Here is a 52,706-nt window from a genome sequence, read left to right as displayed (position 1 = left end):
TTTTTTGCAAAATGTTTAATGACGCTATTAAAGCTATATTTGAAAAAATAAAAGCAAGGGATTATAAAAGTGCTTTTTTGTATATTTGTGGGCTTATTATTATAATATGTGTTTCCATATGTTGTGTATTGCTTATTGTTATGTATTTTAGTAATGTAGATTTAAAATGTTAAGGAGTAAAAATGTCAGCTGAAATAATCACAAAATGCCCTCTTTGCAAAGGAAAGAATGCTTTGAAAAATCACATTGTTGTTTATGATGATGAAGATGGTTTTGAAGAAGAGGTAGAGTGCGAGCATTGTTTTGGTGTTTATTTTATCAAAATAAAAGCAAAGTCTTTAAAAACAGGAGCTTTGCCAGCGAGGTTAAGGAACAAAAAATATGAAGAATTTGAATTAGAGGAACACTTTAAATTAAAAGGCGTGCGATGAGTAAGATTGAGTGGTGTGATAAAACTTTCAATTGCATTACAGGGTGCAGCGGTATCAGCGAGGCGTGCAAAAATTGCTATGCAAGAAGTATGCACAAAAGACTTCACGCAATGTATCTTAAAAATCCAAGCCAAAAAAGCGTGCAAAAATACAGCCAGCCGTTTGATAAGGTTATATTTCACGAAGAAAGCCTTAAAGAGCTAGAAGATACCAAAAAATATCCCTCAGGAAGCAAAATTTTTGTTAATTCTATGAGTGATACTTTTCATAAAGATGTAAAGGAAGAATGGATTAATAGCATATTTTCAGCCATAAGAAAAAGAAAGGATTGTGATTTTTTATTTTTGACAAAACGAGTGGGGTGGATGATAAATCGTTTATGGTTGGGGCTTCACGCTCTGCCAGATAATGCCCTTTTTGGCGTAACAATTGAAAATCAAGAACAATTAGATTTAAGGTTTGAGAACTTAGCAGGGTTAAAACAGGTTAGAGATTTGAACAAAAACACACGCTTTTTCATCTCTTGCGAACCGCTACTAAGCGAGCTTGATTTTGGCAAGGATTTAAAATACATTGATTGGGTTATCGTAGGTGGAGAAAGTGTGCCTAATGCTCCTAAAAAAGCAAGGACAATGAAAGCTGAGTGGGTGCAAAAGCTGTATGAGGACTGCAAAAAAGCAGGTGTGCCTTTTTTCTTTAAACAATGGGGCAACGCACCTCGTGATGAAAGCAAAACTTACGCATTTGAAGCGTGCAAAGAATTTTACAGATAAGGAGACAAACAAAATGAATCAAGAAAATCAAGGGTTGGAAAAAGAAATAAATAAAGCCATAATGGACTTAAAAGCCATTGGTGCTTTCTTTAAAGAGGACTTTTACAAAGAAGCTTTAAGTCTAGCAAAACAAAGAAGTAAAGAATTCTTAGAAAAATATGGCATAGATGATAAAGCTACTTGTGAAAAAGGTTTCAATTCATTATTGGATCATTTATTTGAGAAACTTAAAGACTCAAAAATAGAAAGTCTAAATGAAAACGAAACTGACAAACTTATAAATTATGTTGCCAAAAAAATACGAAATGATCCTTTCGGAAATGAAATTATACTAGATATTATAGAGCAGTGCATATTTGAAAGTGATGTAATAGATGATATTGTTATACCTTTAATCGAAAGAGAAATCAAAAAGGATAATTTTGACGAGTATAATGCCTTTAATATCATCAAACTAATAACTGACAGCTTTAATATAAAGGAGGAAAAATGAAAGCTGAAAATTTTGACTTTAGGATATGGGATTTTAAGTTGAAAAAATCTTAAGTGAGAGGTAAAAAATGAATCAGGAAAACCGAAGAAAAATAACAAAATATAAGGTTGCTTATATCATTTATGCTTTATGGATAGCATTTTTTGCAGGTTTTTCTTGTTTTATGCTAATACCAAACATAATAGCCTTAATTATTCCACCTATCTTATTTTATAACCAAATTTGGTTTGCTGTAGCCCTTTTTTGCTTTGGTTGGTTTAGTTTTACCGAACAACTTTTTTGTAAAACAAAATATTCATTTACTCTATTTCTCATCGGTATAGCAGTAGCTTTTTTCTGGGCTGACATTATTAACAGATATGTTATAGATTTTTCAAAAGATACGAGTGCAATGCAAGAAAGAATGTATAAAACACTAAGCAAAGAAGAGAAACAAAATTTTACATATTTAATAGGTATAAGATCAGATATATACTCTGAATTTAAAATATTGCTAAATGTAACTCAAATAGTTTGTCATTCAAATGAAAATAGCTATGCGTGTAATAAATATTTTACAAATCTTGTAAAAAATACCAAAGAAAAAGCACAACGAGATTATTTGCAAAAAATTGATGGGGAGTAAAAAAGGAATGAAGATGAAATTTATCAAAATTGCAGTAATCATTATGTTAAACTTGTATGCAGTATTTCTTATTTCAATACTTTTTTCAAGCACTATTGCAAATATTGCTCCATTATTTTTAATTGACAATCTTATACTTTTTTCTTTTTTGCATATTATTGTATCTTTAATTGCAGTAATTATTCTTGATAAAAATTCAACTCTTGGTTTCTTTGGAATTCTCTTTATAACATTATTTATTTCTATACAATGTTGTCTAATTATATATAACCTTTTTTCAATTGAAGCTGAGGGGCTTGATTTTTCAACTACTCCACTCAATAAGGAAAGAAAAGTAATGCAAAATTTTATATATGCTAAGCTAAACACTGATGAAATAAAAATTCTTGAAAACACAGAATCATCTTCAAACTTTGCTAAATCAGACTTAGACGAGAGTCTTCACAAGGTTGCCTTTATATGCAAAAAATATCCATATGATCGAGTTTGTGATGATTATGTTTCTTATTTAATCCAAAAATATAAAGATATAGCTCATCATCTTATTCTTAAGCAACGCAAAAAAGAAAAAAGTTCTGATGATTTTTTTAACAAATTCACAAAGGAGAAAAACAATGAAAACAATTAAACTTGAAGATTTTGATAACAATAGGACTATCAAGACTTATGTCAAGGAAAGCTTACAAAAACTTATCTTTGCAAGCATTGTATTTATCATTATAATAACAATTGCTTTCTTTCACAGAGATAGCCAAGCAAATCTAATTGCAGGCATAAGCATATTTTCGCTTTTATTTTTTATTTTTATCTTTGGTATATATAGCGATATAAAAGGCTTAGCTTGGTATTGTAAAGGTTTAGAAGATAAGCAAAATATAAAGGATAAGGAGAAATAAATGAAAGAAAATAAATGGGTTAAATTTATTCCAAAGTCGGAGCAAGTTGCTCAAATACTCAAGCAAGTGCCAAGAGGTGTTCGTGGAACTTTTATAGAACAGGCGATACTTGAGTTTGCCTCTAAAAATCCCTCTATCAGTTTTCATTTTGATGGTATTACAAAGCCAAAAAGAAAGAGAAGAACTAAAGAAGAAATGGCTAGAGATAAGATTTTAAAAGCTGAAAAAGCTATTCAAATAAGCTCTAAAACAGCTGCTAGTCCTGTTAAAACACAAATATATAATGAAGCTTCGGATACAAAAAAAGGGCAAGGAGTTTCACACGGAAAGATGATGTTTGGTTTTGCAGATATTGGTAAGTAAGGCAAACTGTTAGGAGCATAAAATATGATTTTGTTTTATACTCCTTTGATATTTGCTTTTTAGCCACTTTGGAAATTGTAATATTATTTTGCTTTCTAAAACAGTTAAATAATACTATTGGTGCTGATTTTTCTCATCTATGAATTTTTCTAAATTCACTAGGCTTTATAGAATTTTTATCAGCCCATAGTCCCAATTTAAAAGTTTTAGCATCAACTTCTTCTGTGGCATAATCTTTGCTGTATTCAATATAAGCCCACGCATAGCCATTTTTTACCATTTCTTTGTTTATGTCCATACCATCTAAAAGAATTAAGCCTATATTTCTTTGATATTTGTCTTTATCTTTGATAAGCACTTTTACTTCTTTACCTGCGATAAGCGAAGCTAAAAATTCTCTTGCTTTATTACCATAGCTTTGCTTCTTTTCAGGAGCGTCTATACCATATAGTCTAATTCTATGTTTTGTTTGGTTTAAATCAAGCACATCTATAGTATCGCCATCTATAACTTTGATAACTATGCCTTGAATAACACTTTCTTGTGCTTTTTGCTGGTTTAATGATAATGTATAGGCTGATACAATACCTAAAATAAGCACAAGAAAAAGTTGCTTTGGCGTTTTATTCATCAATCTTAAGATTTGATTAATTTTCATTGTTTATCCTTTGAATTTTGTCGTTATTTGATTTTTTCTTTACTAATGCTTATTAGGCTTGGTTCTATATATTCTAAATCTAAGCGAGAAGATATACTTCTTAAAGCTTCAGAAGTTTTTACCATTATTTTTTCCCAAGCTTCAAGCATAGTATCGACTTGTTCATATTCAAGTTCTATGCCTGCTAGGTTGCGTAATTTAAAGAAAATTTCATCAGTTTTTTGAGCCAAATCTAAGATCATATCCGCCTCTTTCGTTCTTGATACTATAATCCTACTATTCTTTTTTCTAAGAATTTGTGTCCGTCTATTTTTCATTGGTATCCTTTTTTATGTTGTATTCTAAAATGCTATATGATGATACTTCACTAGATTTTTTCATACTCTCAAGTTCTTTTATGCTTAGGTTGAAAGTCATCTTTGCTTCAAAAGGCACACAAGCAAATGTTTTTAACTCTTCATTAGGGTTTTTAATATAATACATTGATTCATAATACCCATTATCAACGCCTACAAACCAAATGAGTCGTTTATTTTCATCTTCGTGATAGCGATAATATCTAATAAGATAATGTATTTTTTGTTCCAAATTTTCATCGTTTTTAAGAATTTCTTTAAGAGTTTGCATAAGGCAGGTTTTGGTAAAAAGCACAAATTTTTTATAAGAAATGCTAGCTATTTTAAAACTCCTTTTTTCCATAGTGTTGATTTTTGTCCTCAAAGTCTCTAAGAAAATTCTTTCTATGCTTTCTATATCAAAAGCTTGCTCTTTGATAGGATTGTTTGGTTTTACTTCCTTAACCTTATTTTCAAAACTTTCAAATACATCTTCAAAATCCATATCCAAAATTTTCTCCTTTTGTTTTTCGTTAAGTTCTATTGTTGCTTCTTCTTGCTTTACATCACTTAGTGAAATTTTTTCACTATCTTTAAGATCGCCCTTAATATCCCTAAAATCTACAATAATGCTTTTTTTCTGTTTAGCTTTGTTGAGTGCAAGTTCTACTTTTTCCAAGCAGTCTTCATAATTTAAGCTGTCTCTTGACATTATTAAGCCTATATGGTAAGTTTTGAACTCGCTTAAATTTAATCTTTGGCTTATATCGTATGCTAGATTAAACACCTTGCTTCTATCTTTTTGCATAAAAACAAGATATAGTCCTTGAGCGTGGGTGCAAAAATTAAGCTCATCTATTTGAAGTTCTTTTTTCAAAATAGAGTTAAGACTTTCAAATTCTTTATTTTCAAGTTTGTTGCCTAAATCAAGTTTTAAAAGAGCTAGGTTTGGTTTTGAGCTTGTGTATATAGACTCATTGAATATATTTTCTAATTTTACAAGGTTTTTGGGTTCGATCATTTCTCTTTGGATAGGTTCTTGTTTTGGTATGATCTTGTTTTCTTTTGGCTTGCTTATGGTGTTTGCAGATATTGTTTTGGCTTTTAAATCACAAATTTCTTCGCCTTTTCTATATAAATCAAGTTCTATATCTCTTGTGCCTTTATCCGCATCAATTAAAAATTTAAGCAATACTTCATCTTTACTCAAAGCTCCGCTATGATGTCTTTGCACCACTTCAGCGATTTCCTTTAAATCAGGACAATCAGTAAAACTATCATATAAAATAATTGAAGAAAGATTTTGATGGGGCTGTTCGCTAAATTCTTTAAAATTAACTCTCTTGCCATTTTCGCCAAAGCCTTTCATCTCATATTTTTTGATTTTACCTATATCGTGAGCTAAAGCCACAATGATAGCCTTGCCTATAAAGTCCTTTTTGCTCATATTAGCTTGTTTGATAAGTTCTAAGATAAGTCTAGCAACGCTCAAAGAATGTTTATATACGCTAATTTGTTCATAAATATCAAATCTTGTTTTCTTGTCAAAGCTCACATATTCTCTATCTTTATAAAGCATATTAGGTTCAGTTTTGGCATAAGCAACTACACTAGGGCAATCTTTGTTTTGCTCAAGGAGATTGATGAGCTTAATAATAGTCTTTAAATGCCCACTACTTATTTTTTTTACATAAGGCTTTAGTGTCTCATTTATAAAGAGTAAGCTTGGCATTTCATTAAAGTGAGCCACGCTAAGGAGACTTTCGTTGATATTGGCTATATTTTGGTCTTTGTTGTATATGGTTTTTTCACTATTATTTTTATAATTTTGTGTATTGTATTTGGTCCAAAGATGAGCTATTTCTTCTATATGCACTTGAGTATTTGCTTTTTTGCCTATTTGAAGCTTTCTATCTTGCCAAAGTATTATAGAGATAAGTCCAACTTGTTCTACCATAAGAAAGATAGCAATAATATCTTTGTATTTTTGCATTAAAAACCAATAGGTATTTATATCAAAAAAAGCACTTAGGCTAAAAATTTCAGTATTAAATATAAGTAAAACAAAGATAAAAGAAAAAAAGATAATTAAGCTAACAAAGATATAAAAGCTTACACTTCTAATCAAAGAATGCTTGTATATATAATTCATCGTGCTTTCTATCAGATCAAGCATCGCCTTTTGCCCCACTTTTTTTGGTTATATCAGGAAAAGTGATTTTTAAAGAACCATCATTTACTCTTAAGGTTTTACCTTTAAATCTCCCCTCAAAACCAAAATAATACATTTCTCTTTTAGCTAAGGTTGTAATATGATCAGCTTCAATATTAAGTTCTTCAACTTCCCTTGAAGTAATACCACCCTCAACTGTCAAAAAATAAGAAAAAGCCCTGTGTTTGCCTCCTAGATCAGAAATTGTTTTGGCTGATTTAGTATCATTTAAACGCATAATGATTTTAGTATTGGTAAGTTCTAAAAGCTTATCAGCTCTATCTTTTGTGATTTCGGCTACTAAATCAGCTGAGCTTTGAGTAAGTCCTGTAATGGCTACTTTTGCACCACGAGCTTGAGCATATAAAACTTCTATGCCTATATATACCGAGCTAGCCGCTTCATCTATATAGAGCATTAGAGGCTTTTTAAATTTTCTCCCTGAAGCATAAATACGCCCAACGCAAGATTGTATCATTGAAATAGTTACCTTTGAGATAATACTTGAAACCTGTCTTGTAAGCATAGAGCCTGTCATTACATATAAAAGCACACCCTCATCTTTTTCAAGCTTGTCTATAAAAGCATTGCTTCTTGCCGATCCTATAATTTTGCCTGTATTACCCATAGTCATTTGAGTAAGTGTAGTTCTTAGAGTTGATGATACTTTTGCAAAATAATCCTGAGGAGAAGAAAGGACTTGATTGAAAAGCACAAGAAGTCTATCAAGTTCATCTTCCTCATATTCTCCATTATTTTTAAGCTCTTCAAGATCATCTCTAAGCTCAATTAAACCTGAGTAATATGCTTTTTCTGCTATTTCATTAAAATTTAGAGGCTCGGTATTTTTCTCATATCGCCTTTTAATAAGCAAGGTTTTAACAATAACTGTAGTGGTTTCATTGGCTATATTAAAGAAAAATTCATCTTTAGCTGGCACACTTGCAACTATATGAGCGATAAGTTCTTCTTCCATATAGTAATTACTCAGCGGATTAATTTGTAAAGAAAACTCAGGGTATATAGGACTTATAAACATCACATCATTTTCCCTACCATTTTGTTTAGCAAGTTCATAAAATTTTGAAAATAAAGTTATGTCGCCCTTTGGGTCAATGATAACAACATTATTTCCTTTTGGAATATCTTGTTCTATAAGTCCCTCAATAAGTCTTGTTTTACCCACTCCTGTTGATCCAAAAACAAAGGTGTGATTACATCGATTATCATCATCTTGAAAGATATTAACGAGCTTTTTCCTAGTTTTAATATCTTCAAATTCAAAACCTTTTCCAATGAATGTTTTATTTTTAAACAACTTCATAAAATCCCTTTAAAACAGGCTCGATAGCATCTATTTCATCTTTAGAAATAAAAATATAATCTCTATAGTCTTTTAAAGCTTTGTCAATAGCTTCTTTAAGTGTAAATTTAGGGCGATAAATTTGATGAGTTATATAGCTTTGAAACCTATCCGCTATATTAATATAAGCACATTCCTTAGGATAATTAGTTACTCTAAAATATCCTGTTCCATTTGGTTTTTCGTGATGATAAAGAGCAAATTGAGCTGCTCTGTGCAGTTCTTTTTCTTCCAAAATTTCAGCAGAGATTATAGGGTGGCGTTTAATAAGCTCATATTCTTGCTTGTTAATGCGTCTTTTATCAAGTATAAAATTTTCAATTCCTAAAAACCCCAAATTCGCATAATAACCTGCAAGATAGTATTCTTCATCTTGGATATTTAAAGCTTCGCCTATACGCCTTGAAAGCTCTCCTGTCCGCATAAGCTCTCTTTCTATTTCAGGTTTTAGCTTGGCAAGTATGGCAGTGGTTTCTCTTAATTTGTCTCTTTCTTCATTGTATTTTTGAATGAATTCTTCTTGATTCATAACACTTTTTCCTTTTGCTTTAATAATTTTGGTATTCATCTTGGATTATTTGTTTGTCTCTTCTCTCTTTGTAGCCTTTATAAAAAATGGTAATATAAGGCAAAAAAGCAAAGATACACATAGAAAAGAGAATTTCATAGCCTGCGTCGTGTAAAGCTGGAATTGCATATTTATAATAAAATATATAAACTTGTTTTACTGAAATACCGCTGATAAAAGGTTCAAAAATCCACATAGTCCAATCAGCCCAAGAATATACAAGCTTTGGGTTTTCAAGTGAAATTTTCATTATCCACGAAAAAAGAAGAAAAATTGCTATACCTTTAAGAAGAAAAGAAGCACTTCTACCATTCATTAAGGCAAAAATAGCTCTTCTTGTAAGTAAGCCTTTGTAATATTTAGAGATATATACCATAAAAAGCGTTGTAATAACAATAGGTGCGTATGAGCTTAAGCTAAAAAATAATTGTTCTGTTTGTGTAATAGGCTCATTTTGAAAATAGTATTTATAGCTTGGATAAATCACTTGCAAAAAGCAAAGCAAACACGAAAATATAAAGCTTTCAAGCATACCACTTTTAAAACCTATTTTAAGATAATCCCAAATTTGTTCCAAAGTAAAGTATTCTTTTGGAATTTCTTCGCTTCGTTCTTCTATAATGTGATAGCGTTGAATTTCGCTTAGGGCATTGAGTATATTTCTACCTCCAAGCCATTCTCTTTCTTTTGCTTCCCCAAAATCTAAGTTTGGGTGGGCAAATTTACCTGAACCATATTGATTAACATCGCCCTTATTACCTATACCACCAGTGCTTGGTCTTGATGATGAGGTGTTGTTTGTTTCTGTCATTTTATCTCCTTAGTTCTATGCTAATTTTTTCATTAAGCTGCGTAGCCAAAGCCTTAATTTGTTCCTTGCTTGGCTTTGTTGCACAATATACTTTTACTTCCTTGCCAAAAATTCTTTGTGTGGCATATACTCCACAATCACTAAGTAATTCTTTTGCTTCGGCTAAATCCACATCGCTATGAATTCTACTAAGTGTAATTTTTATTTTAAGTGAATGTTTGCGATATTTTTTAATATGAAAATACATTTGCTTATCAATTTTATAAAAATGGCTTTTAATATCTTTTATAAAAAGAAATTTTTTTGGAGCAAAGCCATAACCAAGTTCTGTCATTACATCAAGTCCTAAGGCTTTAATCCTTGTAATTCTACCTTTGATGATATTATTTTTTGCAAGAGTTTTTGATTTGAGATTTGCAAGCCTTTCTTCGTTAGATATATCAATAAGATTGCTTATGAAATTGTCAAGTATAGCTTGGTAGGTATATCTTGTAATTTTAACTTCTCTAACTCTTTTTTCTTTAAATCTATTATAAAAAGTTTCATAAAAACAAAGTTTATTATTTTTCAATTCATCACTTATTTCTCCATAATTACCGCTTTCTATGATGGCTGTTTTTAAGCATTTAATAACTCTATAAACTTCAACATTGTATTTTTTAGAAAGTCCTTGTATAAAATCCAAGCTTGTCATTTCTTTTCTCTTAAATGCGGAAACTCGTGGTAAAATATTTCAAGTAAGCCATTTTTTTCAAGTGCTTTCAAAACCTTTGGAACGACATTTTTACCTGATATAGTATTATAAAAGCTTGCTTTGCTAAGATTGTTTTGTCTTAAAAAATAGTCTGTTCTTATTCCTCTATTAAATAATTCTATAACTACGAGATGTTTTCTTTTCACTGAAATACCTTGTAAAAATTTTAATAAAAATTATAGCATTAATATTCCTAATAATAATATTTTTTTATACATATTTGATAAAATAATATTATTATTAGGAATATTATAATATCTTTAATTATTTTTATTAATACTAAATTAAGAATATATTTTTAAAATTTGTTAAGTCGATTTTAAAGATATGAATGATAAGATAAATAAATTTTTTCTAGGAATTAAGGTTATGATAGAGAATAATATTGAGCAAGAATCTCACGAAGATAAAGATACAGCCAATCAAGTTGAAATTGGGCAAAGAATAAAAGAAATAAGAGAACTAAGTGGTTTAAGTCAAATTGATTTTGCTAAAAAAATGGGACTTCTGCAAAGTTTTATGTCAAGAGTAGAGCTTGGAAAGATTAATTGTCAAGCAGATATAATTTGCTCTATGCACGAAATTTATGGGGCTAATCCAAATTATATTTTATTAGGATATGAGCCTAAATTTATCAGCAACAACCCATTTAAAGAAAATGTTCTTAAAAATGAAAAAGAAAAGGTGCTGAAAGAATTGGAGAGTTTTGTAAGTAATCTATATAAGTAACTTTTTTCATACGCTGTTAAAAATAATCTTCCAATAAAAAAACTTCTCTTTGTTATAAAAACTAAGATTAAACTACCTTTCATATTAAATTAAATTGAAAATGCAAAGGTAGGTTAAAGTTTATCAAAATTTTAATTCCATAAAAGCCTTGCAGACAGTTTGTAGTGTAAAAATAAAAATACAAAGGAGCTTATATTAAGATTGTAAAATCTAAGGAGCAAATGAAATTGTCTTGTTTGTTAGCAGAGTTAAGCTAAATCAAAGGTATCTATTTTTTTTTTTTTTGAATTTAGAATTTTTAAAGAAAAATTAAAATTTAAATTTAATTTCTTTAAAAATAATTTATATTTAAATTTTCTTTTTTTTATTTACTAAATTCTATAAATTTACTATAAGGCTTCTATTATGACACTTCCAAAATCTATTATGACACTTCCACTTTTTTTGAAAAAATATGCTTTAAAATACTTGCTGTATAGGTATTTATGCAGATTCCAAATGAACTTACAAAAGTCTTTCAAAGCATTGTTTTTAAAATTGTATTATGAGTATATGGGCTTTCAAGTCCTTTAAAAAAATGAAAACTTCTATTATGACACTTCCAAAATCTATTATGACACTTCCGCAAAAATGTAGAAAGGAATAAAATTTTTGATTAAAAAACACAAAAATGCCTTATAAATAGGGATTTTTTTCTATTATGACACTTCCATAGCCTATTTTATAGGCTTTTGAGAGTTATTATTTTGATAGAATGTTATCATTTTATGTTAAAAAGGATTTTTGAAAGTGATTTTTCTATTATGACACTTCCATTTTTTTCAAAGGTAAAAAAAGAAGTAATTTTTTAAGAAAATATATATTCTTTTTGAATTGCTATGAAATGGTGTTTTAAAAGCATTTTTTAATGAATATAATAAGAGCTGTGAGAACAATGATAAATATGATATTTTTGTCTATTGACATTTGAATTTTGCTCCGTTATAATACCGACATTTAATTCATTTTATGAATAGGTTTTAGCAGTTAGGATAAAGCGTCCTCGCCCCGCTCCTAACCGTGCTTGCGGTTTCATTACTGTCTAAATCGTGGTTGAGTTATTTAAGACACTATCGGTTAATTCTTAGCCGATGTAAAACCCTTTTAATTGCTGGGAAGCTCTTAAAAAGTTAGATTTTTAAGATAAGTTTTGCGTGCTTACTCAATAACGCAATAAAGTAGCTTTTAGGGGATATTTATATCCTTTAACGGAATACTTTAAAGGGATTAATTACCGCTTGATCTCAGAAATGAGTTTCAAGGCAAATAGGGTAATGTCTATTGTATGGTAAAAACATTAATCCAAGAGGCAATCAGCAGCCAAGTGCCTAAGTATAATTTATATTATATATGGCAAAGGTTCAGAGACTATCGAAAGTGGGTTTAAGAAATAAAGATAAGGACAAATTTGTGCTTTGCGTAAATAATAAGCAGGGCAAAAATTTATCAAAAGACTTTGCTTGGAGTGTGCTTATTGTTGTATTACAATTATTTTACACTCTGACAAAGCACAAATTTGTCCTTTGAATTGATTCTTAAATCAAATGAGTAGAGTAGAATGTAAGCAGTATATCTTTTTAATTTTTTCCCCTTATTTTTTTTATCTAAATTGAGTTGTAGAGTAAAGACTCTATTTTTTAATCATATATTTTACGAGGAGATTTCATTATGGCTGAAAAACAAAATACCGCCACTAGTAGTGGCAAAAATGCACAAAGCACCAATACTCAAAATGCAAGAACAACACTTAGCAGAAGTGAAATTATACAAAGAAACACAGAAAGAAAGAAAAGAGTCATCGATCAAAATACTAATGCCGCTGTATTTGTAAGTGATTCAAAGGCTGGAACTCAAATATTTTTTAATTTGAGAATGATTGATTCTTTAGATTCGGCTATTAGGCGTGTGTGGGGCGATAAGCTTGAAATGAGTGAGGTGGAAGTATGGTTCTCAGGATTGAGAGAAGTTCAAGATAAGCTTAACAAGCTTCAAGATGTTGGTATGGAGTTGCTTGTAAAGGCTGATAGCCCAAGAGACATCAACAATAGAATACTTAGAAATGCAGTTGTTGAAAGAATTGCCACTAAGAAAAAAATAGATAATCCTCCTGAAGTTAAAACAGAGACTAAAGAGGATATTAAAGCCACCACTAAGAAAAAATAAGGGGGATTTTGGATATGCAAGACATTCCAAAGAGAGGGCTCTGCTAGAAATAGCAAAAATATAGTCCGTTCTTTATCGTGAGATAAAGCTGTCTGCTTTTTACACAAAAACTTTCAAGCGTGTAGTTTTATGTGAAAGTAAGGCGTATACAAAAGTTGCGTTTTGTATAGAACATCAAGAAAATTTTTATTTACTGATACCCACACGCTTTTTTGTTCCTTTTTTTAGGAGCATTCAACTTTGATGTTTCTAAAATTTAGGAGGAAACAATGTTTGATTTTATACTAATGAATGATTTTGCACTTTTAGTTATTGTCGTAATGTCTGTTGTGCTTGTTTCTACTATTCTTTGTGCCGTTCTTGCTGCCGCTATTCAATCTGAGATTGAAAGCTATTTAAAGCAAAGACGCTACAAAAAAATGCTTGTTCTTGAGGGAAAGCTCGATTTCTTTGCGAGTAGACGACTTCAAAGCAAACCATATAGCAAGGCTTATTTTTTCTTTGACAGACAATGCGAATTGGGAATACTTGCTTTACTTCCTTATTGGCGTGAGTTCAATCAAGAAAAATATCGCTATGTTACTAAGGCACAACATACGAGATTGCCAAACTTTTAGTCTTTTTAGACTTTTACACTAAAAAGTCTATTTTATAGACTTTTCTTACATTTTTATGTTATACTCAAGGAGACATAATGCTAGAATTGTTTAAAAACATTAATTTAGGTTTTTTCGTTAATAGCACTTATGGGCTTATGAATGGAAATTTTACCTTTCTTAATGTTATGTTAGCTGTGGTTAGCACCATTGCAATGGGTGCTTGTATCATTTTTGGAAAAAAGGAGAAATAATGACAGGAGATGGTTTTACCCTTGTTTGCATAGGCTTTAGTCTTTTTACTATTGCTTATGTAGCTTATCAATATCTTAAGCTTAAAAAAACAGAAAAGAAAAATAAAGCTTAACTCTCATTAATGGCTTTTAGTTAAGCCATTCTCTCCCTTTTTACTTTCAAACACTTTTTCACAATCCCTTTTGGGATTGCTTTGTTTTGTTTTAAACAAGCAAAATAAGAGCATATCCCTTATAGGGTTAGGTATGTTCTCTTTTGTTTGTTTAAGACAAAAGTCTTAAATTTTTTTGAAAGGAGAACATCACAATGTTCAATCAAATCCAAGTTTTAGGTAATCTTACAAAAGATATAGAGTTGAGTTATACTCAATCAGGAAATGCTTTTGCAAAAGGTTCAGTTGCTTCCAATCGTAAATATAAAACCAAAGATGGCGAAGAAAGACAAGAAACAACATTCTTGAATTTCATTGCTAGTGGTAAAATTGCTGAAATATGCAATCAATACCTTAAAAAAGGTTCTAAAGTATTTATGACAGGTCGCTTATCTCAAAATAACTATACTGATAAAAATGGCAATAGTCAAACTTCTTATCAGATAGTTGTTGAGAAAATTCAATTCCTTGATGTAAAGCCACAAAGCAATAGTAATGCTTCTAATCAAGCTACTCAGCCAAATGCTAATCATCAAGGTGTAAAACAAGCTCCTGCTCCTGTTACTTCTAATATTGAATTTAACGATATAGATCCTGATAATCTTCAACGAGAGGGAGAGGAACTTCCTTTTTAGGTTGTTGCCCAAACTTTAGCTCCTTTTTGGAGCTAGTCTTTTTTTCTACTCCACATCAAAGAGTAAAATTCAACTTCAAATTTTTAACTTTCGCATTTTTATGCTACAATACAAGGAAAGAATATGCAAGGAAACACTATGCAAAAAGATTATTTAAGTGATGGTGCCAAAGCTCTTGTAGCAATTTTTATTAAAGAACAAACTGAAGAATCAGCCATTAAAATGCTCAATGAGATAAGCAGGCAAAATGTTCTTAGTTCTGAAAATATAAAAAATATTGCTATAGATGAAATTCGCAAAGAGCTTTGGAATCTCGTAACAAAAGATGAGTTTAAAGCTGAGATTAGAGCTTTAAGGACTGAGATTTTAGCTACTAAAAATGAGTTAAAAGCTGAAATTGCTGAAGTAAGGACTGAAATTGCTGAAGTAAAAGCTGAACTTAAAGCTGAAATTGCTGAAGTAAGGACTGAAATTGCTGAAGTAAGGACTGAAATTGCTGAAGTAAAAGCTGAACTTAAAGCTGAAATTGCTGAAGTAAGGACTGAGCTTAAAGAAGACATCAATAAGCTTAAGTATCAAGGTATTTTTTGGCTTATAGGCACTGCTGTTGCTACTGTTGTAACTATAGTCGGTGCAGTTTGGGCAATGCTTTCATTTGCTTTAAGCAATATCGCTTAACTTACTCATTAAATCACACTCCACCCTCGTTGAGGATAAAAGTTTTATCCTCAATAGGGATACTACACTTTTATCCTTGTTTTGCTTGAAGATGAGTTAAATAAGCTTAAAGATTAACTTTGAGTTTATTTTTAATTTTTATCTATAATACAAGGAGAAAATATGCAAATAAACATACTCAAAGCTTCACTTTGCGAAGCTGATGATGGCAATGTTGAAGCACAAAGAACTAAAGGAGAAACTGAATATATAGTTTTTTTAGAGAAAGTAGTATTCAGTAATAAATCAACTCCTATTAGCAACGAAGAAGCATTTAATATAGTCGAAGATATTATCAACTAGGCTAGGGCAAATGCTTCAAAGGAAATCAAAGAATAAATTGCTGCAAATAGTTGATCGGTAAACACTATTTCTTAATCAAATTCCACCCTCGTTGAGGATAAAAGTTTTATCCTTAATAGGGATACTACACTTTTATCCTTTCATCATTTTGAGCTTTGACAGGCTCGTTCTTTTGAAAGGAAAATTTATGTCAAATCAAACTTCAGTAAATAAATTTGAAGCATTTATTGCTATGAATTTACCTAAAGCACTTAAAAAAGCAAGTGAAGATAGTTTAGGCGATAGAAGCACTTATGTTGGTTCATCTGACATTGGTGGTTGCTTACGCAAAGCCTATTTAGATAAAATTTCAGAAACAAATTATGATTTAGCAACACTAATCAGGTTTCAGCGTGGACATATTTCTGAAAATATAGTTGCTGCTATGCTTGATGGATTAAATTATGATAAACAAGTTGAGTGCAAAAGCGAATTTGAGGGCTTTGAGCTAAAATCTCATATTGATTTTTTGCTTAAAGCTCCAAAAGAATTGGTAATAGTTGAGGCTAAAAGCGTGCAAAGTGAAGTTGACGCCCCTTATCCATCTTGGGTATTTCAGGTGCAATATCAGCTTCATCTTTTAAAACAAAGCACAAATAAGCCTTTAAGAGCCTTTGTTATTGCATTAAATATTAACACGGGTTGGCATAAGGTTTTTGATGTGCCTTATAACGCTACTCTAGCTGAACTTGCACTTAGCAATGCTAAAAAATTAATTCAAGCTTTGCAAACAAAAGTAGAACCTGAACCTAAAGAACAGCTGTATTGCTCAACTTGCCCTCATAAAGCAAGTTGTCCTCTACTCACTAAAGGAGTGCAAACTCTTAGTGATGATACTTTGACACTTGGCAGAAAACTCACTGAGCTTCACGCTAAGAAAAAAGAAGTAGAAAAAGCTTTAGAAGAAGCAAAAGCCGAATTTGAAGAGCTAATGAGGTCTTTAGAATTAAGCAAGGTTAAAGTTGATGAAAATTTTATTTCACTCACTAAGGATAGCACTAGCGTGAGTTTTGATACAAAGGCTTTAAAAGACAGCGAACCTGAGCTTTATGAAAGTCTTTATGCAAAGTATCAAAAAACAACAAACCGCAAGGGTTATCTAAGCATTAAGTAAGGAGATAAAATGACTATTTCTTACACACCAAATACCACATTTCCACCTATGATTGAGGATATTTCTCCAAAAGAAATAGCGGAGCTTTTTATTGAGTATATTGATACTGATGAAAAGATTGTGGAATTTACAGACAGATTACTTAGTTATTTTAACACCCACCCATTGATTGTGAATTTAGAGCTTTCTTTAGCAAAGCCTATACTTAAAAATAGCAATTTTATTGGGAGGAGTTAAGAGAAGATTGAGTTATTTTGTTTTAAGCCCTAGTTGGGAGATATTTAAAGCTCCTTGCTAGGAACTTTATTATCTCCTTTACTTTTTATCATTTTGATTTTACTAAAGGAGTAAAAAATGAGAACACCAACACAACAAGAAATCAAAGACTGCATAGCCTATTTTAAAGGCAAAGGAATCTACGCTTATGAAAATGATGGCAAAGTTATAGTTAGCTTTGATATGGAAGATATATCCATAGAAATTTCAGCTGATGAAGTAATAGAGCGTGCAGAACTTTGGAATATGGAAAATTAAAAGGAGACAAAATGAAAACAAGATTTACCCAAAGAGATAACAATATTGAGCTTGCTTTTAAGCGTGAAATATCCTTGCATACAAGGGTAAGTAAAGATAAAAGTAAGTTTAGTCGTAAAATTAAGCACAAAAATAAAATTTATGCTTAAACTCTTTTAAATCTCAGCCCAAGTTGGGGATATTGTGCCCCATTATGGGTATTTTATCCTCTTTTTTATTTTTTATTTCAAAGGATTTTTGATGTCAACAAGATCAAATATAGGTTATATAGAAGATGGTAAAGCTAAGGTTGTATATTGTCATTACGATGGTTATTTAGATTGGATTGGAAAGCTTCTTTTCAAACATTTTAATAGCCTAGAAAAAGCGAAAGAAATTGTTGCTTTAGGTGATTTGTCTTCTTTGAATGAGAATCTTTATCCAGGTGATGGTATAGAACATAGCTTCGACAAAAGAGAATCTGGTGTTACAGTAGCTTATCATAGAGATAGAGGAGAAGAGCTAGAAATTAATGAATATGAAGTTTCAAAAACTAATCCTCTTGAAGACTTGAAAAAGTTGAATGATGTGATGATAGAGTATGTATATATATTCTACCAAAACCAATGGTGGGTTAAGTATGAGTCTGTAAATCACTTCGTTTTACTTGAAGATGAGTTAAATAAGCTTAAAGATTGACTTTAAGTTTATTTTTAAAAGGAGTAATTTTTATGACACTTAAAGAATTTATTTTTGATGATATAAGGGATAATCGCTATTTTCGTAGTGAATTAGAGGCTTTAGCTTTTGGTTTTATTAGAGATGATGATTTGGACTTTTTTCCAAGTCTCAACACTTATCCTAAACTCATCAAAGAAAGAAATATTGACACTTCAGATAATGATTTGATCGATAATTTCAACAATCTTCTCAACAAACATTGTTATTTTTTAAGGAAAAATAGCTTTTTGAGAACTTATCTTGAAAAGCATATTAGCTTTGATATGGCTGTAAATATTGCAATTAGGGTAGAATATTATTCTTATGACAATGAAGTTTTTTTACTTTCTAATGAAAGTAAAAAACTTTACAAAACAAGAAAGATTGAAAATCCACGATTTGCAAAATTATTGCTTGATATAGCAAGACTTGTTAGAAGAACCTATGAGGTAGTTGCTCGGTCTTATTATGAAGAATATTTAAGATACCACTACAATAAAGACGAATTTAAACAAGGTGCCTAAAGTTTAAATTTTAGGTTTATTTTCAATTTTAACCACACTAATTAAGGAGAACAATGTTTGAAGACGAAATCAAGATACCAAACAAAGAGCAGTTTGTTAAATTTGTGAAATTTCGCAATACAGTTGCCAAAAAGATTAAAAAAGATGGGATATATGCTTACAAAATGGAAGCACCTCGCCCTTTTCTTAAACGAAAGGCTAGAGATATTCTTTCTTATAAGAGTCTTGATTGTGATGAGCGAAAGATAGCCGATAGGCTGTTTACAGAGTTTGAATTGTATGTTGATACAAATCTTATTTAAACAAACATAGCTCGATAAAATTTAAAAGTCTTTTTAAATTATTACAACCCTCGTTGAGGATAAAAGTTTTATCCTCAATAGGGATACTACACTTTTATCCTTTCATCATCTTTGAGCTTTGACAGGCTCATTCTTTTGAAAGGAAAACACTATGTCAAATTTACAAATCATCAAACATACTACCGATACTTGGCTAAACAAAGAAGAAATAGAATTTGTTAAAAAACAATTCTTTCCTCAAACAGCAAATGAGCTTGATATTGCTTATTGCTTAGAAATTGCCAAACAATTCAATCTTAACCCTATCACAAAACAAATCTTTTTTGTCCCTCGTAGAGCTAAAAACGATAATGGTGTATGGATAGAAAAGGTTGAACCTCTTGTTGGTAGAGATGGCTTTTTAGCTATAGCTCATAAATCAGGAGAATTTGGTGGTATAGTCACAAAGGCTTTCATCAAGGAAGTTCCTAAGCTTATAAATAATAAGTGGAAAATGGAAAGTGATCTGGTTGCAGTTTGCGAGGTTTTTAAAAAAGGTTGTGAAAAACCATTTATTGTTGAAGTGGCATACGGAGAATATGTCCAATTAACAAAAGAGGGTAAGCCTACACAATTTTGGCAGAGTAAGCCTGAAACAATGATAAAAAAAGTTGCAGAGTCTCAAGCCTTGCGTAAAGCTTTTAATATCAGTGGTTTAATGGCTCTTGAAGAAGTTGGCATTGGCACGCAAAATGCAAATGGAGAAATAGTGATTGATGCTCAAACCATTGAAGCAAGTGTAGATATACAAGCTGAGAATGCAAAACTCATTAAAGAAGAGCAAGTTGCTTTAGAAGCACTTGGTCTTAAATATGAGTATAAGGAGGGTTGGATTAAGGTTATAGGTTCTACTTATGGGCTTAGCGATACTCTTATAGGTCTTAATTATTCTTTTTACAAGGATAAAGGCATTTGGGCTAAAAAACTCACTGCTTAAACACTTCATCTCAGTTGGGGATAGAAAAAAATATCCCTAGCTGGATATTTTTTTGTTTTATCCCTTTTTTAGTAGAAGCTTTATGCTTCTTTACTTCAATAAGGTCTTACAATGATTTATTTATGCACAAATAAGCTTTCAAATAGCTATAAAATAGCAATTGCTAAAGGCTTAAGCAAAGAAAAAGAAGAAAGTTTTAAACACGCTCTTGCATATTTTATTAATGTTCAAAGTGATACTTTTTCTTTTCAAGAAGCTTATAAAAAGCTTTATGCTTGCTTAAAGTTTATTTTACTTGAAAATCTTTCAAAAGGCTATCATCAGGTTTTAATACTCTTTACAGCACTCAAAGCCATTATCAGTGAATTTACAAATAGTTTTAAAGTTTCTTTTATAGAACTTTATGAACAAATTATACCAAAACATTAAGGAGAAAAATGAATTTGGTTGTAGCAAAAATAGATATGGAATTGGTAAATTATGAGAAAGTTATTAATTCTGTAGAAGACTACGCATTTGAGTGGAATAAACTTAGTCCGCTTGAAAAAAAGGCTATACAAATTTGTGAATTAATGGAGTTTAATCCTGTGCAATTTGTATTCAATAATCAAAAACTTATTACTTTAAATGATATGCAACTTGGCAAATTAAGACTTGAATGGGACTTGGATAATGATATACCACACCCAGATTATTATGTTGAGAAACTCGAAGATGTGGTGGATTTGCTTAATGCTTTTTATGAGGACTATAGCTTAGACTTAGAAAAAGCTCAAGACAGATCAGTGCTTACTTTCGAGGAATGCATATTAGAAGAAGTATGATAATAAAGGAAAAAAATGACACTGCAAAAATCAGATATTTCACTAATGGAGAAAAAAGAGTTGTTTGAAGATTTCTTTGAAAGGAATTTTCATCAAGGTATCTATAATCCTGCTTCATTGCAAGCTTATAGCGAGCATTCTTTAGTGTGGGATAATGAGGGCTTAACACTCTTTGAAAATAGAGCTAAAGAAGCAAAAGAAAAGCTTGAACGCTTTGGTTATGAAGTAGCTATTTTGTGTGATAGCCAAGCTCGCTTTGGTTCAAAAGAAAATAAAATTTTAGTTTTTGCCGACAATAAACAAGCTTTAGAAGAGGTAAAAAGCTATTTTTTATTTAACTATAACTATGAGGAAAAGTAATTTTACGAAAGGAAAGACATTGAACAAATTACCCATTATACCAACCAAACACTTTATAGATCAACTCGGAGAAAGATTTTTTGATTTATCGGTTATAAATTTAATTTATATCGAGATAGCTAAAAATACTAATCCAAATTGCAATCTTTTTGAAGTAAGTAATGGCATAGCTACCATTGTCGCTAAATTTGAGCGTGAAAAAGGTGTAGTAAAGCTTATTACAGGTTGGAAAGGAAATCGAAGGAAAGAAAGTTTTGACAAACTTTAGTTGCTCTTTTAAGAGTCTTATGCTTGGAAAAGCTTAAAGTCTTAAATTTTTATTTTAGAGACTTTGGGTTTGTTTATTTTGCACAAAGGATACACAATGACATTAAACATTTTTATTAACAATTCAAAAAGTGCTAAAGCTTTGCCACAACATAAAGCAGATGACAATGTAATATACTATTTTAATAGGGATTATACCGAAAATAGCGAAGAAACATTGTATGAGCGTTTATTTAAAGAGCTGAAGCAACTTCTTGATAAGGCAGGAAAAGATTTTTCTCGCTTAGGTAGAGTTCGTGTAGTTATTAGAGAAAGTAGCCTTGATCAAAGTGTTACTTTTAGAATGACTGATGAAAACAAATTTGGCGTGTTTAAAAATTGGGTTAACGGCAATAATATTTCTCCTAAAATGTGGAATATTTGGTCCAAACTCAATAATTACTTACTTGACTTAGAGGAGGTAGCATAATGCAAGAATTAACACAAGAAATTATTGATGAACTTAACAAAGATTATGGTAGTGAGTGTTTTGCATTTAGCAAAAAAGGCTTTACTATCAAATACACAGGAGCTTTGAAAGAGTGGTTTAAAGAATGGGATTTAAATGAACAAGGTTTTAACAGAGAACCTATCTTATCAGAGATGGATTTTGCTAAGAATTTTGGAGATTTTAGAGATCATTTTTTAATTCCTAATGGTATGTATTTGGTAGATTATTGCCCTGACAATGACTTGCTTTATCCAAATGGTTTTGGAATTACCAATGCTCCTATGTTTGGTTTTGGAGGACTTTTCGCTTTCAACTCTGATCCTGATGCTAATTTAAAACCAAGATATGTATTTCTATATTTTAATAGTTATCTTGTTTTGGATTGGCTTAAGGAGCTTTTAGAGCAAGGAGAAGTTACCTTTGAAACTTTTATCAATAATGAAGATGATTAGTTTTTAAGATAATACTTACAAACAATTTTTTAGTTGCCTTTTATAGGCTTTTACACTACACCCACAGGGGATAGCTTTATCCTCTTTGGGATTTTGTCTATTTCTTGTGAGGCTTTTGCAAGAAAGGACAAAAAATGCAAACTTCAACATTATTAGTTACTGATAACAGTAGCTTCATCACTTTAGTTGCTTCAAAAATAGCTAGAGCCCTAGCTTATAAAGAAGCTAAAAAAACCAAACAATCTGTTGATTTTCTTATCTCTTTGTTTTCTAGGCAAGTAAAAAATAGCATTAAAACTACCACTCATTTTGTGGATAGAGTAGTGCAACGCTTTACTGCTGAAGAAGCAGATATTCTTTACACGGCTATTTCAAGGGCTGTTCGCAATACTAAACCTTTGGAAAATGGTCGTTATCATAACGCAGTATCTCAAAAATTTGTTGATGACTCAGGCATAGTTATAGTGCTTGAAAGACAAGGTGAATTGGGAGCTGTTTTAGTAACTACTTATAAGCAGGGTGGAGAGAATTTATTAAGCGATGAAGAAGTAATGGACTTAAGAAAGAGAGGTATTTTATGAGTTTAGTGTGTATTTTAGGCTATATAAGCTTATTCTACCTAGCTCTTTGTCTTATTTTAAGCTTGATTTCTTGGGCTGTAAATAAGACTATGCAGCAAAATTTGAGATTATGGAAGCCCATACGCTCTTTGCGTTGGTTTCTAACTCAGCCTTTGCTATGGCTAGAAGAACTCTTAGAAAACAAAAATTAACTAAAAATAAAGGAGAAACTATGGTTATTAAAATAGTAGAAGAAAAGAGTAGAGTGCTTGAGTTTGGTAAGATTGATTACTACAATATAGGAAGAAAAATTAATGCAGTAAGTGTTGATTTTGGCTTTAAGGTAATGAGTGATGGAACTTACCGCTTTAGTGTATGTGGAAATATCTGGAATTTAAAAAGGACAGATGTTATTCATTGTGGTCAATGTCTTGATACCAAAGAGCTCGATAAACTTGCAAAAGAACATAAAAGTTTTGCACTCATTAGAGAGCTTTGGAGTAAGTATCATTTAAATAACTTGCACGCAGGCACTAAAGAACAAGAAGAAGCTTTAGCTATGGCTTATGAAAAAGGTGCTTTGAGGAAAAACTCGGATTATGATGAAAGATGCGAGTATCTTAAAAGCATAGGTTTGTATGAGGTTGAACATAAGGGATCGCTTTATCGTTATGGTAGTGCTTGGCTTTATAATCCAATCCCTGATGATGCACTTGAACAAATCAATCTTATCTTAGATAAGACTAAGTCAATACTAGAGCTTGATGCTTTACTTTAACAAGGGGGAGAACAATGACACAAACTAATACTGATGAAATAATATATTGTGCTCCATCAGCAGAAAAAAGAAAAGATGTGTATGAAACAATAAGGAGTAGATTAAATGAAAGGTGTAGAGGAGTTGCTAAATACTTTTTCAAAAGTATAGAAGAATCAGCTTTTAAACACTACAATGACTTGATTTTAGATGACATTTGTGGTTTTTTAAATTTAAGTTTTGGTGTATATGACTCTGAGGAATTTGAGCTTGATGAAGAACAACTTGTGCTTACATCAGGTTGGGGAACTGTAAAGCATAAAAATAGGATTTGTGTTGAATTTTTTATTTATAAAAATGAAGCCAATCCTGACTTAGAGCGTTTAATTTATGTGCCAATTAAAACAAAGGTTAATGAGGCTATTGACAAGATAATACAAGCGGTGCAAGCTTATAAATCTAAGTCTAAAGAACCAACTTTGTTTTAATTATTTTACACATCAGTTGAGAATAATTTATTTGTTCTCGTATGTTTAACAAAAATTTACACATTTTAAAGGAGAAACAATGGGTTACAGAGCACATTTAGTTGCAAAAAGAGTAGTTGAGTATAAAGGTTCTTTATATGAAGATAACTACAACAAGTTAAGTGAGTTTTTTGAGAGACTTGGAGTTCAGTATTATGACACTGAAAATCAAGAATATCTTGAGGTTGACACAGAGGATTTACTTGCCCTTAAAGACAAGCTTGATAGCTTAGAACTTAATGAGCAAGAAAGAGATGATCTTTCTAGTTTGATTCATATAGCACAAACAGCTCAATATGCCAAAGATGATGGTTTTGTTCGTCTTGAGTGGTTTTAATACTCTTTTTTAACTCACACACAACCCCAAGTTTAGGGATTTGCAAAAGTCCCTATGGGGATTATTACGCAATTCCCTTTCATTATTTTTTTTAAAAGGAAAATTATGCAAAATCAAACACTTAAAACAAAAATAAGTAAAGAAGTTATCGACTTTATCTCTTTGATAAGTTTATTTTTTCTTTCTATGATTATTTTTGCTTTTGTAGGTTGCCCTCTTATTGCTAGTATAAGTCTTTTGCTTATTTATATATTAAGTGTGTCTTACACAATAAGATGGCTTTTTTTAGGAGCTTTAGCTCTTTATAAAAATTTAAAATCTCAACACAAAAAGGAGACAAAATGAAATTAGAAGATTTTTCAAAGTTAGAAGTGCCAAGTATGTATAAAGCTCTTGATGATATGCTTAAACCTTTAGAAGTGCATTGTTTTTCTTCAAGAGATAAGAGCATAGCTGAGTTTGAGCTTGATGAGCTTAAAGAGGGCTATGAAAGCATTAAATTTTGCTTGATAGATGAAGATGGACATACCCAAAGAGATACTATAAGCCAAGCTTATGTGCTTAATGGTGTCAATTCTCATAAGCAAGCTCTTATAGCATACTTTAAAACACTCTTTCTTTGATTTCTTTTGTTTATTCCAACAACACTCTTAGTGGGTAATAAAACCTACTTTAATATTATTTTGCATTTTATAAAGGAGAAATTATGCAAATTATATTAGCTTATACCAATAGCGATACACTCATTCCTGAGCTTAAAATTTTTTCTAGCAAAGAGTCTGCTAGAAAAGATATAAAAGAGCATTTAGATACTAAAAATTGTCAAGTTATTTCTGATGAAGAAATAGATGAACTTTTAAGGGATTTAAATTGCAAAAAAGCTATTTGGGGAACTTTATATAGTAGTAATAACGATTGCTATGAAATAGTTGCTACAGGCTTGCTTATAGGAGATAAAAAATGAGTAAGAGCTTGGTTGATGAATTTCAAAGTTTGATAAGTCCTTTTTCAGATCAAGAAGTTCAAAGAGCGATAAAAACTCTTTATGTTGTTTATAACGACAGAATGGACTTGGAATTAAAAGATTGCCCAAATCATCTTTACAATCTTGTCAATGAAGCACTTATTGCTCGAGTTTATGAGAGTTTAGCAGAAGTAAATCTTATGCAGATTATTCTTGATAAGCTTAAAGACGAAGATTTTATTGAATCTATAGCTTTAGAGCTTGATAAGGTTTGTAATGTGGGTTATCTTGGCTACAAGATGGACTATATTGATGAGGGACAAACAGAGCAATTTCTTTTTTACTTTGATAAGGATTGGTATGAGACACTTACAAAGGATTATAAAGAAAGATTTAGCAAACTGCCAGCTTGGGCACATTTTTTCTTTAAAAATGCCAAATTGGTTGATTATAACACATATTTTAAAGGACTTTAAATGAAATATGATTTGGAAACTTTAGCTCATATACCCATAAAAGATGTTTTAGAAGCTCTTGGAGCAGTTCCTGCTAGAAATGGTAGGAATTTTCATTGCTTTAATGTGGCTTTGCACAAAGATAATGATAGGAATGCTTCTATGGCAGTCTATGAAAGGACAAATTCTTGTTCTTGCTTTGCGTGCGGTATTTCAGGAACACCTATAAATATTACTAAGGCGTTTTTCAATGGGGATTTTAAACAAGCTGCCGAGTTTTTACATTCACACTTTAATATACCAACTCTTGATAATAATATTGTCAAGCAGGTTAAAGTAGCTTTTACACCAAAAATTACAAAAGAAAAAGTCTATATGATTTTTGATGAAAATAAAGAGTATGCGGACATTAAAGATTTAGATGCTTATCTTAGTCTTTATCCTAGAATGAGTGAGGCTCAAAAGCTAAAACTTATTTATACTTCTTTATATAGGTTTTCACTTAAAACCAATCAAAAACCAAAAGAAAGTTATTATCTCAAACGAGGTATTACCAAACTTCATTTGGTAGATAAAATAGGCTTTTTAAGTTACAATGATGTCAAAACCTTAGAAAAATACTTACTAGAACGCTTTCCTTTAGAAGATTTAATCCGCTTTAAGCTTTTCTCAAAAACAAGGAAGACTTTTAATTATGCTTTTAATATAGCTGTTGTGCCAAATTTTGATTTATATTCAAATATGGTTGTAGGCTTTTCTTTTAGAAGTGTAGATAGTTCTTATAAGGGAGCTAAAGAAGTTAATATTTCTTGCTCTGATATAGTCTATCCTATGCCTTTTGGCTTAGAAAATGAAAGCTTGAGAATGTCTAAGTGGATATGGATTTGCGAGGGACACATCGACTTGCTTTCTTTAAGGCAATATTATGAAAATTCAGATGATGTATGCTTTATCGCTTTTAATGGTGTATTTGCTTATAAAGAAGAGTTTTTAACCTTATTAAAAGGCAAGAGTAGAATAGTGATAAGTTTTGACAAAGATGAGGCTGGTATTAATGGCGAAAAGGCACTAAGAGAACATTTAAATTTACTTAGAATACCTAATCTCACTGCAAGGTGGGACTGTGTAGATGGGATAGACTTAAATGATTTATTGTGTGCCAAAAAGTTAAATACCCTAACATTTGATGAAGCTATCTAGCTTCATCTTTACACAAAAGGAAACATTATGCAAAAAAGAATAGAAGCTTATTATGTTGGCTTAGGAGAAAGATTTTTTGGTTCTTGTTCAACTACCGAAATATCTTTAAAACTATGCAATTTATGTGGTTCTTATTCATCTGTTGAAGAAGCTTTAAGGTTATGTGATTTGTATGGCTTTAAGTCTTTAGATGAGCTCATCTTAAAGCAAATTGATTCAAGAAGAGTAGAGATAAATAAAGGAGGGTATATAGATCCTGTTTCTGAAGTTCATATGAAAGCAATGGAGATCGCTGAAGATGAACTTTTAGATTTTGGTGTAGATATAGTTTTTATGTTAAATTGGAGTGAACAAGGATATTCTATTCGGCTTTTTTGCGATGATTTCGAAAAAATTGACAATTTAGATAGTTCTAAATTCTCTCCACTTCTTAAGACTTTATTAGAACAAGTAGTTTTAGTAATGACTTGTTAATTTAACAATTATGAAAGGAAATAATTATGTTATTAATTAAAGAACATAAAGAAATATATGAGTATTTATCTAAAAATACAAAATGGTTTAGCAAGGTTGTAGATAAGATATTTTATTTTCCTATACCTAGAGATGAACTCATACCTACAAAATGGTTTAAGGGATATGTAGATAATACACGGTTTCCTAAACATACAGATGGACATATTCAAGTTAAAAGTGACAAACATTATATAGGATTTGAAACTAGTCTTATAGGAAGATTTTTTATGGATACACCTAATCCTAACGATAAATTTCTCCAATTGCTTTATTCATTAGATAATCATAGATGGATAGTTGGAGATGAACCTACTCATTTGGTGATTCAGTCAGTTATTTCAAATGGAATTGAGAAAAATGAAGTGTTTGTAGCGAATTTAGATAAAAAGCCTACAAAACTAATTCCAATTGAAGATACTAAGTATAGTGATATACTTTTAGTAGGGGCATTTCCTAAGGATTTTACATTCAAGCCTATAATAGATAAATTATCTGATGAGCTTTATGAACGCAACAACTAAGAGATACACTACAATAGAGAAGATAAGCCTCTTTAGGCTTTCTTGCTCTAGCCCTTATTTTTCTTTCAAAAGTCTTTTTTAAAGGTTTTTAAAAGAAAAATTCTTTTAAAATCCCACCAAAACCTCTGCTACATTTTTAGCTGTGGCTTTTGCATAAATGGTTGTGGTGTTGATATTAGAATGCCTTAGTATTTTTTGTATAACCAAAGGACTAACTCCCCTATCAGTAAGTCTCATTGCCAGAGTGTGTCTTAATAAATGTAACCCTTTTTTTGATATAAGACTTTTTTCATAAATTTTATTAATGATAGCAAAGGCATTTATTCTATTAAGTGGAGTATGATTTTTTGTTTGCATAATCAAAGCTTCATTATCAAGAATACTGCTTAGAAATTCTAAGTCACCAGCTATCTTTTCTTTATCTATGTAAGCAAATTGTTCTTTGCCACCTTTAGCTAATATTTTAATAGCATACATTTCATCTTGATCGTTAAAGTCTTTTAATTTTACACTTAAAGCCTCGCTTATTCTAAGTCCTGCGTGAAGCATTAATTTAATAAGCAAAGCATTTCTATAAGATAGAAAATCACTTTTCTTTGCTTTTTGATTTTCTATATACTCGCTTAATCTCAAAATTTCATCTTCATTAAGATAAATGAGTTTCTCTTCGCTTTTGGTATTGTCAAGTTTGATCTTTTTAAAGGCAAAATCAAAAGTATAATTTTCATCGTTATTTTCAGTGATAAAAGCAAAAAAAGAACGAATTGCTTTAACATAAGCACTTTTTGATGATTTTGAAAGTTTATAACCATTTTTAAGCTTTTTTGCGTTATTGCACGCTTTTTCTTCCAAAAATTGCAAGAAAGCTATGATATAAGCTGTTTTTATGTGCTTAATAGACATTTCATCTTGAAACTCAAGGCTATACTCAATAAATTCATTAATTACTCTCTTATATAGCAAAATTGTGTTTTTTGAGTAGTTAAGGGCTGATATATGCAAAAAATATGCCTTAGACCAAGTCTCTAAATCTAAAATAAAGTCATTTTTACTTAGTTTCATTAGAAATTCTCCATTTTGTATAACATACTATTTAGTATGTTATATTTTTTATCTTGACTTCTTGCAAAAAATGATGATTTTGCAAGCTTTTTTCTTTATTAAGTTATGTTATATAAATATAATTATATATTATTTTTACTAATAAATATAGCTTATATATAAAATATTTGCAAAAATGTGCTATAATATACTTAAATTTATAAAAAAGGACTATATATGGAAAATAATGCGAATAATGAAGTCAAAGAAGCGGTTTTGAGCTTAAATGGTTCTAAAAAGACTATAATGACACAAAAGAGACTTTCTTTTGATGAAAAGACTATGAAGCTCATAGAAATGATGCTGCCTCTTTATAAGGAACAATTTGATGATAACCTTAATGAAAATGAAAAAATCACTGCTTTAATTCAAGTGGCATTAAAACATCTCTTTAATACAGACTTTTCTAATAAAATTAAAGAATTTTCATAATTTCAAAGATATAAAAATGAAAGCAAAAAAGTTAGGTTACACATAGCTAACTTTTCTACTAACTTTTTAAAATATATATTATTAAATTACTATATTAATGATATTTAAGCATATATATTCAAAGTCCCCCCTTGATACCAAAACTTCTTAAAACTTCTTTAATGCTTCACGATTATATATTTAAAAAGTATAATAAATTTAAAAATCTTAAAGATAGATGAGAATTTCATAAAAGAAAAAGCAAGGCGTCAATGCCTTGCTTGAGTTTATTTTGTTTTGCAAGAATTTTCTAAAGTAGAATCAAGCATCCAAAGTGCTTTTTCAAGATGAGCGATTTTATCTTGAGCAAGCATTGAAGTTGTTGTATCTCCTGCTTTTGAAGCGACTTCATCAAGCTTTTTAAATTCTTTTAAAAGATAGTTATAATCTTCCTTAACAAGCTCTAAAACTTCTAAAGTTGTAAAGCAGTCTTTTTGCGCCTTTGGTGCTTTAGCAAGCTCGCTAAGCTCTTTAGGGCAAACAAGGGCTTTTTCTTTGATTTGCAAAAGTCTTTCAGCAACATCATCAAAAAGCTTTGCCATCTCTTCATACGCTTCTTCGGTGTATTCGTGGATTGCAAAGAACTGCAAACCTTTTACATTCCAATGATAATTGTGAAACTTAATCCACAAACTATGTGCATCAGCTTGAATTTGAAGCAGTTGTTTAGCTACATTTTTCATTTTTTCTCCTTTTGAAATTATTCGTTTTGATTATATCATAATTTTTCTAAATAATAAAATTTATTGATTAGAATTTACATATTTTTCAAAAAAATACAACGCCAAAAAGTCTCAAAGCCACTTAGGATCAGCTGTAAAGCTTACTCGAAGCCAGATATTATAACTTGGAATTTCTAAAGCTTTTTCTATACGTTCTCTTATATGATCAAACTCTTGCACGCTTTTGGGCTTAAAATTTTTTTGCGTAAGTATATTTACTTCAAGCATATAAAAGCGTCCGGATTTTGCCAAATGCGTATCATAGTCACTAAAACCAAACTCAGTGCTTAAATTTTGCATGATCTTAGTGATCCTTTCATCAAGCTCAGGTGGTGCGATCATCATCAAATCTTTCAAATTTTCACACGCAATACGAAGTGGCGAAACGCACAAAAACAAAGAAAGCAAAGCCAAAAGCACAGGATCGATATAAGGAGTGACAAAGCTCATATCATACTCGAAAAAATTTGCTATATAACTTAAAGTAAAAGCAAGCAAAGCCGCAAAATACAGCACGCTATCGATCTTCCATTCAGTATTATCCACCTTAATCAAATCAGAACGCAAGCGTCTAGCAAAAACCAAAGTATAAGCAAAAAGCACACTAGAAAACAAAAATGCGAAAAAGCTATACACTGCACCAGCTTCAAACTCTACCTCATAGCCACCATTTATGATACTATGAAGCGCATTGATAAACGCATAAATACACACAAAAACAAGCACTAAAGACTTAAAAAGATTGACCATAGGCTCAAAACGCACATAGCCGTATTGAAACACATCATCATCTTCTTTATAGATATAACGAGAGCTAAGCACGCTTAAAAATCCAAGTCCAACGCTTAAAAGTGCGACAAAGCCATCAAAAATCACTGCCATTGATTGTATGCTCATACCAAAACTGATACCAAAGATAGCTAAAAACAGGGCGGCAAACATAGATACTTTAAGTACAAATTGTTCTTTTTTGTTGCTGTATTGCAAAGAAAAAGCATTTTCTCTTGAATCTTGTCGAAGCTGATTATCTCGCACGCTCTTACTTTGCATACTGAAAAAATTTGAAAAAAAGCTAGAAAGCAAACTCATAAAAACTACTCTTATCTTTTAATAATGCTTATTATCTTTGCAAAAATCACACTCATCTTAAATTCCACAAAACAAGTCAAAACCCACCTCTTTTATGCCTTATACACAGGAGCGAATTTTTCTTATCTTGCTTCTGCCAAGCCTTAAAATTCTTGAAGGCGTATCCTCAAATAATTCTTCATCGATGATAACATCAGCCTTATGTCTTGCCCATTGCTCATCAAAGGCTTTTTTGTGCTTGTTTGCTGAACTTGAAAAAAGCCAAGTGTGGGATTTTAAAAAATTTTCATGAGGATGATCTTTAATCACGCGAAAACTTTTTAAATTTGGATAAATAAAACTCGTTTTTTTCGCTTTTCGAACAAAATTTTTGTGTTTATTTGGCACACGAGTAAAGCCTAAAAGCACTGAAAACTCAGCCATACAAATCAAGCAAGGCGTTGATAACGAGCGATTTTTAACAGCATTGAGCTCTTTATAATCCTTGCTTAAAAAGCCCGCTGTAGTGTCTGTTTGTGCAAGATAAATCATCATTTTGCCTTTTTGTTTATCTATAAAGTATAGCAAATTTTTTGAAATTTAGAAAATATTTTAAATTCACTTTGGCTTCACTTAAATATCTTACAATTTTACGAAATTATACTTTAAGGAGTTTTACATGAAAACCAAAACAATTCTTGCTTCTTTGTTGCTCTCAAGCTCACTTTTTGCTGATAGCTGGCTTCAAGGAACCGTTTTAGAAGTTAGAGACGCTGAAAAAAGCGTGGTGATCGAAACGATCTATTCTGGTCCTATGCTTGTGAAAATTTTGCCAAGCACAAGGATAGAGCTTGATGACTGCGGTTGGTTTGGCACAGACAATATCTTTGAAGATGGCACTTTTAGGGATTTGAAAGTGGGCAGATACTTAGAAATTGATGCGTATTATCCAAACTATCCGGGCGTAAGCAATGTGCCTAATGCAAACCCAACTGCACCAAATGCAAACGCTGTGCCTGTAGCAACTAAAGTTGAAGTGCATTGCCGCAAAGCTGCGTATTAAGCTTAAAATGCCAAGCTTTTATGCTTTGGCATTTTTTAAGTCTAAATTCTTCAAATCTTTTAAATTTTCAACATAAATACTCAAGCTTGGGAAAGCAAAACCTAGCCCATTTTTTTCTAAAATCCGCATAAAATCAAGCATTAAAACCTGTCTTGCTTCTCTAAAATCCTTTGCATTGATAGCCTTAGTGTAAAAATAAAGCTCTATATTAATCGAGCTATCTGCAAATTCACACAAAGAAACATAACACGCATTTTTATACCCCTCAAGATCATTGATAGAAACTAAATTTTGTCTGTATCTTGCTTTATAAGAGTTTTTGTTTAAAGCGCTATCTTCGCTGTGTGCGACAAGCTCGCTTTTATCAAGATAAGCTTTTAAGTCCTTGACGCATTGTTCTAGTTGTTCAGCCTTTGCATCATACGCTACGCCTAAAATCATCTTTATATGCCTACCTATACGCCTTTTGCTCCAATTTGTAATGTTTGCATTCATAATCGTTGAGTTTGGCACATATACCAAAGCATTATCAAAAGTGCGTATGGCTGTTTTTCTAAGTCCTATTTCAACCACCGTTCCTTCAACGCCTGCAACCTCCACCCAATCGCCTTGATTTAAACCATCATCAAAAGAAACCATCAAAGAAGCAAAGAAATTTGCAATCACATCTTTTGCCGCCAAAGCCACTGCAAGCCCACCTATACCAAGCGAAGCAATGATAGCTGAGACATTAAAACCAAGATGAGCCAGCACAAAAAGTATAGCAATAACCACCACCACAAAATATAAAATTTTAACGATGAGATTAACGACTTCTTTCTTTTCGCTTTTTTTTGCCAAAGTCGAAAGCAACACCACCCCATAACTATCTAAAATTTGAATCACAAGCCAAGCAAACAACACTGCATAAATAATATAAAAAACATTCGTGATGCTTATCAATACAGGAGCTGGATAATACGCTATACTAAAGCACACACTTAAGGCATAAAAAAAGAGCAAGAGCTTCAAAGGCTTTTTGTTTTTTTCAATAAAAACGGCTCGAATTTCTTCTTGACTCATCGCATCTGTATCATGCTTAAAGAAAGAATTTACAAGCATAAAATAACTCAATCTTGGCAAAAAGAGATTTAAAACATAAAAAAGAGCTAAAATGAAAAATGAAATGATGATTTTGCCAGTATTAAGAAAATCAAAGCCAGCAAATTCATTGATCTTATCTATCAAAACTTGAAGCTCAAGTCGTGCAAAGATAAAATTACTCTCAAGCAAGTTTGCATTATCTTTAAGATAGTTTAAAATTTCATCATACGAATCCGCCTTAAGCAAGAGCTTATTTTCTGCCTCGTTAATAATGCTAAGTTCTTTAAAATCAAGTCTAGTTTTAAGCTCACTTAAGTCAAATTCAACTAAAACTTGCAATTTACTTTGAGCATTTTGAAGCAAGGCACTCAACTCTTTTGCACTCGCTGTTTTTTTAAACAATGACTCAAGCTTAAACAAGGATGTATAAAAGCTTTCATCAAGCTCTAAAGAACTCAGCTCAATCTTGCTTTGAGCGAATTGAAAATTCTGTGTTGTAAGCTTTTGAAATTCTTGCTCGAGCTTGTTTTTATGCTCTAAAAAACGCTTAATGGACGCTTCATCGATGCTTTGAGCTGAAATAACCTTTGGCAAGGTATTTAAAAGCTCTTGCTTTTGTTTTTTTATACTTGTTTTTTGCTCGCTAAAAATGCTTGTGTTATTGTCGCTTCTATCATTTAAATCCTTAAGTTCATTGTTTAAAACGATAAATTTTTGCACAAGATGAAACAGCTCTGCATTACTTTCGTTGTTATCTTCAGTAGCAAAAGCAAAGGCTATAAAAATACTTAAAATTATGATAACTTTTTTCATTTTTTTCCTTTTTATAATCAATCTTTATGCGTAATGAGTGTGAAATTTTTTAAATCCATATTATATTCATAAATTTCACCTGTTTCGATGATATAATACCAAGCATGAAGCTCCATTTTTCCTTCTAGTAAAGCCTCTTTGATACCCGGATAGGTTAAAAGATTTTGCAAAGAATGAAGTAAATTTAGCTTTTCAGTTAGCCAAGAACGCATAGCCTCATCATTTTGAGCAACACTAAAGCTTAACACTTCATTTTTAATATCCTCAAGCATAGAAAGCCAATGCTTTACATTTGGCACCTTTTCAAGCTCTTTTTCACTGCTATAAAGTGCCGAACAGCCACCGCAGTTGCTATGTCCGCATACGATGATATTTCTTACTTTAAGGGCATTTACGGCGTATTCTATGGCTGAAGTAGTGGCTAGATAGTCATTTGCCACTCTATAAGGTGGGATAATATTGGCTATATTTCGCACGACAAAAAGCTCACCTGGACCAGTATTGGTGATGAGATTTGGGATCACCCTAGAATCAGAACAGCCGATAAAAAGCGTATGTGGTTCTTGCCTATCTTTAAGACTTTTAAAAAGCTTTTTATGCTCCTTAAAATCTTCTTGCATAAACTTCACTGCACCCTTGATGAGACTTTGCATATATAGCCTTTTTGAGTTTTTAAATTGTAATTATAGCTAAAATTTGGTATTTTCAAAAAAAAGATAAAGTCAAAATCAACTTAAAAGACTATTTATTTGATTTAATAAATACTTTTTTTATTTAAGTTTTTTAAAAGAAAATAAATGATAAAACTTATCATATATTAAAAAGGAGCAAAAATGAAAATTTTTTTCTTTTTTGGCACGAAATTTGCTTAGTTTTTTTTAATCACTTAAAAGGCTAAGCAAATGCTAGTTCAAAATAATACACCTAATCTAAACCCTACCAGCTCAAATAACTCTTTACAAACAAGTGCAAAAAAATCCCCTAGTGATACACTCAACTTTAAAGATACTTTGCAACTTGCAAAGGAAAATTTACAAGTTAATGATACAAATACTCAAAGTTCTTATAGTATTACAACTGAGAAAAAATATAAGCCTTTTAAGGCTTGGGTAACTGTAAATCAAAATGGCACCCATCAAATTGATAATAAAACAAGCACCAAATTCACGGACTTTTTAAACAATACCTCAAGTCAAACTCCAGTGAGTAAAGCTCAATATCTAAAAGCAACTGAGGAGCTCTCATCTTTAATGGATGAGCTTAGAGAGCTGGCATTAAGCGAGCATGGTAAGGATAGTGAGCTAGGTTATTATCTTTTTCACATGTCTTATGGCTTTAAAGCAGATGTTTCATGTGTTGAAAATTTACCTCAAACCATACAGCAAAATATGCAAAAACTCCATTCAAATTTAAATTCGCAAAGAGAATATGAAGATGATATGTTTCAGTTAATTTCCAATATCGAACATTATTTTTCTTTCTCCAGCATGCTTACACAATATGCAGTTGATTTTTTTGACTTTGTTGATGATAAATTTAGTGGCTTAGATGATGAAAGAATCAAAGAAAATCTAGCCATTATGAAAGCGTATTGGGATGACAAATCAGCCTCTCAAGCAAATGTTGTGCTTGATGATGAAACAAGGGTAGAATTTAAAATCGAAGAAACACAAGATGAATCACACTACTCAGTCAGGATTTTAGGAGCTGAGTCTAGTCTTTTTTTTCAAAGTCTATGTTTAAGATATGAAAATGGAGTTCGTAGTCTTTATGCTTGCAATTTTCTTGAATTAGAACAAGACTTATCTCAAAATTTTAACTTACATTCGTATGAAAATGAAAAATTTGAAAGCTTGTTTAAACTCTTTGAAAATCATGAAAATTTTAAAAGTTTTAATGTATCTAATTCAAACTCAAACACAAATCGCCCAAAACCAAATTTAAATAATACTCTAGATCAAACATACTCTTTAAATAATAAAACTTATGAGAAGGACTTAAACTCATCTTTGCTTCAAAAAGCCTTACAGGAGCTGGTGTAAGAATGGTGTTTAATCCCTTAAGAGTATAATCTTTAAGGATTAAACTTAAGATAAAAAAGACTTGCTCTTTAAAGCACTTTCAAGTAAATCTTTTTAAAAATTTAAATATATCAAGAATGAAGCTCATTGATATAAAATTGCACCGAGCCTTCGCCCTCTTTCAAAGCCCATTCATACGCTTTAGCTACAAATTCCCAATTCACATACTCAAAAAAAGCTTCCAAATAAGCCGCTCTAGCGTTGCGGTGGTTGATATAATACGCATGTTCCCACACATCAGCCACAAGCAAAGGCACCCTTGCTTCTGTAATAGGCGTAGCAGCGTTTGGTGTGCTTAAAAGTTTGAGCTTTTTATCTTTAAGATCATACACCAACCAAAACCAGCCCGAGCCAAAAACTCCGCTCGCTCCTTTGATAAACTCAGCCTTAAATTCAGCAAGTGAATTAAATTCTTTTTCAAGTGCTGTTTTAAACGCAAGATTTATTTTATCTTCATCACTTTTAGGACTTAAGCAGTCAAAATAAAAGTCATGATTATAAATTTGAGCAGCATTGTTAAAAAGCCCTGCACTTGAGTTTTTGATGATGAAAAACAAATCTTTATTTTCAAATTCTGTATCTTTGATAAGCTTGTTAAGATTATCAACATAGGCTTTGTGGTGTTTGCCGTGGTGATAGCTAAAAGCTTCTTCACTTAAAAATTGACCAAAAGCGCTGGTGTCATAGGGTAGGGTTCTGAGTTTAAACATTGCTTCTCCTTTGAATTTTGATGATTTATTCTAGCATATTTTTATCAAAATAAGGGCAAAAAAGATAAAATAGAAAAATAAAGGCTTGATTTACCCACAACAATATTTTCACAATAGACTTTAAAGCATTGTTTCACACAAAGCTAAAATTTTTTCCACAAGCTTAAAGCAAAGATCGAGTTAGGAGCTGAGTTTGAGCCACTTGCCGAGCCTGAAAGTGAGATAGCCGTATCATCATCAAGACTATAAGAAAAACCTAAGCTGATATTAGGGATAGAATAAGAGCTTGTGTATTGCCTGCCGTTAAATTTGCTTCCTTGCTGATAGCTTTGAGAAAAGCCTATATCAAGCGAAACCTTAGGGCTTAAGATGATAGAGCCGTTAAAGCCGGCAAAAACAGCATTGCCAAAATTGACTTTATTGCTTTTAAAATGAAGTGTGCTATTATACGCACCGCCAAGATATAAAGATAAGATTAAAGGATCGCTAAAGGTTTTAAAAGAAAACTGCACATTGCCAGAGCTTGCATAAAAAAGCTTTTTTGCTGTAGTAAATCTTACCCTATCAAAAACTGAAATAGAAGCTGAAAGCTGGGGAACAAAATCGCCTAAATTCTCAAAAGAATAAACAAACCCTAAGCTAAGATTATCAAAGTTAGTGTATTGTTCGTGGGTGTAGCTTGTAGGTGCAAAAAAGCTTGTTTGCTCACTATCACTACGCACAAAAGAAGCCTTTGCACTAAGCATTAAATCAAGTTTATTGTTTAAAGAATAGATAAAATTTTGTCTTAAGGAAAATTGCTTATTATCAGTATAATTTCTGCCGTCATTATAAACTGAGATAAAAGGGAAGGTATTGTAAAAATCAGCATTTCCAGAGCTAAGATACTCTAAAGTCGTTATGCTTCTTAGTCCAATTTGTTTTTTAAAAAGACTATCAAAGCTAATAGGATCAGAAGCGAGCAAAAAACTAGGCAAAATGCCTATAAAACAAAATACCTTAAATAAAATTTTATAAACACTCATACCTTACACACCCAAAGTAAAGTCAAAATGCCTCAAAAGAGCAAAAGACAACTCACGCAAGTTCCTGCAAGACTCTTTGAAGCAAAGACGAATTTGATGAATTTGAAGTTAATTTTTTTTCATTTTTATCATCGTTTGATGAATTGGTGTCGTTTTTCTCACTCATATATGCTTTTTCTCTAAGCTCAAATATAGCATAAAGACTTGAAAATACTTTTTTATCACTTGCAAGTCTGATTTGATCACTTAAGTTTTCATTGTCTTTGCTGATGAGTTCAAACTGAAATTTACCCCCTACTATATCCCATGAAAAAGTATCGCCTTGCTCTGTGGTGAGGTTTTTAGCCTTGTTATAATGATATGATTTTATGATATCCATATACTCAAAATACTGCTGTTTTTCACTTTGGCTTAGTTCATGCCATACTTCAGTAAAAAAGCCTCCTGCAAAGTTTTCTATAAATTGTCCTTGTCCGCTAAGCTGTATAAGACTTGATTTTAAATTCATTTCTTTTTCAAGTATGGTATTTGGATTTTTTTCATTGATAGCTTGTAAAAGAGCCTTTAAATCAGCCTGAACAAGTTCTTTGATAGGTTTATCAATATAGCTTTTATCAAGACTCGCACGATGAGTTGAAACTATAGTAGAACTTTGAAAAGTATGTGATTTTTCATCAAGACTTTCTTTGAAAAGCTCTAATTTCTCTGAAAGTCTTTCGTATTTCGCCTCATCATCTTGATAGCGAGAAAGTATATCTTGCGTGAAATTTAAGACTGATCTTATAGTCATTGTATAAGCACTATCACTTATATTAGAATAAGACTTTGCTTGTGAATACTCATGCTTGATTCTATCAGCATTTATTTGAATGACATTATTAGACTTTATAGAGCCAGGCTTTAAAATCTCTACAGCCCTTGAAGTTATGTCTAAATGAGACAAATTTGTTAAACTCATCTTACATCCTTGAAAGTCTTCTTGCGACCATCTCGTCAACTCTTTGCTTTATTTGTGTTTGTGTAAAAATATCATTAACCATAACATCTTTAAATTCTCTAAATACTGCGGAACTTGGATTAAAAGAACCGATTGCATAATGTCGTTTAACCTGCCCGGATCTAAAATCATAAAAAGCATTCAAAACCATTGTTTCACCAGCATTTGCAAAGCTATTAAAAATCATTATATTTGATCTTGCGGTGCCTGCTGAGAAAAAATTATCACTATCATCCAAGCCAAAAGGCACCATAGCCTCAACAGCTAAGGTTTGATTATATCTATTTGTATAATTTTGCATCCAAAAGTTCGAATATACATGTATCCCACCCTTAACCTCACTCATCTCAGCATCACTAAGTTTTTTTACTCCGACAGAACTTTCACTTAATCTTCCATTACTTGCTTTAAAAAGCAAATCATTTGCTAGAGTGAAATTTAAGCTTAAAGATAAAGCTGCCACAAAGAAAAAGAATTTTTTCATTTTTTGCTCCTTTTTTAGAATATGATAAATTTTATCATTTTATATTTTAAAAAAAACTTAAAAAGTCTTTTTATTTATTAATTTTTAAGCAAATTCTATTCCAAGAAATAATTTATTTTTAAATTCAAACTTATATAAAAATTCTTTATTCTTAAAAAAACTTTTTAGCATTACTTTCACACAAGCTCTTGCAAAGCTTTTTGAAGTGCTGATTGCTCGGGCTGGGTTTTTGAATTTGTGTTTTCAAACATATTTAAAAGTATGTTAAAGCTTTTGTTTTCTAAAAGAGAAGAATTTTCTTTGAGTGCAAAGCTTTGATTGTTTATCTTTAAAAAAGTTTGAGTCTTTTGTTCTTGAACGCTGTACTCATAACTTAGTCCTATTTTCATACCATTTGCTAAAGTCAAATCACTTGCCGTGTTATTGTCCCAATAGCCTTTTATCGTGGCTAAATCTTGCATGATTTTTTGTGTGTCAAGTCCTTCAAATTTATCACTTGCATAGTCAAAAAAATGTATCATTTGCTCAGCAAATGCTTTATTCATCGTAAAATACCCTCTAAGTGTTTGAGCTATACCTTCTAAATCTTTATAGCTAGAGTTGAGTGCAAAATTAAGCTCATTTTGTGATTTCATAATGTTATTTTGCCTATTCATAAGCTCAGCTTGCATAGTAGTAAGCTCGGATCCAAGCTTGCTATCTAAGCCTTGCTGCTCAGTAGCTAAGGCTGTAAGCTTTTTAGCTGTAGCAAGCAAAGACAAAGCAGCCTCGTTGTGCTCGCTCTGGCTTGTTCTTTCTTGCTTTTGGCTAAGAACACTTGAAAAAGGTGTTTGCGTTCTTTTTGCAAAGATTAACACCGCTTTATTGCTTTTTTCAAGTTCTTCTTTAGGTACTTTGATTGTATAGTCTTTGTTATCTTCGTAAAAATCAAGCTGTTTATTTAAAGCGTTCATATCTTTGATATGCTCTTGCTCATAATAACTTGCTAATTCCTTAGGCAAAACTGCACTAGAATTTGCAAACCATTCATCTAAAAATGATTGTTCGAGTGCTTTAATGTGCTGTTTATAAGAAAGTTGAGTTTGCAAGCTTTGTGATGTATTAATAAACATGTTTTTCCTTTATTTTTAGATCAAAACTATACTCAGCTTTTATTCTAGCTCCTGTAAGGCTCTTTGAAGCAAAGATGAGTTTGATGAATTTGAGGTTAAATTTTTTTCATTTTTATGAGTTTTGATTTCATTATTTTCAGAGCGATTTTTTGGCTCAAAGATTTCAAATAGAGTTTGAAATTTCTTTTTATCATTAGCTAGCTGTATCAAATCAAGCTTTTCATTGTCAAAACCTTGTATTGTTATCTTAAAAGTCCCATTTTCCTCGCTCCAATTAAGCATTGTGCCATCGCTTAATGTAAAATTATGAGCTTGTTCGTAATAATACGCACTTATGGTAGAAACATTTTGCAAAAAAGAATTTTGTTCTGAAGCACTTAAATCACTCCAAATTGCTGAATAAAAAAGCTCGGCATTCATTTTTATATACTCACCGTGATTTTCAAGCTCTTGCAAACTTGCTCTAAGCTCTAAAAGCCTAGCTTCGCTATCTTTATCTTCATTTTTAAGACTTTTGATATATGCTTTTGCCTTTTGCTCCACAAGGCTAGGCAGGCTTTGAGTGTTGTTAAAATCAAGCTTAGGATTAAAAAAATTTGAGCTTGATTTTATATCTGGTAAAACATTGTTTTCAGGATTTAAACTATGTGTAAAAAGTGCAAAAGCTTGCGAAAGGTAGTCAAATTTTTGCTCATCATTTTTATATTTTTCTAAGATATTTTTCATAGAATGGGTTAATTTTTGTAGGCTTTGATTATATGAATTTTGAGTAAGCTCACCTTGTGTGTTGCTTGCATAAAACTCAAGTCTAGCAGCATCAATTGCTTTAATTGCCTCTTGTGATGGCTTTTGCTGCATGGCAAAATTAAAAGATTTCATAAAAAGAGACTCTGAGCCTTGAGATGAATGAGCTGTATTTTGATAATTTTGGGTAAAAGCATAAGAATTAGTAGATGAAATTCTCATTCTTGCTCCTTTTAGCTTGAAAAGCCTATAAATATAAGCTTTGATTTGTTAATTTAATAAAGTTATATAAAAAATCTTTATTCTTAAAAAACTTTTTAACATTATTTTTACCCAAGTTCTTTTAAAGCTTTTTGAAGTGCTGATTGCTCGGGCTGGGTTTTTGAATTTGTGTTTTCAAACATATTTAAAAGTATATGAAAGCTTTTGTTTTCTTGTAGGCTTAAATTTGACAAGGCTAGTTCTTGCTTTTCTTTTATGAGTATGCTTAGTCCTGAAGTATTTAAAAGCACTTTTGTGTTATCATTTACATTTATGCCTTGACTTTGCTCGCTTGCATGATAATTTTCTATACTCTTAATCAATCCTTGAATTTCACTCAAATTTAAGGACTTATCCTCATTTTGTGCAAGCTCAAAGAATTTATTTATATCCTGTGCTATAGCTGGAGCAAAAAGCATATAATCAGAATAATTTTGCATAAGCTGGGTTTTTAAAGTGCTTTGACTTTGCGAATTTTCTAAAAAAGACTGAATGCTATTTTGCATAGAATTTTTGTTTTCACTCATCAGTTCTAAGCGGGATTCAATGGAGTTTTTTAAAACCTTTAAATCTGTTTTGATTGGCGAATTTTCTAAATTTTTTAAACTTGTATCCATAGCTTCAAGCACGCTTTGAATAGCCTTTTTATAATCATCTTGATTTAAAAGTTCTAAGCTTTTATTTGAATGAGTTTGCAAATGAAGCAAGGCTTTAAAATCATCGCTTGATTTTGTGTTTTTAACATTGGCATTTAAATGTTGAGTGTTATTTATCTTATCGGCAAAAATTGTCATTTTAACTCCTTAAAAAGCATAAACAACTTAAAAAGTCTTTTATTTATAAGAAATTCAAGCAAATTTTGTTCCAAATTAAAGCTGTTAAAATTAGAAAATTATATGCGTTTTATCTAGCTTAAAACTAACCATATAAAGTTTAAAAAAATTCAAAAAATTAGAGCAAGCACAAGCCTTAGGCTTGCTCTATATCATCTTAGCTTGTGATAGGCTAGATTAAGACAAAGGAAGTTCTATGATTTTATAGGGCAAGCCCTGAGTCATAAGCTCGTCCATAAAAGGCTGGGCGTCAAATTCTTCCATGTTAAATACACCTTTTCCCTGCCAAATGCCTTTTGCGATAAGTTTTGCACCTATCATGGCTGGCACTCCTGTGGTGTAGCTCACAGCTTGTGCGCCGGTTTCTTTATAGCATTCTTCATGATTGCAGACATTATAGATATACACTTGCTTTTCCTTGCCATCTTTTAAGCCTCTTATCACACAACCTATATTTGTAAAGCCTTTAGTCCTTGCTCCAAGACTTGCTGGATCAGGTAAGAGAGTCTTTAAAAACTCTATAGGCACGATCTCAATCCCTTTGTGAAGCACAGGCTTAATGCCTAGCATGCCTACATTTTCAAGGCAGTTCATGTGAGTGAGATAATTTTGAGAAAAAGTCATAAAAAAGCGAATTCGTTTTAAACTTGGTATATTTTTTACCAAGCTTTCAAGTTCTTCATGATAGAGCAAATAGCTATCTTTAACCCCAACTTCTGGATAATCCCAAGCCATTTTTATAGCCATAGGCTCAGTTTCTATCCACTTACCATTTTCCCAGTATCTGCCTTTGGCTGAAACTTCTCTAAGATTGATCTCTGGATTAAAATTCGTCGCAAATTTATAGCCATGATCGCCTGCATTACAATCTAAAATGTCTATATAATGAATTTCATCAAAAAGCTTTTGCTTGGCATACGCACAAAAGACATTTGTAACGCCCGGATCAAAGCCAGAGCCAAGAAGGGCTAAAATTCCAGCTTCTTTAAAGGCTTCATTCCTAGCCCATTGTTCTTTATACTCAAATTTAGCCAAATCTGGATGTTCATAATTTGCTGTATCTATATAAGGAATTTTTGCTTTTACACAAGCGTCCATCAAGCTTAAATCTTGATAAGGCAGGGCTAAATTTAAAAGCAAATCAGCCTTTATCTCTTTAATAAGCTTTACAACCGCTTCAGTATCATCAGCGTCAATCTTAGCTATATCTATACTCACGCCTAAACGCTCTTTGATAAAACTTGCTATAGCCTCGCATTTACTTAAGGTTCTACTTGCTAGGGTGATTTTGCTAAAAGTGTTTGCATTCATGGCAGCTTTTACTGCTGCTACTCTAGCTACTCCGCCTGCTCCTATGATTAAAAGATGACTCATTTCTTTTTTCCTTGATTATGAATTTTTAGCTTAATTGTAACATAAATTCAAGATTTTAAGGATTTAAAAAACTTGTAATTTAAACTAAAAAGATTGGCTTAAAATGCTTCTTGCTATTTTCTAAATACATCATTTTTGATCTCTTTGCACTCAAAGCCTTTTTTACTCAAGGTTACCACACGCAAAAAGCCCCCAGCATCGACTTTGCCTTCAAGCAAAAAAGCTCTGCTTGCAAGCTGAATGGGAAGCTTTTGGCGGTTGCGGTGTCCAAAAAGCTCGTAAGTGTTGCTTGGGGTGTTTTCGCAAAATTGCTGGGCTATATACTGACTTTCATCATACGAGCCTACGCCGTAGATAAACTCTTCACTTGATATAAAGCTTAAGTGAGCCAAATTTTCTGGCAAAAAATTTAAGCCTCCATGCGAACAAAAGATGATCTTTTCTTCAAATTGATAACAAAAGCATTCTTTAAAATGTGGATACAAAGCCCTTGCGTCCTCTTTTGTCAGCTTTTCTTTTTTAAAGTCTTTGAGTGTATTTTCATTAAATTCTTTTGAACTTGCAGTTTGATTTAACGCCCATTTGATAAGATGTCTTTCGTGGTTTCCTTCAAGCAAGATCACATTTTCAAGCCCTTTGATCTTTAAAAGCCATTTGATCACCTTAGCATTTTCTATGCCTCTGTCTATATAATCGCCCAAAAATACATAAAATTCATCTTTTTTAATCTTATTAATCGCTTTTTTAAGCACGCTAAAACAACCTTGTATATCGCCTATGTGGTGGATTTTTTTGTATGCGCTAAGATCGCGAATTTGATATAAATACTCTTTAAATTCATAAGGTTTGATAACTTTAAATTTCTTAGCAATTTTTTCTTTTTGCAAAGCATAATCAATAGCCTCAAGTATATGTTCTGGGATAAAAACGCCCTTTTGCTGAGCGATGATGAAGTTTTTAAGCTTTACTTCTTCTAAATTTAAGGTGTTAAACTCGATGATAAATAGCTCATAGCGGTATTTTAAGGCTAAGTCTTTATACTCTTTAAGTATGGAATTGTTTGCATTTGGAGCATTGACTATACAAAGCTCGCCTTTGTTCATTCTTAGCTCTAAAAGCTTAAACAAATGCTCTAAAATTTCGCTTGCATTGCGGTAATCAAGGCTTTTGTAGCCATTGCTTAACATTTTATATCCACCTGCTAAAAAGCGAAGTTCTTCTAAATCTAAGGTATAATTTAACAGCTCGTTTTTTGCGAGCCATTCTTTTTGAGCGTTAAAATAATTGCCCCTTAAGACAAACAAAAGCCTCAAAACAAACCCTTAAATTTTCTTTAAAAACTCAGTTTTCAGCACGATAACACCAAGCTTATCCACACGCGCTTCAATCTCGCCTTCTTTGCTTGTGAGTTTGATATTTTTAATCACACTGCCCCTTTTTAAGGTGTGGCTTGCTCCTTTGATCTTTAAATCCTTAATCACACTTACACTATCGCCAGCCTCAAGCGTCGTGCCGTTTGCGTCTTTTGCCATTGTTTTTTTCCTTATTTGGTTTAAAATTGTGTAATTATAATATAAATTTGTATTTATCTAAGGGAAGTTTGAAAAAGAAAGTAAAAAAATGCAAAGAGCAAGCCTACTCTTTGCAAAAAAAGCTTTATTTAAAGCTGATTAATCGTCAAATTTTTGCCCTAAAAAGTTGCCATTGCGATCAAAATAAAGCTCCATAAAATTGTTAAGCTTGATCTCATAGCCATACGCTTCCCAATCCATATCAACAATAAATGCGCCCGGATAGAGCTTTTGAATTTGAGCGTTAATGTTTTTTGGCAAACCATTAAAATAATCTTGTGGTGGCACAGCTTGTTGTGGATACACAGGATATGGAGCAACCGGAGCTGGTGCAACTGCAGGGGCTTGAGCTGGAGCTGGCGCAGTAGCGGCTGGGTTTGCGCTTGCAAGGATTGCAGAGCATGCTAAAATAGCAGGGATAAGTTTTGTTTTCATTTCTTTCTCCTTAAAAATGTTTTAGTAAGTGCAAGTTTATACTTTTTGTGTGAAGTGAGCGTGAAAGATAAAATAAAAAATATTTTTAGAAAATACCTTAAATTCAAGGTATTTGAAAGAGTTTTTGAAGCTTTTGTGCTTTTAAAAGCTCTTTCTCATAAGGCTTAAGAGTGCAAAAAGTTTCATTTTGGCACAACTAGATCAGAACGGCATTCAATGATAGTATGCACATTTCCACGAGGGTTAAAATCTGCCTCAAGTTTAATCCACTTTGGTTTTAACTTCGCTTTTAAAGTGCTGTAAATTTCATTGACCACAGCTTCGTGGCTGATATTTTTATACATAAAAGAGTTGATATAAATTTTAATAGCTTTAAGCTCGACGACAAATTGATCAGGGATATATTCTAAATTTAAAGTCGCAAAGTCTGGATAGCCACTTCTTGGACACAAGCACATAAACTCAGGCAAAGAAATTTTGATGATATAATCATTTTCAGCTTTGTTTTCCCAAAGTTCTAAGTCCTTTTCTACATCAAATTCTTTAATCTCTTTTTCACCATAACGCATAGTTTTTCCTTTTTTAAGATAAGATTTTTTTTAAGATAAGCTTACCAACCTCAACACCGGGCTGATCGTAGGTATTAATACCAAGCATTACTCCACACGCTGAAGTTAAAAGCTCATAATGATACATCAAATACCCACCATGCCACTCATCAAGCCTATCAAGCTCGATTAAATCAACGCTTAAATTTTCAGCTACTAAAGCTTGCAAAGTCGCTTCACACTGCGCATTAAGAAGTTTTTGCAAATCAACTCCATTGCTAAAATCACAATCCTCTAAGTAAGGTAAAGAAAGTTTAGGGATACACATGGATTTTTCAAGCTCTTTTACCCTTAAAAAAGTCACCATTTTATCCTTTGGACCTTGCATAATGAGTTGTAAGAAACTGTGCTGATCCCTAGCTCCAATTAAGGCTATAGGCGTAATGCCAAGCCTTTTATAGCCTTGCTTTTTACCCAAACTCTCAGCGATAAGCTGGACAAACCATTCATTAAAACCCTTAAAAGCATCGCCATAACTAAACAAAACGCTGATATTTGCATATTTATGCGTGCAGTAATGATAGGCTTTTTGCAAAATGCTTTCTTGTTTTTTCTCAAAAAAATCTTTCTTGCACGTCAAAGCTCCATCAAGCAAGGCTTTAACATCATATCCGCACACAAAAAGTGGCACCACGCCCACAGCTGAAAGCACGCTAAAACGACCGCCAACATTAGCTGGGATTAAAAAGCATTTTACACTAAGCTGCTCGCCAAGTTTATGAAGCTTTGAGTTTTCATCAGTGATAAAGATGAAATTCTTAGATAAATCCTTCATTTCAAGCTTAAAATGAGCCATAATAAGCTTAAAAAGACTCACAACTTCTATAGTCGTGCCGGTTTTACTCGCCACTATAAAAAGACTATCTTCTAAATTCACCTCATCAAGCACTTTTGTAAGGCTAAGATTTGAGCTATTATCAAGTATAAAAAGCTTGCATTTGCCTTTATCTTGCTGGACTAAAAAGTCTCTTAAAGCCTTTACTCCACAGCTTGAACCACCCATGCCAAGCAAGATTACATTTTTATAAGTTTTGTTTTGAAAATACTGCTCGCATTCAGAAATTAAGCCAGTATTATCAGCTAAATGATAATACCCTATCTCTTTACTCTCAAACTCATCATTAATGCGTTGCGCATAAGCTTTTATGGTATCAAGCTGAGCAGTTTTAAAAAAAAAGTGATTGTTTAGCATTTGCTCTTGCCATAAAAATAATTCGTCGCCTCAACAAAGCCTTCTACAGAACCGCAATCAAATCTTTTGCCCTCAAATTTATAAGCTAAAACCATGCCATTTGTAGCTTGAGCCAAAAGCGCGTCAGTGAGCTGAATTTCGCCGTTTTTGCCAGCCTTTGTATTTTCTAAAATACCAAAAATATCTGGAGTGAGTATGTATCTGCCTATGATAGCAAGATTGCTTGGGGCTTCTTCAATGCTTGGCTTTTCTATCATCGAGCTAACCATGATGAGATTATCTTCTACTGCGTTTCCAGCGATAACTCCATAGCTTGAAACCTGCTCTTTTGGCACTTCCATAACAGCAACTACGGTGCAGCGGTATTTTTCATAAATTTTTACCATTTGAGCCATAACCCCAAGCCCGTCCTCATTTACACACAAATCATCAGCTAATATCACCCCAAAAGCTTCATCACCAGCTAAAGCCCTACCCTTTAAAACAGCATCTCCTAAGCCTCTCATTTCATTTTGCCTTGTAAAAGTAAAGGTGCAACGAGTGATGAGTGAGCGAATTTCAGCAAGCAGATATTCTTTTTTTGTGCCTGAAATTTGATGTTCTAGCTCATAAGAAGTATCAAAATAATCCTCCAAAGCCCTTTTTCCACGTCCTGTAACAAAGCCCATAGTATCCATACCAGCTTCTAAAGCCTCATCAACCCCATAATGAATAAGTGGTTTTGTCAGTATAGGAAGCATTTCCTTAGGCAAAGCCTTAGTGGCTGGTAAAAAGCGAGTGCCATATCCTGCGGCTGGAAAAATACAAGTTTGAAGCATAAATTATCCTTGCTGTTAAGTAAAATTTTGAGCTGATTATAACGAAAAATGTTAAATTTTTCTTAAGTTTTTACCATAAATATTAATCAAATAAATCGCAAAAATAGCCAAAACAGAACCAAAAATCGTTTTTAAACTCGGAATTTCATCAAGAAAAACATAACTTATCAGCAAAGCAAAAAGTGGCACCAAAAGCAAAAAAGAATTTGCTCTAAAAGCCCCAAGATACTGAATTCCTAGATAATAAATCCCTGTGCCAACTATAGTTGATAAAATCGCCAAAAAGCCCAAATTCAGCCAAAAAATCCAATCAGCGTCAAAAACACTATAAGTTTCTTGTAGAAAAAAACACGGCGAAAAGCACAGCAACGCCAAAAGCGTGACATAGAAATTTATCGCTAAAGGGTGCAAATTAATCTTTTGCGTAAAAAGGCTCATCACCGCCCAATCAAATGCTGCAAGCAAGAAAAAGACATTGAAAGGATTTAAAAGTGTAGAAAAGCTTTGAATTTCAAGCAAAAAAGCCCCTGAAATAAGGGCTAAAATAAGTCCAAAAAGCTCATTTTTAGGAAGTTCTAGGAAGTGAATTTTTCCTTTGAAGCACAAATACATATGCGTGAGTATATATGCAAAAATGGGCGTCATTGTAGTGGTTAAAACTCCGCTTTTGCCAGCGTCTGCTTGATTGAGTCCAGCAAATAATAAAAAAGAATAAATAGCATTACACAAACCGGCTAAAAGTATGAATTTAAAAATGCGTTTTTCAAAGCGGATTGAAATTTTAAACACAAAAAGCAAAATTACAACGCCGATAAAAACGATCAAAAAACGCCAAAAAGCGATAATATAAGCACTTGCATAGAGTGTCAAAACCTTAGAGCTTACCCAAGAACCACCCCAAAACATCATCGCTATCAGCATAAAAACAAAGAAAATCTTTTCTTTAGACGCACTCATCAGGCTTTGCTCCAAGTTTAAAAGCACGATTATAACATTTTTTATTTTAAGCTCAAATTTAATTTTTGTTTTTATTTTTTTGATACAATCACAACCACAATTTATCTTAAAGGAGACACAATGAAAAAATTACTCGTTGTAGCATTTGCTGCTTTACTTGGTGCAAGTGTGGCTTTAGCAAATGAAGCTGTAAAAGGTGCTGCTAAAGCTCAAGGTGCTGATGTTGCTGGACAATTAATGAGCGGCAAAAGCGCTAAAGAAGTAGCTGCTGCTAAAAAAGAAGAAGCTAAAGAAGCGGCTAAAGAAGAAGCTGGCAAACAAATCAACAAATTACTTAACTTCTAAGTAAGTCTAGCCCAAATTTTTGGGCTAGTTTTTAAATTCTTGCTTTTAAAATTAAATTTTTTACTCTAAAGAATTTATTAAAGTTTTAAAATAAAGTTGCTTGAAGTGCAAAAACAAGACAGATCGCACAACCCAAAACTATAGCAAGGTATTGTGCTTTGCGGTTTTTCTTGCTTACAAAAAGCGTAATCATCACGCCAGAAACATACAACACAAACAAAGTTAAGCCAAAACCGATGGCTAAAATGTCAAATAAAGAATTATTTTTTGACTCATGCAAGCTCATTAAAAGCCCAAGTGCTGATCGCTGGAGTGAGTATGTATCTGCCTATGATAGCAAGATTGCTTGGGGCTTCTTCAATGCTTGGCTTTTCTATCATCGAGCTAACCATGATGAGATTATCTTCTACTGCGTTTCCAGCGATAACTCCATAGCTTGAAACCTGCTCTTTTGGCACTTCCATAACAGCAACTACGGTGCAGCGGTATTTTTCATAAATTTTTACCATTTGAGCCATAACCCCAAGCCCGTCCTCATTTACACACAAATCATCAGCTAATATCACCCCAAAAGCTTCATCACCAGCTAAAGCCCTACCCTTTAAAACAGCATCTCCTAAGCCTCTCATTTCATTTTGCCTTGTAAAAGTAAAGGTGCAACGAGTGATGAGTGAGCGAATTTCAGCAAGCAGATATTCTTTTTTTGTGCCTGAAATTTGATGTTCTAGCTCATAAGAAGTATCAAAATAATCCTCCAAAGCCCTTTTTCCACGTCATGTAACAAAGCCCATAGTATCCATACCAGCTTCTAAAGCCTCATCAACCCCATAATGAATAAGTGGTTTTGTCAGTATAGGAAGCATTTCCTTAGGCAAAGCCTTAGTGGCTGGTAAAAAGCGAGTGCCATATCCTGCGGCTGGAAAAATACAAGTTTGAAGCATAAATTATCCTTGCTGTTAAGTAAAATTTTGAGCTGATTATAACGAAAAATGTTAAATTTTTCTTAAGTTTTTACCATAAATATTAATCAAATAAATCGCAAAAATAGCCAAAACAGAACCAAAAATCGTTTTTAAACTCGGAATTTCATCAAGAAAAACATAACTTATCAGCAAAGCAAAAAGTGGCACCAAAAGCAAAAAAGAATTTGCTCTAAAAGCCCCAAGATACTGAATTCCTAGATAATAAATCCCTGTGCCAACTATAGTTGATAAAATCGCCAAAAAGCCCAAATTCAGCCAAAAAATCCAATCAGCGTCAAAAACACTATAAGTTTCTTGTAGAAAAAAACACGGCGAAAAGCACAGCAACGCCAAAAGCGTGACATAGAAATTTATCGCTAAAGGGTGCAAATTAATCTTTTGCGTAAAAAGGCTCATCACCGCCCAATCAAATGCTGCAAGCAAGAAAAAGACATTGAAAGGATTTAAAAGTGTAGAAAAGCTTTGAATTTCAAGCAAAAAAGCCCCTGAAATAAGGGCTAAAATAAGTCCAAAAAGCTCATTTTTAGGAAGTTCTAGGAAGTGAATTTTTCCTTTGAAGCACAAATACATATGCGTGAGTATATATGCAAAAATGGGCGTCATTGTAGTGGTTAAAACTCCGCTTTTGCCAGCGTCTGCTTGATTGAGTCCAGCAAATAATAAAAAAGAATAAATAGCATTACACAAACCGGCTAAAAGTATGAATTTAAAAATGCGTTTTTCAAAGCGGATTGAAATTTTAAACACAAAAAGCAAAATTACAACGCCGATAAAAACGATCAAAAAACGCCAAAAAGCGATAATATAAGCACTTGCATAGAGTGTCAAAACCTTAGAGCTTACCCAAGAACCACCCCAAAACATCATCGCTATCAGCATAAAAACAAAGAAAATCTTTTCTTTAGACGCACTCATCAGGCTTTGCTCCAAGTTTAAAAGCACGATTATAACATTTTTTATTTTAAGCTCAAATTTAATTTTTGTTTTTATTTTTTTGATACAATCACAACCACAATTTATCTTAAAGGAGACACAATGAAAAAATTACTCGTTGTAGCATTTGCTGCTTTACTTGGTGCAAGTGTGGCTTTAGCAAATGAAGCTGTAAAAGGTGCTGCTAAAGCTCAAGGTGCTGATGTTGCTGGACAATTAATGAGCGGCAAAAGCGCTAAAGAAGTAGCTGCTGCTAAAAAAGAAGAAGCTAAAGAAGCGGCTAAAGAAGAAGCTGGCAAACAAATCAACAAATTACTTAACTTCTAAGTAAGTCTAGCCCAAATTTTTGGGCTAGTTTTTAAATTCTTGCTTTTAAAATTAAATTTTTTACTCTAAAGAATTTATTAAAGTTTTAAAATAAAGTTGCTTGAAGTGCAAAAACAAGACAGATCGCACAACCCAAAACTATAGCAAGGTATTGTGCTTTGCGGTTTTTCTTGCTTACAAAAAGCGTAATCATCACGCCAGAAACATACAACACAAACAAAGTTAAGCCAAAACCGATGGCTAAAATGTCAAATAAAGAATTATTTTTTGACTCATGCAAGCTCATTAAAAGCCCAAGTGCTGATCG

Annotated in this window: 75 protein-coding genes and 2 pseudogenes; 44 read left to right on the top strand and 33 right to left on the bottom strand. The window is 32.0% G+C overall.

Annotated features, from left to right (window positions below):
* The first annotated feature begins 182 nt into the window (after positions 1–182).
* The 7 genes from DMB95_RS08920 (at position 183) to DMB95_RS08890 (ending at position 3,581) form a co-directional block, all read left to right on the top strand.
* Complete coding sequence (locus DMB95_RS08920) at positions 183–431, top strand: hypothetical protein (RefSeq protein WP_142931780.1); 249 nt, start codon at positions 183–185, stop codon at positions 429–431.
* Positions 428–1,204: a DUF5131 family protein gene (locus DMB95_RS08915; protein ID WP_142931779.1), complete on the top strand. Its 777-nt coding sequence runs from the start codon at positions 428–430 to the stop codon at positions 1,202–1,204. The genes DMB95_RS08920 and DMB95_RS08915 overlap by 4 nt, the downstream gene beginning before the upstream one ends.
* A 13-nt stretch (positions 1,205–1,217) precedes the next feature.
* On the top strand, positions 1,218–1,697 hold the full coding sequence (locus tag DMB95_RS08910; protein ID WP_142931778.1) for a hypothetical protein: 480 nt from the start codon (positions 1,218–1,220) through the stop codon (positions 1,695–1,697).
* Positions 1,698–1,764: 67 nt separating this feature from the next.
* A complete protein-coding gene (locus DMB95_RS08905) occupies positions 1,765–2,322 on the top strand; it encodes a hypothetical protein (protein ID WP_142931777.1) in 558 nt (185 codons plus the stop codon).
* Positions 2,323–2,335: 13 nt separating this feature from the next.
* Positions 2,336–2,950, top strand: a complete 615-nt coding sequence (locus tag DMB95_RS08900) for a hypothetical protein (RefSeq protein WP_142931776.1) — start codon at positions 2,336–2,338, stop codon at positions 2,948–2,950.
* Complete coding sequence (locus DMB95_RS08895; RefSeq protein ID WP_142931775.1) at positions 2,937–3,218, top strand: hypothetical protein; 282 nt, start codon at positions 2,937–2,939, stop codon at positions 3,216–3,218. Before DMB95_RS08900 ends, DMB95_RS08895 begins: the two co-directional genes overlap by 14 nt.
* A complete protein-coding gene (locus DMB95_RS08890) occupies positions 3,219–3,581 on the top strand; it encodes a hypothetical protein (protein WP_142931774.1) in 363 nt (120 codons plus the stop codon). It abuts the gene before it with no gap.
* A gap of 133 nt (positions 3,582–3,714) precedes the next feature.
* On the opposite strand, the gene DMB95_RS08885 is transcribed toward DMB95_RS08890, so the two are convergent.
* Genes DMB95_RS08885 through DMB95_RS08850 form a run of 8 tightly spaced genes read right to left on the bottom strand, consistent with a single transcriptional unit; the run spans position 3,715 to position 10,428 of the window.
* Positions 3,715–4,239: a thermonuclease family protein gene (locus DMB95_RS08885; RefSeq protein WP_238386986.1), complete on the bottom strand. Its 525-nt coding sequence runs from the start codon at positions 4,237–4,239 to the stop codon at positions 3,715–3,717.
* A gap of 23 nt (positions 4,240–4,262) precedes the next feature.
* A complete protein-coding gene (locus tag DMB95_RS08880; protein WP_142931773.1) occupies positions 4,263–4,556 on the bottom strand; it encodes a hypothetical protein in 294 nt (97 codons plus the stop codon).
* Entirely contained in the window at positions 4,546–6,750 is a 2,205-nt protein-coding gene (locus tag DMB95_RS08875) for an HD domain-containing protein (protein ID WP_142931772.1), read from the bottom strand. The genes DMB95_RS08880 and DMB95_RS08875 overlap by 11 nt, the downstream gene beginning before the upstream one ends.
* Positions 6,743–8,110: a type IV secretory system conjugative DNA transfer family protein gene (locus tag DMB95_RS08870; RefSeq protein WP_142931771.1), complete on the bottom strand. Its 1,368-nt coding sequence runs from the start codon at positions 8,108–8,110 to the stop codon at positions 6,743–6,745. Before DMB95_RS08870 ends, DMB95_RS08875 begins: the two co-directional genes overlap by 8 nt.
* Positions 8,097–8,678 (bottom strand): HD-GYP domain-containing protein, encoded by a 582-nt coding sequence (locus DMB95_RS08865; RefSeq protein WP_162056951.1) that lies wholly within the window; start codon positions 8,676–8,678, stop codon positions 8,097–8,099. Before DMB95_RS08865 ends, DMB95_RS08870 begins: the two co-directional genes overlap by 14 nt.
* 19 nt (positions 8,679–8,697) lie before the next feature.
* The gene (locus DMB95_RS08860; RefSeq protein ID WP_142931769.1) at positions 8,698–9,528 is read right to left on the bottom strand and encodes a hypothetical protein; all 831 of its coding nucleotides are present in this window, start codon (positions 9,526–9,528) and stop codon (positions 8,698–8,700) included.
* A 1-nt stretch (position 9,529) separates the two neighbouring features.
* Positions 9,530–10,222, bottom strand: coding sequence for a hypothetical protein (locus DMB95_RS08855; RefSeq protein WP_142931768.1), 693 nt, complete (start codon positions 10,220–10,222; stop codon positions 9,530–9,532).
* Complete coding sequence (locus tag DMB95_RS08850) at positions 10,219–10,428, bottom strand: hypothetical protein (RefSeq protein ID WP_034906568.1); 210 nt, start codon at positions 10,426–10,428, stop codon at positions 10,219–10,221. Before DMB95_RS08850 ends, DMB95_RS08855 begins: the two co-directional genes overlap by 4 nt.
* 181 nt (positions 10,429–10,609) lie before the next feature.
* Between DMB95_RS08850 and DMB95_RS08845 the strand changes: the two genes are divergently transcribed.
* From DMB95_RS08845 to DMB95_RS08700, 32 genes are all read left to right on the top strand, one after another.
* Positions 10,610–11,011 carry a helix-turn-helix domain-containing protein gene (locus tag DMB95_RS08845; protein ID WP_142931767.1) on the top strand — a complete coding sequence of 134 codons (402 nt, stop codon included), beginning with the start codon at positions 10,610–10,612 and terminating at the stop codon, positions 11,009–11,011.
* 1,707 nt (positions 11,012–12,718) lie between these two features.
* Positions 12,719–13,213: a hypothetical protein gene (locus tag DMB95_RS08840; protein WP_185906693.1), complete on the top strand. Its 495-nt coding sequence runs from the start codon at positions 12,719–12,721 to the stop codon at positions 13,211–13,213.
* Positions 13,214–13,482: 269 nt separating this feature from the next.
* A complete protein-coding gene (locus DMB95_RS08835) occupies positions 13,483–13,830 on the top strand; it encodes a hypothetical protein (protein ID WP_142931766.1) in 348 nt (115 codons plus the stop codon).
* 77 nt (positions 13,831–13,907) lie between these two features.
* On the top strand, positions 13,908–14,063 hold the full coding sequence (locus DMB95_RS09605; RefSeq protein WP_185906692.1) for a hypothetical protein: 156 nt from the start codon (positions 13,908–13,910) through the stop codon (positions 14,061–14,063).
* Positions 14,064–14,370: 307 nt separating this feature from the next.
* Positions 14,371–14,850: a single-stranded DNA-binding protein gene (locus tag DMB95_RS08830; RefSeq protein WP_142931765.1), complete on the top strand. Its 480-nt coding sequence runs from the start codon at positions 14,371–14,373 to the stop codon at positions 14,848–14,850.
* A gap of 138 nt (positions 14,851–14,988) precedes the next feature.
* Positions 14,989–15,528 carry a coiled-coil domain-containing protein gene (locus DMB95_RS08825; RefSeq protein WP_162056952.1) on the top strand — a complete coding sequence of 180 codons (540 nt, stop codon included), beginning with the start codon at positions 14,989–14,991 and terminating at the stop codon, positions 15,526–15,528.
* A gap of 162 nt (positions 15,529–15,690) precedes the next feature.
* Positions 15,691–15,870, top strand: coding sequence for a hypothetical protein (locus DMB95_RS08820; RefSeq protein WP_142931763.1), 180 nt, complete (start codon positions 15,691–15,693; stop codon positions 15,868–15,870).
* Positions 15,871–16,057: 187 nt separating this feature from the next.
* Positions 16,058–17,023, top strand: coding sequence for a PD-(D/E)XK nuclease family protein (locus tag DMB95_RS08815; protein WP_142931762.1), 966 nt, complete (start codon positions 16,058–16,060; stop codon positions 17,021–17,023).
* A gap of 9 nt (positions 17,024–17,032) precedes the next feature.
* Positions 17,033–17,260, top strand: a complete 228-nt coding sequence (locus DMB95_RS08810) for a hypothetical protein (RefSeq protein WP_142931761.1) — start codon at positions 17,033–17,035, stop codon at positions 17,258–17,260.
* Between the two features lie 117 nt (positions 17,261–17,377).
* Positions 17,378–17,557 (top strand): hypothetical protein, encoded by a 180-nt coding sequence (locus DMB95_RS08805; protein ID WP_142931760.1) that lies wholly within the window; start codon positions 17,378–17,380, stop codon positions 17,555–17,557.
* 11 nt (positions 17,558–17,568) lie between these two features.
* Complete coding sequence (locus DMB95_RS09600; RefSeq protein ID WP_185906691.1) at positions 17,569–17,706, top strand: hypothetical protein; 138 nt, start codon at positions 17,569–17,571, stop codon at positions 17,704–17,706.
* Between the two features lie 91 nt (positions 17,707–17,797).
* A complete protein-coding gene (locus tag DMB95_RS08800) occupies positions 17,798–18,235 on the top strand; it encodes a hypothetical protein (RefSeq protein ID WP_142931759.1) in 438 nt (145 codons plus the stop codon).
* Between the two features lie 32 nt (positions 18,236–18,267).
* Positions 18,268–18,780 (top strand): hypothetical protein, encoded by a 513-nt coding sequence (locus tag DMB95_RS08795; RefSeq protein ID WP_142931758.1) that lies wholly within the window; start codon positions 18,268–18,270, stop codon positions 18,778–18,780.
* Between the two features lie 53 nt (positions 18,781–18,833).
* On the top strand, positions 18,834–19,082 hold the full coding sequence (locus tag DMB95_RS08790; RefSeq protein WP_142931757.1) for a hypothetical protein: 249 nt from the start codon (positions 18,834–18,836) through the stop codon (positions 19,080–19,082).
* A gap of 151 nt (positions 19,083–19,233) precedes the next feature.
* Positions 19,234–20,058, top strand: coding sequence for a phage recombination protein Bet (gene bet, locus DMB95_RS08785; RefSeq protein WP_142931756.1), 825 nt, complete (start codon positions 19,234–19,236; stop codon positions 20,056–20,058).
* Positions 20,059–20,169: 111 nt separating this feature from the next.
* Positions 20,170–20,487, top strand: coding sequence for a hypothetical protein (locus tag DMB95_RS08780; RefSeq protein WP_142931755.1), 318 nt, complete (start codon positions 20,170–20,172; stop codon positions 20,485–20,487).
* A gap of 8 nt (positions 20,488–20,495) precedes the next feature.
* Positions 20,496–20,882, top strand: a complete 387-nt coding sequence (locus DMB95_RS08775) for a hypothetical protein (RefSeq protein ID WP_142931754.1) — start codon at positions 20,496–20,498, stop codon at positions 20,880–20,882.
* A gap of 15 nt (positions 20,883–20,897) precedes the next feature.
* Positions 20,898–21,242 carry a hypothetical protein gene (locus DMB95_RS08770; RefSeq protein ID WP_142931753.1) on the top strand — a complete coding sequence of 115 codons (345 nt, stop codon included), beginning with the start codon at positions 20,898–20,900 and terminating at the stop codon, positions 21,240–21,242.
* Between the two features lie 19 nt (positions 21,243–21,261).
* Positions 21,262–21,510: a hypothetical protein gene (locus DMB95_RS08765; RefSeq protein ID WP_142931752.1), complete on the top strand. Its 249-nt coding sequence runs from the start codon at positions 21,262–21,264 to the stop codon at positions 21,508–21,510.
* A 96-nt stretch (positions 21,511–21,606) separates the two neighbouring features.
* On the top strand, positions 21,607–21,978 hold the full coding sequence (locus DMB95_RS08760) for a hypothetical protein (protein ID WP_142931751.1): 372 nt from the start codon (positions 21,607–21,609) through the stop codon (positions 21,976–21,978).
* Positions 21,978–22,451, top strand: coding sequence for a hypothetical protein (locus DMB95_RS08755; RefSeq protein ID WP_142931750.1), 474 nt, complete (start codon positions 21,978–21,980; stop codon positions 22,449–22,451). The genes DMB95_RS08760 and DMB95_RS08755 overlap by 1 nt, the downstream gene beginning before the upstream one ends.
* Positions 22,452–22,585: 134 nt before the next feature.
* Positions 22,586–23,032, top strand: coding sequence for a hypothetical protein (locus DMB95_RS08750; protein WP_142931749.1), 447 nt, complete (start codon positions 22,586–22,588; stop codon positions 23,030–23,032).
* A complete protein-coding gene (locus DMB95_RS08745) occupies positions 23,029–23,223 on the top strand; it encodes a hypothetical protein (protein WP_052043136.1) in 195 nt (64 codons plus the stop codon). Before DMB95_RS08750 ends, DMB95_RS08745 begins: the two co-directional genes overlap by 4 nt.
* Before the next feature lie 20 nt (positions 23,224–23,243).
* The gene (locus DMB95_RS08740) at positions 23,244–23,789 is read left to right on the top strand and encodes a hypothetical protein (RefSeq protein WP_142931748.1); all 546 of its coding nucleotides are present in this window, start codon (positions 23,244–23,246) and stop codon (positions 23,787–23,789) included.
* Between the two features lie 14 nt (positions 23,790–23,803).
* Positions 23,804–24,256, top strand: a complete 453-nt coding sequence (locus DMB95_RS08735; protein WP_142931747.1) for a hypothetical protein — start codon at positions 23,804–23,806, stop codon at positions 24,254–24,256.
* 79 nt (positions 24,257–24,335) lie between these two features.
* Positions 24,336–24,632 carry a hypothetical protein gene (locus DMB95_RS08730; protein WP_142931746.1) on the top strand — a complete coding sequence of 99 codons (297 nt, stop codon included), beginning with the start codon at positions 24,336–24,338 and terminating at the stop codon, positions 24,630–24,632.
* Between the two features lie 341 nt (positions 24,633–24,973).
* Positions 24,974–25,255, top strand: coding sequence for a hypothetical protein (locus tag DMB95_RS08725; RefSeq protein ID WP_142931745.1), 282 nt, complete (start codon positions 24,974–24,976; stop codon positions 25,253–25,255).
* 83 nt (positions 25,256–25,338) lie between these two features.
* Complete coding sequence (locus DMB95_RS08720) at positions 25,339–25,596, top strand: hypothetical protein (RefSeq protein WP_142931744.1); 258 nt, start codon at positions 25,339–25,341, stop codon at positions 25,594–25,596.
* A complete protein-coding gene (locus tag DMB95_RS08715; RefSeq protein ID WP_142931743.1) occupies positions 25,593–26,072 on the top strand; it encodes a hypothetical protein in 480 nt (159 codons plus the stop codon). The genes DMB95_RS08720 and DMB95_RS08715 overlap by 4 nt, the downstream gene beginning before the upstream one ends.
* On the top strand, positions 26,073–27,251 hold the full coding sequence (locus DMB95_RS08710; protein ID WP_142931742.1) for a toprim domain-containing protein: 1,179 nt from the start codon (positions 26,073–26,075) through the stop codon (positions 27,249–27,251).
* Between the two features lie 27 nt (positions 27,252–27,278).
* On the top strand, positions 27,279–27,725 hold the full coding sequence (locus DMB95_RS08705) for a hypothetical protein (RefSeq protein ID WP_142931741.1): 447 nt from the start codon (positions 27,279–27,281) through the stop codon (positions 27,723–27,725).
* Positions 27,726–27,751: 26 nt separating this feature from the next.
* Entirely contained in the window at positions 27,752–28,288 is a 537-nt protein-coding gene (locus tag DMB95_RS08700; RefSeq protein WP_142931740.1) for a hypothetical protein, read from the top strand.
* Between the two features lie 105 nt (positions 28,289–28,393).
* Here the strand turns inward: DMB95_RS08700 and DMB95_RS08695 are convergent, their stop codons facing one another.
* Positions 28,394–29,350: a tyrosine-type recombinase/integrase gene (locus DMB95_RS08695; protein WP_142931739.1), complete on the bottom strand. Its 957-nt coding sequence runs from the start codon at positions 29,348–29,350 to the stop codon at positions 28,394–28,396.
* 216 nt (positions 29,351–29,566) lie between these two features.
* Here DMB95_RS08695 and DMB95_RS08690 point away from each other — a divergent pair, with 216 nt between their 5' ends.
* Positions 29,567–29,821, top strand: a complete 255-nt coding sequence (locus DMB95_RS08690) for a mobilization protein (protein ID WP_142931738.1) — start codon at positions 29,567–29,569, stop codon at positions 29,819–29,821.
* 266 nt (positions 29,822–30,087) lie between these two features.
* Here the strand turns inward: DMB95_RS08690 and DMB95_RS08685 are convergent, their stop codons facing one another.
* The 3 genes from DMB95_RS08685 to DMB95_RS08675 form a co-directional block, all read right to left on the bottom strand.
* Entirely contained in the window at positions 30,088–30,543 is a 456-nt protein-coding gene (locus tag DMB95_RS08685) for a Dps family protein (RefSeq protein ID WP_142931737.1), read from the bottom strand.
* A gap of 111 nt (positions 30,544–30,654) precedes the next feature.
* Positions 30,655–31,632: a cation diffusion facilitator family transporter gene (locus tag DMB95_RS08680; RefSeq protein WP_442861453.1), complete on the bottom strand. Its 978-nt coding sequence runs from the start codon at positions 31,630–31,632 to the stop codon at positions 30,655–30,657.
* Positions 31,633–31,770: 138 nt separating this feature from the next.
* Complete coding sequence (locus DMB95_RS08675) at positions 31,771–32,202, bottom strand: Sua5 YciO YrdC YwlC family protein (RefSeq protein ID WP_142931734.1); 432 nt, start codon at positions 32,200–32,202, stop codon at positions 31,771–31,773.
* Between the two features lie 127 nt (positions 32,203–32,329).
* On the opposite strand from DMB95_RS08675, the gene DMB95_RS08670 reads away from it, so the two are divergent.
* Positions 32,330–32,713: a hypothetical protein gene (locus DMB95_RS08670; RefSeq protein ID WP_137632521.1), complete on the top strand. Its 384-nt coding sequence runs from the start codon at positions 32,330–32,332 to the stop codon at positions 32,711–32,713.
* A gap of 18 nt (positions 32,714–32,731) precedes the next feature.
* Here the strand turns inward: DMB95_RS08670 and DMB95_RS08665 are convergent, their stop codons facing one another.
* Both DMB95_RS08665 and DMB95_RS08660 read right to left on the bottom strand, forming a co-directional pair.
* Positions 32,732–34,609 (bottom strand): mechanosensitive ion channel family protein, encoded by a 1,878-nt coding sequence (locus DMB95_RS08665; RefSeq protein WP_142931733.1) that lies wholly within the window; start codon positions 34,607–34,609, stop codon positions 32,732–32,734.
* A gap of 17 nt (positions 34,610–34,626) precedes the next feature.
* A complete protein-coding gene (locus tag DMB95_RS08660; RefSeq protein WP_137632519.1) occupies positions 34,627–35,262 on the bottom strand; it encodes a carbonic anhydrase in 636 nt (211 codons plus the stop codon).
* Between the two features lie 249 nt (positions 35,263–35,511).
* Here DMB95_RS08660 and DMB95_RS08655 point away from each other — a divergent pair, with 249 nt between their 5' ends.
* A complete protein-coding gene (locus DMB95_RS08655; RefSeq protein WP_142931732.1) occupies positions 35,512–36,651 on the top strand; it encodes a hypothetical protein in 1,140 nt (379 codons plus the stop codon).
* A 110-nt stretch (positions 36,652–36,761) separates the two neighbouring features.
* Here the strand turns inward: DMB95_RS08655 and DMB95_RS08650 are convergent, their stop codons facing one another.
* From DMB95_RS08650 to DMB95_RS08580, 15 genes are all read right to left on the bottom strand, one after another.
* Positions 36,762–37,400, bottom strand: a complete 639-nt coding sequence (locus DMB95_RS08650) for a superoxide dismutase (RefSeq protein WP_142931731.1) — start codon at positions 37,398–37,400, stop codon at positions 36,762–36,764.
* Positions 37,401–37,543: 143 nt separating this feature from the next.
* Entirely contained in the window at positions 37,544–38,425 is an 882-nt protein-coding gene (locus DMB95_RS09795) for a hypothetical protein (protein WP_260604843.1), read from the bottom strand.
* A 52-nt stretch (positions 38,426–38,477) separates the two neighbouring features.
* A complete protein-coding gene (locus DMB95_RS08640; RefSeq protein ID WP_142931730.1) occupies positions 38,478–39,383 on the bottom strand; it encodes a hypothetical protein in 906 nt (301 codons plus the stop codon).
* A gap of 1 nt (position 39,384) precedes the next feature.
* Entirely contained in the window at positions 39,385–39,906 is a 522-nt protein-coding gene (locus DMB95_RS09595) for a hypothetical protein (protein WP_185906690.1), read from the bottom strand.
* Positions 39,907–40,082: 176 nt separating this feature from the next.
* Positions 40,083–41,018, bottom strand: a complete 936-nt coding sequence (locus tag DMB95_RS08630) for a hypothetical protein (protein ID WP_142931729.1) — start codon at positions 41,016–41,018, stop codon at positions 40,083–40,085.
* A gap of 39 nt (positions 41,019–41,057) precedes the next feature.
* On the bottom strand, positions 41,058–41,984 hold the full coding sequence (locus DMB95_RS08625) for a hypothetical protein (RefSeq protein WP_142931728.1): 927 nt from the start codon (positions 41,982–41,984) through the stop codon (positions 41,058–41,060).
* A gap of 107 nt (positions 41,985–42,091) precedes the next feature.
* A complete protein-coding gene (locus DMB95_RS08620) occupies positions 42,092–42,817 on the bottom strand; it encodes a hypothetical protein (protein WP_142931727.1) in 726 nt (241 codons plus the stop codon).
* Positions 42,818–43,033: 216 nt separating this feature from the next.
* The gene (locus tag DMB95_RS08615) at positions 43,034–44,230 is read right to left on the bottom strand and encodes a saccharopine dehydrogenase family protein (protein ID WP_142931726.1); all 1,197 of its coding nucleotides are present in this window, start codon (positions 44,228–44,230) and stop codon (positions 43,034–43,036) included.
* 113 nt (positions 44,231–44,343) lie between these two features.
* Entirely contained in the window at positions 44,344–45,543 is a 1,200-nt protein-coding gene (locus tag DMB95_RS08610) for a metallophosphoesterase family protein (RefSeq protein WP_142931725.1), read from the bottom strand.
* A 9-nt stretch (positions 45,544–45,552) separates the two neighbouring features.
* On the bottom strand, positions 45,553–45,762 hold the full coding sequence (locus tag DMB95_RS08605) for an alkylphosphonate utilization protein (protein WP_137632507.1): 210 nt from the start codon (positions 45,760–45,762) through the stop codon (positions 45,553–45,555).
* A gap of 138 nt (positions 45,763–45,900) precedes the next feature.
* Complete coding sequence (locus tag DMB95_RS08600; RefSeq protein ID WP_137632506.1) at positions 45,901–46,236, bottom strand: PepSY-like domain-containing protein; 336 nt, start codon at positions 46,234–46,236, stop codon at positions 45,901–45,903.
* 182 nt (positions 46,237–46,418) lie between these two features.
* Entirely contained in the window at positions 46,419–46,805 is a 387-nt protein-coding gene (queF, locus tag DMB95_RS08595; RefSeq protein ID WP_142931724.1) for a preQ(1) synthase, read from the bottom strand.
* A 13-nt stretch (positions 46,806–46,818) separates the two neighbouring features.
* Positions 46,819–48,036 carry a glucose-6-phosphate isomerase gene (locus DMB95_RS08590; RefSeq protein WP_142931723.1) on the bottom strand — a complete coding sequence of 406 codons (1,218 nt, stop codon included), beginning with the start codon at positions 48,034–48,036 and terminating at the stop codon, positions 46,819–46,821.
* The gene (galU, locus tag DMB95_RS08585) at positions 48,030–48,854 is read right to left on the bottom strand and encodes a UTP--glucose-1-phosphate uridylyltransferase GalU (protein WP_137632503.1); all 825 of its coding nucleotides are present in this window, start codon (positions 48,852–48,854) and stop codon (positions 48,030–48,032) included. The genes DMB95_RS08590 and galU overlap by 7 nt, the downstream gene beginning before the upstream one ends.
* A 51-nt stretch (positions 48,855–48,905) precedes the next feature.
* On the bottom strand, positions 48,906–49,811 hold the full coding sequence (locus DMB95_RS08580) for a DMT family transporter (protein ID WP_142931721.1): 906 nt from the start codon (positions 49,809–49,811) through the stop codon (positions 48,906–48,908).
* Positions 49,812–49,931: 120 nt separating this feature from the next.
* On the opposite strand from DMB95_RS08580, the gene DMB95_RS08575 reads away from it, so the two are divergent.
* On the top strand, positions 49,932–50,156 hold the full coding sequence (locus DMB95_RS08575) for a hypothetical protein (protein ID WP_137632502.1): 225 nt from the start codon (positions 49,932–49,934) through the stop codon (positions 50,154–50,156).
* 85 nt (positions 50,157–50,241) lie between these two features.
* Here the strand turns inward: DMB95_RS08575 and DMB95_RS08570 are convergent, their stop codons facing one another.
* The 3 genes and pseudogenes from DMB95_RS08570 to DMB95_RS08560 all read right to left on the bottom strand — a co-directional run bounded on the left by DMB95_RS08570 (position 50,242) and on the right by DMB95_RS08560 (position 52,054).
* Positions 50,242–50,442, bottom strand: coding sequence for a hypothetical protein (locus DMB95_RS08570; RefSeq protein ID WP_142931722.1), 201 nt, complete (start codon positions 50,440–50,442; stop codon positions 50,242–50,244).
* 16 nt (positions 50,443–50,458) lie between these two features.
* Positions 50,459–51,097, bottom strand: a pseudogene (locus DMB95_RS08565) (sugar phosphate nucleotidyltransferase); the annotation flags it as partial.
* 51 nt (positions 51,098–51,148) lie between these two features.
* Entirely contained in the window at positions 51,149–52,054 is a 906-nt protein-coding gene (locus DMB95_RS08560) for a DMT family transporter (protein WP_142931721.1), read from the bottom strand.
* A gap of 120 nt (positions 52,055–52,174) precedes the next feature.
* Here DMB95_RS08560 and DMB95_RS08555 point away from each other — a divergent pair, with 120 nt between their 5' ends.
* Positions 52,175–52,399, top strand: a complete 225-nt coding sequence (locus DMB95_RS08555; protein WP_137632502.1) for a hypothetical protein — start codon at positions 52,175–52,177, stop codon at positions 52,397–52,399.
* A gap of 85 nt (positions 52,400–52,484) precedes the next feature.
* Here the strand turns inward: DMB95_RS08555 and DMB95_RS09590 are convergent.
* A pseudogene (locus DMB95_RS09590) lies at positions 52,485–52,706 on the bottom strand (hypothetical protein); the annotation flags it as partial.

The sequence above is a fragment of the Campylobacter sp. MIT 12-8780 genome, assembly GCF_006864535.1.
Lineage (GTDB): Bacteria > Campylobacterota > Campylobacteria > Campylobacterales > Campylobacteraceae > Campylobacter_D.
The sequence above is the reverse complement of the archived record's forward strand: the minus strand, read 5'-3'. Positions and strand labels throughout refer to the sequence as shown.

Excerpts from the sequence above, each read along its gene's own strand:
- DMB95_RS08810 (WP_142931761.1), top strand. The coding sequence starts at position 17,033 with ATGACTATTTCTTACACACCAAATACCACATTTCCACCTATGATTGAG.
- DMB95_RS08650 (WP_142931731.1), bottom strand. The coding sequence starts at position 37,400 with ATGTTTAAACTCAGAACCCTACCCTATGACACCAGCGCTTTTGGTCAA.
- DMB95_RS08725 (WP_142931745.1), top strand. The coding sequence starts at position 24,974 with ATGAAATTAGAAGATTTTTCAAAGTTAGAAGTGCCAAGTATGTATAAA.
- DMB95_RS08605 (WP_137632507.1), bottom strand. The coding sequence starts at position 45,762 with ATGGCAAAAGACGCAAACGGCACGACGCTTGAGGCTGGCGATAGTGTA.
- DMB95_RS08555 (WP_137632502.1), top strand. The coding sequence starts at position 52,175 with ATGAAAAAATTACTCGTTGTAGCATTTGCTGCTTTACTTGGTGCAAGT.
- DMB95_RS08830 (WP_142931765.1), top strand. The coding sequence starts at position 14,371 with ATGTTCAATCAAATCCAAGTTTTAGGTAATCTTACAAAAGATATAGAG.
- DMB95_RS08625 (WP_142931728.1), bottom strand. The coding sequence starts at position 41,984 with ATGAGAATTTCATCTACTAATTCTTATGCTTTTACCCAAAATTATCAA.
- DMB95_RS08905 (WP_142931777.1), top strand. The coding sequence starts at position 1,765 with ATGAATCAGGAAAACCGAAGAAAAATAACAAAATATAAGGTTGCTTAT.
- DMB95_RS08700 (WP_142931740.1), top strand. The coding sequence starts at position 27,752 with ATGTTATTAATTAAAGAACATAAAGAAATATATGAGTATTTATCTAAA.
- DMB95_RS08855 (WP_142931768.1), bottom strand. The coding sequence starts at position 10,222 with ATGACAAGCTTGGATTTTATACAAGGACTTTCTAAAAAATACAATGTT.
- DMB95_RS08790 (WP_142931757.1), top strand. The coding sequence starts at position 18,834 with ATGTTTGAAGACGAAATCAAGATACCAAACAAAGAGCAGTTTGTTAAA.
- queF (WP_142931724.1), bottom strand. The coding sequence starts at position 46,805 with ATGCGTTATGGTGAAAAAGAGATTAAAGAATTTGATGTAGAAAAGGAC.
- DMB95_RS08820 (WP_142931763.1), top strand. The coding sequence starts at position 15,691 with ATGCAAATAAACATACTCAAAGCTTCACTTTGCGAAGCTGATGATGGC.
- DMB95_RS09795 (WP_260604843.1), bottom strand. The coding sequence starts at position 38,425 with ATGAGTGTTTATAAAATTTTATTTAAGGTATTTTGTTTTATAGGCATT.
- DMB95_RS08755 (WP_142931750.1), top strand. The coding sequence starts at position 21,978 with ATGCAAGAATTAACACAAGAAATTATTGATGAACTTAACAAAGATTAT.
- DMB95_RS08880 (WP_142931773.1), bottom strand. The coding sequence starts at position 4,556 with ATGAAAAATAGACGGACACAAATTCTTAGAAAAAAGAATAGTAGGATT.
- DMB95_RS08570 (WP_142931722.1), bottom strand. The coding sequence starts at position 50,442 with ATGAGCTTGCATGAGTCAAAAAATAATTCTTTATTTGACATTTTAGCC.
- DMB95_RS08715 (WP_142931743.1), top strand. The coding sequence starts at position 25,593 with ATGAGTAAGAGCTTGGTTGATGAATTTCAAAGTTTGATAAGTCCTTTT.
- DMB95_RS08835 (WP_142931766.1), top strand. The coding sequence starts at position 13,483 with ATGTTTGATTTTATACTAATGAATGATTTTGCACTTTTAGTTATTGTC.
- DMB95_RS08660 (WP_137632519.1), bottom strand. The coding sequence starts at position 35,262 with ATGCAAAGTCTCATCAAGGGTGCAGTGAAGTTTATGCAAGAAGATTTT.
- DMB95_RS08615 (WP_142931726.1), bottom strand. The coding sequence starts at position 44,230 with ATGAGTCATCTTTTAATCATAGGAGCAGGCGGAGTAGCTAGAGTAGCA.
- DMB95_RS08705 (WP_142931741.1), top strand. The coding sequence starts at position 27,279 with ATGCAAAAAAGAATAGAAGCTTATTATGTTGGCTTAGGAGAAAGATTT.
- DMB95_RS08655 (WP_142931732.1), top strand. The coding sequence starts at position 35,512 with ATGCTAGTTCAAAATAATACACCTAATCTAAACCCTACCAGCTCAAAT.
- DMB95_RS08640 (WP_142931730.1), bottom strand. The coding sequence starts at position 39,383 with ATGAGTTTAACAAATTTGTCTCATTTAGACATAACTTCAAGGGCTGTA.
- DMB95_RS08885 (WP_238386986.1), bottom strand. The coding sequence starts at position 4,239 with ATGAAAATTAATCAAATCTTAAGATTGATGAATAAAACGCCAAAGCAA.
- DMB95_RS08890 (WP_142931774.1), top strand. The coding sequence starts at position 3,219 with ATGAAAGAAAATAAATGGGTTAAATTTATTCCAAAGTCGGAGCAAGTT.
- DMB95_RS08910 (WP_142931778.1), top strand. The coding sequence starts at position 1,218 with ATGAATCAAGAAAATCAAGGGTTGGAAAAAGAAATAAATAAAGCCATA.
- DMB95_RS08690 (WP_142931738.1), top strand. The coding sequence starts at position 29,567 with ATGGAAAATAATGCGAATAATGAAGTCAAAGAAGCGGTTTTGAGCTTA.
- DMB95_RS08860 (WP_142931769.1), bottom strand. The coding sequence starts at position 9,528 with ATGACAGAAACAAACAACACCTCATCATCAAGACCAAGCACTGGTGGT.
- DMB95_RS08560 (WP_142931721.1), bottom strand. The coding sequence starts at position 52,054 with ATGAGTGCGTCTAAAGAAAAGATTTTCTTTGTTTTTATGCTGATAGCG.
- DMB95_RS08710 (WP_142931742.1), top strand. The coding sequence starts at position 26,073 with ATGAAATATGATTTGGAAACTTTAGCTCATATACCCATAAAAGATGTT.
- DMB95_RS08590 (WP_142931723.1), bottom strand. The coding sequence starts at position 48,036 with ATGCTAAACAATCACTTTTTTTTTAAAACTGCTCAGCTTGATACCATA.
- DMB95_RS08825 (WP_162056952.1), top strand. The coding sequence starts at position 14,989 with ATGCAAAAAGATTATTTAAGTGATGGTGCCAAAGCTCTTGTAGCAATT.
- DMB95_RS08900 (WP_142931776.1), top strand. The coding sequence starts at position 2,336 with ATGAAATTTATCAAAATTGCAGTAATCATTATGTTAAACTTGTATGCA.
- DMB95_RS08735 (WP_142931747.1), top strand. The coding sequence starts at position 23,804 with ATGACACAAACTAATACTGATGAAATAATATATTGTGCTCCATCAGCA.
- DMB95_RS09600 (WP_185906691.1), top strand. The coding sequence starts at position 17,569 with ATGAAAACAAGATTTACCCAAAGAGATAACAATATTGAGCTTGCTTTT.
- DMB95_RS08770 (WP_142931753.1), top strand. The coding sequence starts at position 20,898 with ATGACACTGCAAAAATCAGATATTTCACTAATGGAGAAAAAAGAGTTG.
- DMB95_RS08875 (WP_142931772.1), bottom strand. The coding sequence starts at position 6,750 with ATGCTTGATCTGATAGAAAGCACGATGAATTATATATACAAGCATTCT.
- DMB95_RS08620 (WP_142931727.1), bottom strand. The coding sequence starts at position 42,817 with ATGACAATTTTTGCCGATAAGATAAATAACACTCAACATTTAAATGCC.
- DMB95_RS08670 (WP_137632521.1), top strand. The coding sequence starts at position 32,330 with ATGAAAACCAAAACAATTCTTGCTTCTTTGTTGCTCTCAAGCTCACTT.
- DMB95_RS08920 (WP_142931780.1), top strand. The coding sequence starts at position 183 with ATGTCAGCTGAAATAATCACAAAATGCCCTCTTTGCAAAGGAAAGAAT.
- DMB95_RS08775 (WP_142931754.1), top strand. The coding sequence starts at position 20,496 with ATGAATTTGGTTGTAGCAAAAATAGATATGGAATTGGTAAATTATGAG.
- DMB95_RS08675 (WP_142931734.1), bottom strand. The coding sequence starts at position 32,202 with ATGATTTATCTTGCACAAACAGACACTACAGCGGGCTTTTTAAGCAAG.
- DMB95_RS09595 (WP_185906690.1), bottom strand. The coding sequence starts at position 39,906 with ATGAAAAAATTCTTTTTCTTTGTGGCAGCTTTATCTTTAAGCTTAAAT.
- galU (WP_137632503.1), bottom strand. The coding sequence starts at position 48,854 with ATGCTTCAAACTTGTATTTTTCCAGCCGCAGGATATGGCACTCGCTTT.
- DMB95_RS08665 (WP_142931733.1), bottom strand. The coding sequence starts at position 34,609 with ATGAAAAAAGTTATCATAATTTTAAGTATTTTTATAGCCTTTGCTTTT.
- DMB95_RS08630 (WP_142931729.1), bottom strand. The coding sequence starts at position 41,018 with ATGTTTATTAATACATCACAAAGCTTGCAAACTCAACTTTCTTATAAA.
- DMB95_RS08740 (WP_142931748.1), top strand. The coding sequence starts at position 23,244 with ATGGTTATTAAAATAGTAGAAGAAAAGAGTAGAGTGCTTGAGTTTGGT.
- DMB95_RS08680 (WP_442861453.1), bottom strand. The coding sequence starts at position 31,632 with ATGCAAAGTAAGAGCGTGCGAGATAATCAGCTTCGACAAGATTCAAGA.
- DMB95_RS08580 (WP_142931721.1), bottom strand. The coding sequence starts at position 49,811 with ATGAGTGCGTCTAAAGAAAAGATTTTCTTTGTTTTTATGCTGATAGCG.
- DMB95_RS08730 (WP_142931746.1), top strand. The coding sequence starts at position 24,336 with ATGGGTTACAGAGCACATTTAGTTGCAAAAAGAGTAGTTGAGTATAAA.
- DMB95_RS08720 (WP_142931744.1), top strand. The coding sequence starts at position 25,339 with ATGCAAATTATATTAGCTTATACCAATAGCGATACACTCATTCCTGAG.
- DMB95_RS08845 (WP_142931767.1), top strand. The coding sequence starts at position 10,610 with ATGAATGATAAGATAAATAAATTTTTTCTAGGAATTAAGGTTATGATA.
- DMB95_RS08895 (WP_142931775.1), top strand. The coding sequence starts at position 2,937 with ATGAAAACAATTAAACTTGAAGATTTTGATAACAATAGGACTATCAAG.
- DMB95_RS08600 (WP_137632506.1), bottom strand. The coding sequence starts at position 46,236 with ATGAAAACAAAACTTATCCCTGCTATTTTAGCATGCTCTGCAATCCTT.
- DMB95_RS08750 (WP_142931749.1), top strand. The coding sequence starts at position 22,586 with ATGCAAACTTCAACATTATTAGTTACTGATAACAGTAGCTTCATCACT.
- DMB95_RS08795 (WP_142931758.1), top strand. The coding sequence starts at position 18,268 with ATGACACTTAAAGAATTTATTTTTGATGATATAAGGGATAATCGCTAT.
- DMB95_RS08575 (WP_137632502.1), top strand. The coding sequence starts at position 49,932 with ATGAAAAAATTACTCGTTGTAGCATTTGCTGCTTTACTTGGTGCAAGT.
- DMB95_RS09605 (WP_185906692.1), top strand. The coding sequence starts at position 13,908 with ATGCTAGAATTGTTTAAAAACATTAATTTAGGTTTTTTCGTTAATAGC.
- DMB95_RS08870 (WP_142931771.1), bottom strand. The coding sequence starts at position 8,110 with ATGAAGTTGTTTAAAAATAAAACATTCATTGGAAAAGGTTTTGAATTT.
- DMB95_RS08685 (WP_142931737.1), bottom strand. The coding sequence starts at position 30,543 with ATGAAAAATGTAGCTAAACAACTGCTTCAAATTCAAGCTGATGCACAT.
- DMB95_RS08865 (WP_162056951.1), bottom strand. The coding sequence starts at position 8,678 with ATGAATCAAGAAGAATTCATTCAAAAATACAATGAAGAAAGAGACAAA.
- DMB95_RS08815 (WP_142931762.1), top strand. The coding sequence starts at position 16,058 with ATGTCAAATCAAACTTCAGTAAATAAATTTGAAGCATTTATTGCTATG.
- DMB95_RS08780 (WP_142931755.1), top strand. The coding sequence starts at position 20,170 with ATGATTTATTTATGCACAAATAAGCTTTCAAATAGCTATAAAATAGCA.
- DMB95_RS08695 (WP_142931739.1), bottom strand. The coding sequence starts at position 29,350 with ATGAAACTAAGTAAAAATGACTTTATTTTAGATTTAGAGACTTGGTCT.
- DMB95_RS08805 (WP_142931760.1), top strand. The coding sequence starts at position 17,378 with ATGAGAACACCAACACAACAAGAAATCAAAGACTGCATAGCCTATTTT.
- DMB95_RS08760 (WP_142931751.1), top strand. The coding sequence starts at position 21,607 with ATGACATTAAACATTTTTATTAACAATTCAAAAAGTGCTAAAGCTTTG.
- DMB95_RS08800 (WP_142931759.1), top strand. The coding sequence starts at position 17,798 with ATGTCAACAAGATCAAATATAGGTTATATAGAAGATGGTAAAGCTAAG.
- DMB95_RS08745 (WP_052043136.1), top strand. The coding sequence starts at position 23,029 with ATGAGTTTAGTGTGTATTTTAGGCTATATAAGCTTATTCTACCTAGCT.
- DMB95_RS08840 (WP_185906693.1), top strand. The coding sequence starts at position 12,719 with ATGGCTGAAAAACAAAATACCGCCACTAGTAGTGGCAAAAATGCACAA.
- DMB95_RS08915 (WP_142931779.1), top strand. The coding sequence starts at position 428 with ATGAGTAAGATTGAGTGGTGTGATAAAACTTTCAATTGCATTACAGGG.
- bet (WP_142931756.1), top strand. The coding sequence starts at position 19,234 with ATGTCAAATTTACAAATCATCAAACATACTACCGATACTTGGCTAAAC.